Below are 57,671 nucleotides of genomic sequence, written 5' to 3'. Positions count from 1 at the left end.
TGGTGGATTTGGCTGATATCGCCCCACAAAAGCCCTTATCTCTCAGTCATGGCATGAGCAAACGCGTCTCTATCGCCCAAGCGTTAATTGGCTCTCCCGAGTTAGTCTTGCTTGATGAGCCCACGGCGGGGCTCGACCCGGCGAATGCCAAGGCCATTCGCGACCTGGTGCGCTCACAAATCGGTAAGACGACCTTTGTGATTAGCTCTCACAACCTGGCAGAACTGGAAAAACTGTGTGATAAGGTGCTCTATTTAGAGAAAGGTGTTCTGAACCAATCTATCTCAATACAAGATGATCAGGCCGACGAATATCTGACTCTGACCATGCACAGTTGTGATGATGAGGCATTGCTAGCAGCTCTGCGTGAGCTTCCTCAGGTACATTCGGTAAAATCTAGCCAGGCTCAGGAGTTTGTCCTCCACTACCAGTTGGGCGCCGATTTTGCCCTAGAGACCCAGCTGTTTACCCTGTTTAAACAGCACAATTGGCGTTATCGCGCCATCCAGCGTGGCAGAACCTTAGAAGATAAGCTGTTCTCTCAAGCCTAAGCTCCTGCAACATCTAAACAGAAAGCCAGCATTATGCTGGCTTTTTTATCTCTACTGTAAGGGCTCTGCTATCTCTGCCGCCTTAGTTGCGTATCTTTGTCTAAAGCGGTTAAAGCTTTATAGCTAGATGCCAAGCCTTTAGGTAAATTGCAGACAAAAAAAGAGCTGTGATAAAAATCACAGCTCTTGGAATTCTGTTGTTAAGTAGCGCTTGGCTACTTAAAGGTCAGCTTAGATAACAGTTACGTTCTCAGCTTGTGGACCTTTTTGACCTTGAGTCACAGTGAACTGCACTTTCTGACCTTCGTCTAGAGTTTTGAAACCGTCAGAGTTGATCGCACGGAAGTGTACGAAAACGTCTGGGCCAGACTCTTGCTCGATAAAACCAAAACCTTTGTCAGAGTTGAACCACTTAACAACGCCAGTAACTTGAGACATGATATAAATCCTGTAACTAAATAAAATAAAGCCTTAAACGGCAGTAGAGCTGGAAAATGCCGGTATTACTTATGTTAACAGGACGAACTGGTCGTATTGAACACATAAAGTTAAGCCCAACCTTCAAGCTGAGTTCACTATAAATCATTCTGACCGTATGTCAACAAAGATTCAAAGGGCTAAATCCTATTTTTTACTTACATATCTGTCAGTTGTTAGAAAAAATTCATCTTAAAAGTCGTATAAAAACACTAATTTTTTTTAAGCGGATAAAAATAGACAAATGAAACAATGATTAACCAGCTAGCAGGCACGAAAGACCTCAAGCTTAAAGTCGAGCTCACAGGTTAAAGGCGCGGCGATTAATGCCTGCTTTTGAGCCGCAGTAAATTTCCAGTGATATGGGGTCATCGCTAAAAAATGGCCAATATCCTCCCCTTGAGAAATGGTCATTTCCTGGGTCAGCCGCTCGCTGTGAAGTCGCTCAAACCCCTCAATCTGGCTATCCACCTCGGGATTTTCCCTTGGTGTATCATAAATCACCCGCTTCAAAGCAAAATGGTGCTGCGGACCTGCGGCCACCGTAATTAATATGGCCCCCGCTTTGGCCACTCGCCTTAGTTCCTGATCTTGCGATGGCGCATAGATTCGCAGCATAAAATCGAAACTCTGATCGGCAAAGGGCATTTCATAACTACTGGCAACACAAAAACCTATCTGAGGATAGCGCTTGGCAGCATATTTTAGCGCCGACTTTGAAATATCCAGTCCCTGCAAATCAAACTCATGCTCAGCCGTCATCACCTGGTGCAGGCGGTGAGAATAATAGCCTTCACCACAGCCGATATCCAACCCATGCCGCTTATCGTCGGCATATTCAAGAGCCAGAGCATTCACCCTATCACTCATGGCCTGATAATACCCCTTATTTAAAAATTCGCGTCGGGCGAACATCATCTCTTTGTTGTCACCAGGATCTTTTGAACGCTTTTTTTGCACCGGCAAGAGATTAACATAGCCCTCTTTAGCGCAATCAAACCTGTGGTTTGCCTCACAGCACCAGGTGCGCTCCATAAGCGAAAGCGGGCAACGACATATAGGACAAAGGTAATTCATTCACTCTTCCAAAGCTTGTTTGACCCTAAAGCCCCAAGCTAGTCTTCTAAAAACATCTGCTCAACCATCAGGTTTAGCTCAGGCGGGGCGAGAAGTTGGTATGACTCAAGCTTACGCTTTAGAGTATCCAGGTCCTCTTGCTGATTTGCGGCATCTTGCCAATTAGGTCGTTGCACGCTTTGATAGTAACGATGGGACAAGAGTTGCTTCTTACGCAGCAACTGTCCATCCACGTTGGTCACTTCGCTCAACATTACGCCGTGTTGCTTAACACTGTTATGATTAGCATAGTGCGCCAGCTCCTGTCTGACCTGCTCAATCTCACCGATTTCCAACAGCAGGCCCTCGGCCGACAGGGTATGGTCTTGGCATCTAGCCAACACAGCATTAGCGCGGCGTAACTCTCTTGGGCCCCCAAATAAACGTAGATCACGCTCTAATGGAACCAAGAGCCATTTATGATCAAATTGAGGGTGAAAGATGACTTCCTGATTGATCTGCTCTACGCCAATAGTTAGCCCAGCGCGTAACATCTCTGCACACATGACAGGCGACATGCCGATGGCGCTAAACAAACGCCAACCTTGACCATGTGCACGAGGCAGGGATTCTGACACAACACCAACATCGAAGGTGGGAGCCTTATCTGATATCGGATCGCAAATTAAATAGGGATGCGCCCTGACAATCAATGCACTTGCCCCTTGCGAGGTTTGGCTAATCACGCACTCGAGTAAGTGCCCTCCCATCGTCTGCTGCAAGCTGAAATCGCTCACTGGCTCACGTAAGCGGAGATGTAACTGGCTCGTCTGCGTCAGTTCGATAAATTGCGGCTGCGTGAGTAGTGGTTCAAACATGGGTTATTCCTCATTAGCCGACCATTGTAACTGGCTAGCCAAGTGACTGCCAACTTCAAAGTGACGTTATTTCAATCAAATAGGGCAAATAACCCGTTAAACTAGTGCAGGCATAAATCAGGGTGCTATGATAAGTGCCACTAATCACACTCTAGCCTTACTCTATGCCAGCGAATCAATCACCCAGCATCTTTTGGCACGATTATGAAACTTTCGGTGCCAACCCGGCCAAGGACAGACCCTCGCAGTTTGCCGGTATCCGCACTGACATGGATCTCAACATCATCTCAGAACCTGAAACCTTTTATTGCAAATTGGCCAGCGACTATCTGCCCTCCCCTGAAGCCATCTTAATCACAGGGATCACTCCACAGCTGGCAAACCTGAAAGGCATGCCAGAAGCTGAGTTTATGGCAAAGATCCACGCCCTCTTTACTGAGCCCAACACCTGTGTAGCAGGTTACAACTCGTTAAGATTTGACGATGAGGTGACCCGCTATGGCTTCTATCGAAACTTTTATGATCCCTATGCGCGCGAATGGCAAAACGGCAACAGCCGTTGGGATATCATAGATTTAGTACGCGCCTGTTACGCCTTAAGACCACAAGGTATTGTCTGGCCCGAAAAAGAGGATGGCAGCCCAAGTTTTAAACTAGAGCAGCTGACAAAGGCCAATAACCTCAGCCATGATAAAGCCCATGACGCCATGTCGGATGTCTACGCCACCATTGCCATGGCGAAACTGGTTAAGCAGCAGCAACCTAAGCTATTCGACTATTACTTTAATCTGCGCAAGAAGAACGAAGTCAGCAAGCATATTGACGTACTCAATATGCAACCCTTAGTGCATGTGAGCTCAAAGATAAGCGCCCTTAACGGTTGCACCACACTTATTGCTCCTGTTGCACACCATAGCACCAATAAAAATGCCATCATCTGTGTCAACCTTGCTATGGACATCACGCCGCTGCTTGAACTCAGCGCCGCTGAAATTCGTGAGCGCATGTACACGCCAAGGGCCGACTTGGCCAGCGACGAGTTGCCCGTAGGTTTAAAGCAATTGCATATCAATAAATGTCCGTTCATTGCATCCGCCAAGACACTAACAGATGAAAACGCAGAGCGTTTAGCGATAGATAAAGATTTCGCTCGCGAGCAATACAAGCGCCTGCGTCAACATCCCGAGATCCGAGAGAAACTGGTCGCCGTCTTTGACATCGAACATGACAATGCAAGCAGCGATCCCGACTTGCAGCTCTATAGCGGCGGCTTTTTCAGCCATGCAGATAAGAGCAAGATGGAGATCATACGCCATACAGCGCCCCAGCACCTGGCGGCACTGGAACTGCAATTTGACGATCCCAGATTACCTGAAATGTTGTTTCGTTATCGGGCACGCAACTACCCTGAAACCCTGGATGATACCGAGCAGAGACGCTGGCGAACATTCTGTCAGGCGCGCTTAAATGATCCAGACTATATGATAAAGCTGGAGACCTTAGTCAATGACACTGAGTCGGATGAAGAAAAGCAAAAATTATTGACGGCGTTATGTCATTATCTTAGCAATCTTTAAGGGAAACAGCGGTCGAAATGGGAGTAAGATCCCGTTATCATGGTAACTTAGTTACTAAAATGATTTTCCAATAGCTTAACAATTTAAGGATCAAGCTCATGCAAGATAGATTTGTTCACTGCATAGCTCAACTGCCACAACCTTTGGCAGATCATTTAGTCCCTTTATTGAATCAGGACTTTGTCGGCCACATGGATGCCCAGCAAGTCGACGACTTAGCCAAAGCCGCCAATATGTCGCACGATGAGTTACTGCTAGCCATCTTGCCCGTAGCCGCAGCATTGGCAAGACCTCCCATCAGTGAGTTTTATGTGGGCGCCATCGCCAAGGGAGCTAGCGGTGATATCTATATGGGCGCTAACCTGGAGTTGGATGGTGAGGCACTCTTTCATAGCGTACACGCCGAGCAAAGCGCTATCAGTCACGCCTGGCTAAGCGGTGAAACGGGTATTAAAGATATCATAGTCAACGCCTCGCCTTGCGGACACTGCCGCCAATTTATGAACGAGTTGGTTCAAGGTCAAGCCATTAAGATCCACCTGCCAGAGCAAGCAACTCAACCTTTATCTCACTATCTACCCTATGCTTTTGGGCCAAGCGATCTGAATATTAAGACTCCCTTACTGTCAAAACAGCAACATGAGTTTGCCCTGGAAAGTTCAGATCCCATGATCATAGAGGCGCTGGATCACTTAAGTCTCAGCTACGCCCCATACAGCCAGAGCTATGCCGCCGTGGTACTAGAAACCCGAGACGGAGCCACCTTCTGCGGTCGGTATGCGGAAAATGCAGCCTTTAACCCTTCCATGCTCCCCATGCAGATGGCGTTATCAGCCATGGCCAGACATAACCGTGATTTCAGCGAGATCAATCGCGCCGTACTGATCGAGTCCAGCCAAGGTAAGATCTCCCTAGTGGGTGCAACCATGGATGCCTTGCACGCGGTCGCGGCGGTTGAGCTTGAACATATCATGGTCGATCCGGTTTAATCGACAAGTACCTACCCGCTTACCGAGACTCAGATTAAACTCACAAAAAAAGGACTGCCTAGCAGTCCTTTTTTATGTCTTAGCCTCGGCTCTTTTCTAAACGCGCCAGGAGACTCGAAGTATCCCAGCGCTGACCACCTTGAGCCTGCACTTCGCTATAGAATTGATCCACTAAGGCGGTCAATGGCAGATGTGAACCATTGCGGCGCGCTTCATCCAGAGCGATGCCCAAATCTTTACGCATCCAGTCCACCGCAAAGCCAAAGTCATATTGTCCCTGCCACATGGTTTGATAGCGATTCTCCATCTGCCAGGATTGAGCGGCCCCTTTGCTGATCACTTCGACCACTTTTTCACCGTCAAGGCCGGCACTACGAGCAAAATGTAAACCTTCAGCCAAACCCTGCACCACACCGGCAATACAGATCTGATTTACCATCTTGGTGAGCTGACCACTGCCCACCTCGCCCAGCAACTCGGCGCAACGAGCATAGGCTTGCATTACCGGCTTGGCAGCCTCAAAGGTTTGAACCTCACCGCCCACCATCACGGTTAACACACCATTTTCAGCTCCAGCCTGACCACCAGATACTGGCGCATCGATGAAACCAACGCCTTTAGCCTTCGCTGCGGCGCCTAACTCCCGGGCGACATCGGCAGAAGCCGTTGTATGGTCAACTAAGATACTGCCCTGTGCCATGGAGGCCAAAGCGCCGGTATCACCCAAGACGACGGAGCGTAGATCGTCATCGTTACCGACACAGACAAACACAAAGTCTTGCCCCTTGGCGGCTTCAAAGGGGGTTGCGCACCAGTTACCGCCATAAGTATCACACCAAGCTTGTGCCTTGGTCTGGGTGCGATTATAGACAGTAACCTCATGACCGTGCTTCACCAGATGACCCGCCATAGGGTATCCCATCACGCCTAATCCTAAAAATGCTACCTTTGCCATCTTCTGTCCTATCTCTTTATTGATTAATACTGTTTATTCACCTTCTTGAAGAAAGGTTTTATTTGGGGGTATAAGGCCTTGTGGGCTGTAGACACGGGGCATATTGTGCCACATGCTAAACGATAGATTCGAATTTTTCACTAGGGCGCCGCATCTGTACTCTTAAGCAATCAACAGTCGGACAAAGCTTTCTTCTGTTAAAGCTTTTAAACAAAACGCCTTTGCATCAACACACTGACACAAATTGCAGATGTCGATTCCCTAGTGCAATATCAAAGCATGTACAAGCGCTAAGCTTTATCGTCCAAAGCGAAAAATAGGGGGAATCACTATGATTAAGGACGCTAGCAGCGTCTATCGAAAGACAGCCCTAAGTGATAGACGCGAGCAGACAGATTAAGGCTTGAGATGAGCTTCCATCTCAGTGCCAATCCTCTTACGCATATCCATCAGACGGATGGCCGAATCTCGCATCACCTTATCCTCCTCAGTGACCGGCACCCATTCTGGCACCGGCGTAGGGTGACCCTCATCATCTACCGCCACCATGATCACTATGCAGTGCGTGGTGAGGTGACGGTCAGCGTTTTTAGGATCGCCAGCCTTTACATCTATTCCCAGATGCATAGAGGTGCGACCGGTATAGACAACCTTAGCGCTCACCTCTACGATATTGCCGACATGAATAGGCTTTATGAAGCGTATGCCGCCAGCATAGGCGGTAATACAATACTTGCCACTCCATCCAGCGGCGCAGGCATAAGCCGCCAAGTCGATCCATTTCATCACAGCGCCACCATGGACCTTGCCACCAAAATTGACATCGGCTGGTTCGGCCAGAAATCGTAAAGTGATCTCTCTATCTTGTCCTGCCATTGCTTGTCGCCTCATTCTAAATAGTGAATCTAAAGTGTACTGCAAAGCAGGCTGAGATAGTAACGAAGAATCACGCTACTCACTGATTAGCCCCAGTTAATCACGCCAAGACATGCCATCACAATCAAAGGCAAGCTTAACCGATACAGCCAAACCTGCGCACTTGCGCCTAGCAAACGAGACAGATCGACAAACCGATAAAGCAAGAAACCCAGGGCGAAAAACATTAGCACCTCGATCCCGGCAAACGAGTCGCTCTCTCCCCCGCCATAAATGGCAGTGATCAGCAGCGCAAACCAAACACAGGCAAAGGCGCAAGCCGCGGCGGTTAAAGTCTTTAAACCAATAGGGATACTTAACTTCTGCTCACCACGGATCAAGGTATTCAAATTAGCAGTTAACAAACCAACAATAGGTAGTAAGGGAACAACGACGGGATTTAGCACATTAGCACCAACAAAGTGAAGTGAATAGAGCCGGATTATCTGCCCAGTTTTAAGTGCTGCCAAGAGAGATGAATAAAGCTTCATCGACGCGTCATTTGGGCTTAATTCAAACATAAAAAAAGCACCATTAAGGTGCTTTTTCTAATTACTGCTAGCTTTTACTCACCGCGTTTAAACAGGAGTGAGCCATTTGTACCACCAAAACCAAATGAGTTGCACAGTGCGTAATCAAACTGATGAGCTCGAGCCGCGTGAGGTACAAAATCAAGATCACAGCCTTCATCTGGATTATCCAGGTTAATTGTTGGCGGAATAATCTGATCGCGCAGCGCAAGCAAGGTGATAATCGCCTCTACTGAGCCTGCAGCCCCTAACAGGTGCCCAGTCATAGACTTGGTAGAGCTCACCAACAAGTTGTAGGCATGATCGCCAAACACACTTTTCACCGCTGAGGCTTCAGCCTTATCGCCGGCGGGTGTCGATGTGCCATGAGCATTGATATAACCTACACGTTGCTTTTCGATGCCCGCATCTTTAATGGCATTTTCCATCGCAGCGGCGGCACCTGCACCATCTGCCGGTGGAGACGTCATGTGGAACGCATCACCACTCATACCGAAACCTACGAGCTCGCCATAGATAGTCGCGCCGCGCGCCTTAGCGTGCTCGTACTCTTCCATCACCATGATGCCCGCACCGTCGCCGATGACGAAACCATCTCTGTCTTTATCCCAGGGACGACTCGCCGCAAGCGGATCATCATTACGGGTAGACAGCGCCTTGGCAGAACCAAAGCCACCCACCGCTAGCGGACAAGTCACATCTTCTGCGCCACCAGCAATCATCACGTCCGCATCACCATAGGCGATGGTACGTGCTGCAAATCCTATGTTGTGCACACCTGTAGTACAGGCTGTGGTCACCGCAAAATTAGGGCCAGTCATACCATATTTGATCGAAAGATGACCCGCGATCATATTGATGATGGTACTAGGGACGAAAAAGGGAGAGATTTTGCGTGGACCGCCTTTTAACAAGGCAGAATGAGCCGCCTCGATGAGCGGCATGCCACCCATACCCGCGCCGATAGCGGTACCGACCCGAGCAGGGTCTTCTACTTCCATATTCAGTCCGGCATCTTCAATGGCTTGAATACCAGCCGCCATACCGTATTGAATAAAGAGATCCATCTTACGGGCCTCTTTCTTAGGTAGGTACTGCTCAACATCAAAATCTTTGACTGAACCGCTAAAACGAGTTGAAAACTCGCTGGCATCAAATTTGGTTATTGGTGCGATACCGCTTTGTCCTGCAAGCAGTGCTTTCCAGGACGCCTCTACGGTATTGCCCACAGGCGTGACCAGACCAATACCTGTAACGACTACACGACGTTTAGACACGTTTTCACCTTTGACTAAAATGAGATGAAGGTCTCCTTTGAGACCGAAATAAAAAGGCCTACTAGGTTATAGCACAAGAAAACTGGATAGGCGTTCGCCCCCTAATGCTCCTAGTTCGCAAACAAAAACAGGCGGCATAATTGCCGCCTGTTTTAGAGAATTCAGTATTACTGATTCTTAGAAACGTAATCGATCGCTGCTTGAACAGTAGTGATCTTTTCAGCTTCTTCATCAGGGATCTCAGTGTCAAACTCTTCTTCTAGAGCCATTACCAACTCAACGGTGTCCAGAGAATCTGCACCTAGGTCGTCAACGAAAGATGCTGCTGGTTTTACGTCTTCTTCTTTAACGCCCAGTTGCTCGATAATGATTTTCTTTACACGTTCTTCGATGTTGCTCATTAGTTTTCTTTCCTATTCAAATTACGCACTTGCGTAAGATTGCGAGTAGTTTATTCAATTTGGCACACAATGCAAGCTTAACTTTTGTGGTCTAACCACAAAACCTACGTAAGTCTACGCCAAAAATCAATCAAAATCAGTCGGTTGTTATAACCAACGTTTAAACCATGTACATGCCGCCGTTTACATGCAGAGTTTCCCCTGTAATGTAAGCCGCTGAATCCGATGCCAAAAACAGTACAGCATTTGCAATCTCTTGCGGCTGTCCCAGTCTTTCCATTGGAACTTGTGACATAATACCTTTTTGCTGCTCTTCCGTCAGCTCATCCGTCATATCTGTCTGGATAAACCCAGGAGCAATAGCATTCACTGTTATTTGACGAGATGCAACCTCTCTTGCAAGAGATTTTGTAAATCCAATCAAACCAGCTTTTGCTGCGCAATAGTTCGTTTGGCCTGCATTGCCCATTGTACCTACAACAGAGCCAATGTTAATAATACGGCCACTACGCTTCTTCATCATTGAACGCATCACCTGTTTAGAGGTGCGATAGAGAGATGTCAGGTTGGTATCTATGATATCTAACCACTCATCTTCCTTCATTCGCATCAAAAGATTGTCGCGTGTGATACCCGCATTGTTGACTAGAATATCAACTTCACCGACTTTTTCTTTGATCGAGGCAAATAATTGGTCAATTGAATCGCTATCTGTCACATTTAAGACCAAGCCATGGCCTTTATCGCCCAAATATTCCTGAATCGCAGCTGCGCCGCGTTCACTGGTAGCCGTGCCAATAACCACAGCACCTGCTTCCACTAAGGTTTCGGCAACTGCACGGCCAATACCACGGCTTGCACCTGTTACCAAGGCAACCTTGCCAGTTAAATCTAGATTGAAACTCATCTATTACTCCTTATTCGCTCAGTGCAGCAACTGAGGCTGGATCATTAGCCACTTTTGCACTCAGCGATCGATTAATTCTTTTCGCCAGACCTGTTAATACCTTACCCGGACCGACTTCAACCAACTGGCTGACGCCATCTGCGGCCATCATTTCGACCGTTTCAGACCAGCGAACCGGACAGTAAAGCTGACGAACCAAGGCATCTTTGATCGCTTCGACATCACTTGGCTGAGCCACATCAACGTTATTGATCACTGGAATGCTCGGCGCTGTAAAACTGATAGCACTTAATGCCTCAGACAATTTCTCTGCGGCAGGTTTCATTAATTCACAATGAGATGGCACGCTCACCGGCAAGGCAACAGCCATCTTGGCGCCGGCAGCCTTACAAGCATCGGCAGCACGCTCAACCGCAGCCTTCTCACCAGCAATCACGACCTGACCAGGACTATTAAAGTTAACCGGTGCAACCACTCCGCCCTGCGCTGCGTCTTCACACGCCTTGGCAATAGCCTCGTTATCTAAGCCAATAATAGCAAACATGGCACCAGTACCAGCGGGTACAGCCTGTTGCATCAGTTGTCCACGCAGCTCAACCAGTTTAACGGCATCTTTGAAATCGATAACACCGGCGCAAACCAATGCCGAGTATTCACCTAAACTATGGCCGGCAAGCATTGCAGGCTGAGGCGCCGAGGTAGCTTGAATCGCGCGCCAAATTGCTACGCTGGCAGTTAACAATGCAGGCTGCGTCTTATCGGTTTGATTCAGAGTTTCAGCTGGGCCTTCTTGTACCAGTTGCCATAGGTCATAACCCAATGCTTCGCTGGCTTGGGCAAACGTTTGACCAATGATTTCATTCTCTGCAGCCAATTCGGCAAGCATGCCTACGGCCTGAGATCCCTGCCCAGGGAAAACATAAGCAATCTTTTCCATTTTTATATACCTTTGCTAAATCAATGTATTCTAGTACTAAAATCGACTAAAAACGAACAAGCGCACTGCCCCAGGCAAAACCAGCCCCAAAGGCTTCGAGCAGCAGGAGTTGACCACGTTGGATACGGCCATCACGCACGGCTTCATCCAGCGCGATAGGTACTGAGGCGGCAGAGGTATTACCATGCTTAGCTAGGGTCAATACCACCTTGTCCAGACTCATATCTAACTTCTTGGCCGTCGCCTTAATGATACGGAAGTTAGCCTGGTGGGGAACCAACCAGTCAATTTCAGATTTTTCCACGTTATTGATACGTAACGTTTCGGTGACCACATGAGACAGCTGAGTCACAGCAACCTTGAAGACATCGTTGCCTTTCATGGTCATGTACCCTACGGCCTCAGAGGACTCGCCAGCACGTGGCGGGAAGGAACACTTAAGCAGATCGCCTTGACGGCCATCGGCATAAATATGGGTAGAGATGATACCTGGCTCTTCAGAAGCACCAACCACAGCGGCGCCGGCACCATCACCAAAGAGGATGATGGTGGAGCGGTCGTCAGGCTCGCACAAACGTGACAGCACATCGGCGCCGATAACCAGCACCTTCTTAGCGGCGCCAGTTTTTACAAACTGATCCGCAACAGATAACGCATAGACAAAGCCTGAACAGGCCGCAGCCACATCGAACGCCGGAATCGAATGCACACCTAACATGGCCTGAATTTCACAGGCGGCGGCAGGAAACGCGTTGCTGGCACTCGTGGTACCGCAAACAATCATATCCAGCTCTTTCGGGTCAATGCCCGCCATTTCCAGGGCCTTGACGGCAGCGGCATAACCCATGGTTGATACAGATTCGTCTTTGGCGGCTATTCTGCGCTCTGAAATACCGGTACGTTCAACAATCCACTGGTCATTGGTATCCACCATCTTTTCCAGATCTTGATTGCTACGGACTTGCGCTGGCAAATAACTACCAGTTCCGAGAATTTTTGTATACATAAGGAGATATCAGTTATTTATGTCTAAAAGGATCGACTCAAGACGTTCTTCAATCATCTTAGGGAGTCGACGTTGTGCTTCGGTCACTGCCAAACTAATTGCTTGTAAATAGGCAGATTCATCCGCACTTCCATGACTTTTTACTACAATGCCGCGCAATCCTATCAGACTTGCTCCGTTATAGTGGTCGGGGTTCATCTGATTTAAAACACTATTAATGCGCGGCGCGATTAACTTGGCCATTAATCGTACAAAAAAGCCTTGAGTTAAGCCTTTCTTCAACTGATGTACGAGGAGTCTTGCGATCCCCTCTGAGGTTTTCAGGGTAATGTTGCCGACAAAACCGTCACATACGATCACATCGACATTTCCCGAATAGATATCATCGCCTTCAATAAAACCGGCGTAATTGAGCTGTGGGCTTTGTTGTAACAGCTGCCCCGCTTGCTGTACCTGATCGTTACCTTTGATCTCTTCAATCCCCACATTAAGCAGGGCCACCTTAGGCTCAGGATTTTTATCCACCGCCTCACACAGCACAGACCCCATTACAGCAAACTGAAACAGAGTTTCTGAGCAACAGGAAACATTGGCACCAAGATCGAGCAAATATACAGGCTTGTGGTTGACAGCAGGCAAACAGCTCACCAGCGCCGGACGATCGATCCCCGGCAGGGTTTTCAGCAGCACCTTAGAGATGGCCATCAAAGCGCCCGTATTGCCGGCACTTAGACACGCTTGGGCTTTCTCATCTCTAACCAATTCGATAGCCAGACGCATTGAGCTTTGCTTACAGTTACGCAGCGCATGCACGGGTCTATCGCTCATCTTAACCACTTCAGTGGTATGCAGGAGTTCGATACGAGAGAGCAGGTCAGATTCAAGGTGGCTCAGTAAAGGTTCGATTTGCGACCTGTCACCCACCATGATGACGTGTAAGAAGGGGTATAAGCGAAGTGCCTGCAAGGTTGCAGGCACTGTGATGCGGGGGCCAAAATCGCCCCCCATCGCATCTAACGCAAGCGTCAGATTAGTCATTAGCTATCAACAGATTACTTGTTGATAACCTTTTGACCGCGGTAGAAACCGTCTGCAGTCACGTTGTGACGACGATGGATTTCACCACTCGTTGCATCCACAGACAGTTGAGCAGTGCTCAATGCATCGTGTGAACGGCGCATACCGCGCTTTGAACGAGATTTTTTATTCTGTTGTACAGCCATTTGACCTGTCTCCTAGATTACTTGCTCTTCAGTTTTTCTAACACTGCAAACGGATTTGGACGCTCCTCTTGAGCGGGTTCAATCTCGCCTACCACTATATCTTGATCGCCTTTGCTGCAACTGTCGTCAACATGCATAGGAATCAAAGGCATAGCTACTATCAATTCATCTTCAATCAATTGATGCAGACGAATTTCACCTATCTCATTGCACTCAATAGGGTCATACGCATCCGGGAGCTCATCGATTTCTGCCTCAGACCCGCAAGGGCTAAAACAAAAGTCGACCGTAACCTCAGTGGTAAATAGCGTCATGCAACGTTGACAATTCAGAGTGAGCTCCGTCACAGCCTTCCCTTTCAGGTAGACTATCCCCTGTATATCCACACCACATTCAAGCGACACTGCCACATCGGAACAGTCGCCGGCACATAATTCATTTAATCGCTTTAATTGCACACCGGGAACAACGCCTTCATAAGAAAGCTTGCTAGCCGCTGCGCGTATAGGATCAATTGAAACCGGTATCTTTACTGTTTGCATAAGGCGCGCATATTATAGTTTGAATTACGCTGAGTCAAAGGAAAATTTATCTCCTTTACCGATCCCGATAACGAAAGCGATAAAACCCATCATTAATTCAAAAATTATTGGAACGAAAATTTTACCCAAGGGCCGATGGATACTCAAGCCCCACACGCTTAAAATAGAAGCATTCGCGCAGTCTTAGCACCCGCTTTTTATCACCCTTGCTAAAATATAGCCCGTCTGCAGCCAAGCGGGTTAAACACCTGACTCCCGTGATATTCAAACCCGCCGATATAATAAGGTCAGTCGCCTTAGCTAACACCTCCCTTTTGGGATAAAATCGCTTATCATGGCCACCACAAACTTTCTGCCAACGACGTTTATCCTGTGACATTCAATCTTGGCATAACAGAAGAAATTTAGGGCCAATCGATGAGACCACCAATCATACTCGCCTCCACCTCAGTTTTCCGTCAATCCTTACTCGAGAAACTCGCCATCAAGTTTGCTACCTGCGCACCAGAAGTCGATGAGACTCCCCGCGAAGGAGAGTCTGTAATCGCTTTAGTTGAAAGACTTGCACTGGCCAAAGCAAGAGCCGGTGCCGATGGCCGAGAGCAAGGCCTAGTGATTGGCTCAGATCAGGTCGCCCTGATAGAAGGCGATATTGTGGGTAAACCTCTCACACGAGAGCGAGCAATCGCCCAACTCGAGCGCGCCTCAGGCAAATCCATCACCTTCTATACAGGGCTCGCTCTGTATAATGCGGCCACAGGGGCAAGCGAGGTCATCTGTGAACCCTTTACCGTGCATTTTAAGCCACTTAACTCGCAGCAGATAGCCTATTACGTCGACACAGAGCAACCTTTATACTGCGCCGGAAGCTTTAAATCCGAGGGCTTAGGTATCGCACTGTTTGAGCGCCTCGAAGGCCGCGACCCCAATACCTTAGTGGGTCTGCCTTTAATTACCTTAACAGAGATGCTGCAACGACAAGGTGTGGATGTGCTAAGCCCTGCACCTAACCATGCCTAGACAGCGATTTACACTGGTATAACTTACATATCCAGCAGAACACACCAAATTCAAACTTCACAAACTGGGAAAAACTGTTTAACTTGATAGTGTCTTATCACACTTTGATAACATAAACAGCGACAGGGAAGTCATTTATTTGGGTGGTTATCTGTAATGACTGATCTTGAAGAAGCGCTGGCTCTGCTTGCCGCGCCCTGTGTTGATGAGCGTTTCTTTCAACGCGCTCTCAAGGCGCTTGCCTTGGTCAATCAATGTCGTTGGGCAGCCTTTGCCCGGCCTTCAACTCATCGAGGAAAAATCGAAGTAGTCGCCTTTTGCGATCTAAAACAAAGCATTCCCGGGTTTGAATTTGATTTAAAAGGCTCCCCCTGCGAAGCCATCTATGAGATGCGTTACCCCAACACCCATCTTTTATATGCTAACGATCTGCCTCTTCGCTTTCCCGATTTTCAACTCATTAAAGATCTGGGCGCAGTCAGCTACCAGGCTGAGTTGATCTTAGATGATGAGGGGCGCCCCATAGGACATATTCTAGTCATGGATACCCTACCCCAGCGTGAGAATACTAAGTCCCGCGAATTTTTCAGATTATTGGCGCAGCGTATCGGCATCGAATATAAACGACTCTTACTCTCCAGGGAGCTATCTGTGCATAAGGAGATGATCGCCTCGACCCATCATATGATGTCTTTTGTCGATCAGGATTATCGCTATCTAGTCGTTTCTAAAGGTTATGAGCATATGCTCAACTGCGATGCCAGCGATATTATTGGTAAACATGTCAGCGAGATCCACGGTAAAACTATCTTTAATGACTATTTAAAACCGCTACTGGACAAAACTCTGGCTGGCGAGTCAGTCAACACCCAGACTAAAATCCACCCACCTTCTCATACTGAGCCTCAATATTTAAATGTGCATCATAATCCGCATCTGGATGAAAACGGCCAAATCAAAGGGGTCATAGTATCTGCCCACAACATTACCGAACTGCAAAAGGCCAAAGAGAAGAGTGAGTACCTGGCGCTCCACGACTCACTGACCAAATTACCTAACCGTCTCGCCCTGTTTAATCGTTTTTCAGAGATACTCCCCGAGCTTCCACCGCAGGAGATAAGCTTAGCCGTGCTCTATCTCGATTTGGACGATTTCAAGTTAATCAATGACAACTACAATCATCAAATCGGGGACAAAGTATTACAAGGGGTAGCCGAGATTCTCAGGCAAGCCTGTCCTCAGGCCGAGATGGTAGCGCGCATCGGCGGTGATGAGTTTATTATCCTGCATAGTTTTAAAACACAAGACAGTGCAGAGAAACAAAGGCAGTTAAACCAGCTGTGCCAGCAACTCAATCAGATGCTAGATGAAGGGATATACCATGAAAGCGAGCACTTACGTCTTGCGGCCAGTATTGGCTGTCATTGGGTCAATCCTGAACAGAGAGACGTTTCGGCACTGATCTGCCAAGCTGACAAATCTATGTACCGAAACAAAAAGCAGAAACGGCTAAACTAAGCTTGGCCGGTAATAAGGGGTAACAACTCCAATGGCCGTGCCGCAATGGCTACTGGGTTAGCTTCACTCAATTTTTGCGCCGAATGAGCACCGTAACTTACACCGATACCATCTATGCCAGCATTGTTGGCCATATTGAGGTCGTGCACCGAATCACCAATCATCACCGCCTTCTCAGGTGCCACACCTACGAGCTCAAGTAGCTCATGCAGCATCTGCGGATGGGGCTTACTCTTAGCTTCATCCGCACAACGACTCGCCATAAAATGTTCAACGAAACCTGTCTCGTTGAGCACCCTGTCTAAGCCAGCGCGAGCTTTGCCTGTTGCCACCGCTAATTGATGACCCGAGGCTTTGAGCGTTACCAATAACTGTTCTGCCCCTTCAAACACAGGGCTTGGCGTCTGATTCAACTGTAAATATTGCTTTCGATAAACATCGATCATGGCTTTGCGAGTCTGCTGACAGGCACTTGGATGTAGAACATTTAACGCCTCATCCATAGACAAGCCAATAATATCGCGGATCGATGATTCGCTTGGCACCATCATGCTCAACTCGATGGCGGTCTGCTGCATACAGGCAACAATCTTGCTCACCGAATCCATTAGGGTGCCATCCCAGTCGAAAATGACTAATTCGTATCGTTTCATGCCTTATCCAACTTATCCAATAACTTTTGTAATACAGTATCGAGTGGCGCCTTAACCTGCATTATCTCTTCTGTCACTGGATGGGTAAACTTAAGCTGCGCTGCGTGCAAAAATAGGCGATTAAGCCCTAATTCACGCATGGCGTCATCGAACTTTTGCTCGCTATATTTATCGTCACAGGCAATGGGATGACCCGCATATTGGCAATGTACGCGGATCTGGTGCGTTCGGCCTGTCACAGGACTGGCCTGCACTAAGGTCGCCCCCTTATAGCGCTGCTTTATCTTAAAGCGAGTCTCTGAAGGTTTACCTTCTTGGTTCACCCGCACGATACGCTCACCCGACTTCAGCGTTAATTTAAGTAGCGGCGCATTAACCACTTTATCATGGCTCTGCCATTCGCCGCGCACTAAGGCAAAGTAGTCTTTCTGCATCTTCTTATAACGCAACTGATCATGTAGATGTTTCAGGGCGCTGCGCTTCTTAGCAATAAGCAAGACACCAGAGGTATCCTTATCGAGACGATGAACCAATTCAAGAAACTTCTGCTGCGGCCTTAGAGAGCGCATCGCTTCGATGACACCAAAGTCGACGCCGCTACCACCATGGACAGCGATCCCCGCGGGCTTATTGAGTACAATAATCGCCTTATCTTCAAATAAGATGCGCTCTTCTAACTGAGACACCTTGGTCAACTTAGCACTCGGACCTGGCTTATCCTCGTTGCTAGATACCCTGACAGGCGGGATCCTGACCACGTCACCATCTTGCAACTTGTACTCAGGCTTAATACGTTTCTTATTGACCCGTACCTCACCCTTACGCACAATCCGATAGATCATGCTCTTAGGTACGCCTTTCAGTTTAGTGACTAAAAAGTTATCGATTCGCTGGCCCAAATGGTCCTCATCTATGGTGACCAACTCGACCTTGTTTAAAGCTTGTTGACTATTCATGCTACGCCTTGTCTCTTTCAAGCCGCATATTGTACATCAGATAAGAAGTTTTGTGCCTTTCCATTTGCTGATTTTCTGGATTGTTGCTATATTTGCCACGCGAATGGGGATAAATAGTGAATAAAGTGTTCACAAATCGCCCAAAGCAAGCGCGAAGAGCGGAGACTAAAAGATATTTTTACTGAGTAGTAAGTTATTGACTTACAGGTTGTTATACAAAAATAAACCGAGAAAACGAGTTTAAACAACTAAACACAGTATGAATACCACATTTCAAAGTGGTTTCTCTAAGAATAGCGCCCCAAATTCGAAGTTTAATTTTAACTTGTCGTCAGACGAGCACATATCGATTTTGGCATTACCGGAAAGCACATTAGAATTTATGGGGTTGGTTGACGTTTTACAACGAATTCCTTGTTTTTAGCGATTTTAAAAAATAAGCCATAAATAGGATGCGACACGCAGCGATTGCGTCTTACAAAGATTGCGCACCTTTGCCCAGACCCAAGCCGTGAGGCTTTGCTCGTCAATTCTGGGCCCGTAATGCATCGAAAAAGCTTGGTTTGATGACCTTATTTTAAGAAGAAATACGTCATCATGAAACGGATGTTAATTAATGCGACTCAATCTGAAGAGTTGCGCGTTGCCCTAGTTGATGGGCAACAACTGTACGATCTAGACATCGAAAGTCCAGGTCACGAGCAGAAAAAAGCCAATATTTACAAAGGTAAAATTACCCGCGTAGAACCTTCACTCGAAGCGGCTTTCGTTGACTATGGTGCAGAGCGCCACGGTTTCCTTCCCCTCAAAGAGATTGCACGCGAATACTTCCCCAAAGGCTACTCCTTCCAAGGCCGTCCTAACATTAAAGAAGTCATTAAAGAAGGTCAGGAAGTCATTGTTCAGATTGATAAAGAAGAGCGTGGCAACAAGGGCGCGGCCCTTACCACCTTCATCAGCCTGGCAGGTTCATACCTAGTATTGATGCCTAACAACCCTCGTGCTGGCGGGATATCACGCCGTATCGAAGGTGATGAGCGTACCGAACTCAAAGCGGCTATGTCTGAGCTTGAAGTGCCACAAGGCATGGGGCTTATCGTTCGCACCGCCGGTGTAGGCAAAGACGCAGCTGAGCTAAAATGGGATCTTAAGGTGCTTCAGCACCACTGGGCCGCCATCGAAGAGGCAGCGCAAAACCGTCCAGCACCTTTCCTGATCCATCAGGAAAGTAATGTTATCGTACGCGCCATCCGTGACTACTTACGTCGCGATGTAGGCGAAGTGTTGATCGACCACCAACGTATCTACGAACAAGCCAAACAACACGTGGCTCTCGTTCGTCCTGACTTCGTTGATCGTATCAAGCGCTATGAAGCAGAAGTGCCTCTCTTTACCCATTTCCAGATTGAAACCCAGATCGAGTCAGCCTTCCAACGTGAAGTACGCCTGCCATCGGGTGGCTCTATTGTGATCGATCCTACTGAGGCTCTAACCTCTATCGATATCAACTCTGCCCGCGCAACTAAAGGCGGTGACATCGAAGAGACGGCACTCAACACCAACCTTGAAGCGGCTGACGAAATTGCCCGTCAGTTGCGTCTGCGTGACTTAGGCGGTCTGGTGGTTATCGACTTTATCGATATGACACCCGTCAGACACCAGCGCGAAGTGGAAAACAGAATGCGCGATGCCGTACATCACGACAGAGCTCGCGTTCAATTAGGCCGTATCTCTCGCTTTGGTCTGATGGAGATGTCTCGTCAACGTCTGCGCCCATCGCTTGAAGAGTCTGCCGCGCACCTCTGCCCTCGCTGTCACGGCCAAGGTACGATTCGTGGTACAGAATCTCTAGCGCTTTCTATTCTGCGTCTGATGGAAGAAGAAGCGATTAAAGAGAACACCTCTCAAATCGAAGCTGTTGTACCTGTCGATGTAGCCGCCTTCCTGCTTAACGAAAAGCGCAAGGCTATTCGCATCACAGAGCAGCGCCACAATGTCGAAGTCTATGTGATCCCAGATCCAAACATGACTACGCCTGACTATCGTGTGACACGTCATCGTAAAGATGATCAAATTAGCGAATCTAGCTACAAGTTACTGGAGAAGCCAGAATCTAAGCTTTACGAACCCCGTAAGCTTGAACGCGCCGCCTCTCCTGAGCCAGCACTAAAAGGTTTCTCAGCACCCGCTAAGGCTGCCCCTGTCAGCGAAAAGCCTGCTCCTGTGAAGGAAGTGGCTAAAACTCCTGCAGAACCTGGCCTCATCGCCAAGCTATTTACCGCTATTGGTAAACTATTTAGCAGCGAGCAAGAACAGCCGAAGGAAGAGAGCAAGAAAGAACAGCCTCGTCGCAACGCGCAAAACCGTAACAGTCGTCGTAACAACCGTCGCAACGACCCACGTAAGAGCCGCGATGAGAGCAGAGAGACCAAAGAAAGCGACAACAACAACAACAAGCGTAGCCGCAGCGCCAAGCCTGATGACGATAGTCGCGCCGCTAAGGGCCGCAATGATAAACGCCAAAAGCGTGATGAGAAGCCGCAAAGCCAAGCCAAGGAGACTGAAAGTCAAGAGCAGCAACCTAAGCAGGAAGCCGCTCGCGAACGTCGTCAACGCCGTAACATGCGCCGTAAGGTCCGTGTACAAACTGAGCAGCAAAAAGCCGATGAGGCCGCATTAGCTCTCGAGGTTGCCGAGCAGGCAAACGAGAAGCCAGTTCAGGTTGAAGCCGATGCAGCCAAGACGGATGATAAACCACAACGTCAAAAGCGTCAGCCACGTAAGAGCAAGCCAAAGCAGGAAAAAGTTAAGACTGAAGATGAAGCGCTGACTAACCCAGTCGAAGGCGAAGAGCAGACAGAAACAGCAGCACCTCAAGTTGAAAAACAGGTCGCTGACGTTGAAGCCCAAGCCGATACTGCAAAAGCTGATGTTGTAAAAGCTGAACCCGCAGAGGCCACCGCATCTGAAGAGGAAACCACCGAGGCTTCAGGCCAAGAAGGTGATACTGAATCTAAGCGCGAGCCTCGTGAAGGACAGCGTCGTAGTCGCCGCAGCCCTCGTCATCTCCGCGCCGCGGGCCAACGCCGTCGTCGTGATGAAGAAAGCAACGGTGAAGCCAATCAAAATGTCGAACCTGCGTTTATTCCAAATGATGTGGAAACCGCGCCAATCCTCTCAGTTGAGCAGGAAGCAACAGAAACTGGTAACCATGTCGATGACACAGTACAAGAGAAGCTCACTCAAGAGAGTGTTGCCAATCAACCAGAAGCGCAAGACGCTGATGTCGTCAACGAAAAAGGCGAAGCTGCTAAAGAGGAAGTAAAGGCCAAACCTAAACGCCGCGCACCTAAAGCAAAAGCCGTTGCAGAAGAAACTGAGGCAGATAACACGCAACAAAATCTGCCACTAGCTGAGGAGGCTCAGGCTAGCCTGAAAGAGGAAGTTCAGGTAGAACTAGACTTGACCAGCACAGTTGAAGAAGTCAACGAAAGCCAAGCTGAACAAGCGCCAATAAGTGAGCCAGTGGCTACTGAAGCGCAAGCAGTTGAAGTTGCACCGGCAGAAACCTCGAAACAAGAGCAAAAGCCTGCGCAAGTTGAAACTCCATCAGTTGACGTCGCAGCCAAAGTTGTTGAAACAGAGGTTGTGGTTGAGACTGCAGCACAAAGTGCAGTTAATGAGCCAGCACAGTCAGAGGCTGAACCAGTCGTGACTAAAGTTGAGAGTGTGAAGGTTGCAGCAACACAAGTGGCCTCAGCACCAATGGCTAAGCCAGCTCAGGTACAAGCGCCTCAAGTTAAGGTTGCTGTAAAACCAGCCTCCGCGGTTGAAGCGAGTACGCCATCGCCAAAAGCGGAAGATAAGGTTGCAGCAAGAACCACTAGCCGTTTTGGTGCTATGGTGAGTTCGACTATGACCAAACCTGAAGTCGAAGCCAAAGCCCATGTAGAGATCCCATCGGGTCGCCAATATGAGCAAACGGCGAAGGAGGCAGCGGCTGAGACAACCAAGCGCGCCAACAGCGCAAATTCGGAAATGGCTCGTCCCTAGGGTATAATTAGCCTCAACTAAAAAAGCCATGCACTATCGCATGGCTTTTTATTTTATTGGCGCAACTATTTTGCTAGTATGCGCGGCCGATAATCATTCAACTAACAAACTAATAACAGAGGCTAAATGTTCGATCTTATTCGTCACAAAACTGCCAGTCACAGGGCTGACTTGTTATCCGGACTCACGGTTGCCTTGGCACTGGTTCCCGAAGCTGTAGCATTTGCATTCGTTGCGGGTGTTGAACCTATGGTAGGCCTATATGCAGCCTTCATCATGGGACTGGTGACGGCGCTAATTGGCGGCCGGCCCGGCATGATCTCCGGCGCGACGGGTGCTATGGCTGTGGTTATGGTGGCTCTGGTTGCCGAACATGGCGTGCAGTATCTCTTTGCCGCTGTGGTGTTGGCAGGCCTCATACAGGTCGCCTGTGGCCTGCTAAAACTAGGAAAGTTTATCCGTATTGTGCCCTATCCTGTCATGATAGGCTTCGTTAACGGCTTGGCGATCGTGATCTTTCTCGCCCAGCTGGGGCAGTTTAAAGTTCCCGATGCCAACGGCGTATTAACTTGGCTACCACAGGACCAGTTATTGCTGATGTTAGGGCTAGTGGCATTAACCATGGCCATTATCCACTTTCTACCTAAGCTAACCACGGCATTTCCCTCATCCCTGGCGGCAATTCTTACCGTAACGGCCATCGTAGTCTACTTCGAACTCGATACCCGAAATGTATTGGATTTCTTAAAATCCATGACGGGAGAAGAGGATGCCACCATCGCAGGGAGTCTACCAAGCTTCTCGATTCCGGCTATTCCATTCAGTTTGGAAACCCTCTACATCATTCTACCCTACTCCTTTGTTCTGGCTGCTGTGGGCCTAATCGAGTCGCTGTTAACCCTAACGGTGATCGACGAAATGACCAGTACCCGAGGTAAAGGCAATAAGGAGTGTGTCGGCCAGGGAATAGGTAATATCACCAGTGGTTTCTTTGGAGCCATGGGGGGCTGTGCCATGATTGGTCAGTCAATGATCAACATCAACTCTGGTGGCCGAGGTCGCCTGTCAGGCATCACAGCAGCCATCGCGCTACTCGCCTTTATCCTGTTTGGCTCGGCACTGATTGAGATGATCCCGCTAGCGGCGCTGGTTGGTGTGATGTTCATGGTGGTATTAGGCACCTTTGAATGGGCCAGCTTTAAGGTAATGCGTAAAGTACCTAAACATGACGCCTTCGTGATTGTTCTGGTAACGGTTGTAACCGTATTTACTGACCTTGCCTTTGCTGTATTTGTCGGGGTGATCGTCTCGGCCCTAGTATTTGCTTGGGAGCACGCTAAACATATCAATGTCGATGTCAGCGAAGACGCTAACGGCTGGAAAGTCTATAAGCTTAATGGCCCGCTCTTCTTTGGCTCTGTTGCCGAGTTTTTAGAGCTGTTTCACGCCAAGACAGATCCTGAAGATGTGATTGTCGATTTCCAAAATTCTCGGGTATGTGATCACTCGGCGTTAGAAGCCATAGACACCCTGGCAGAGCGTTATGTCAGCTCTGGCAAGCGTCTACACCTTCGTCACCTCAGCTATGACTGTAAGCAGTTACTCCACAAGGCTGGCGATCTGGTAGAGGTTAACTTAATCGAAGATCCACATTATAAGGTGGCCGACGACAAGTTAGACTCTTAAGCAAATCCACTTAAGCAAAAAGGCGCAGATTGCGCCTTTTTGCTTTCTTATACCGTGCCGGATTTTAGCCGCTGTTTAAACAAGGCCTTCACCTTCTCGACCTTAGGCTTAACCACCATCTGACAGTAGGGCTGTTCACTATTACGCTCAAAGTAGGCGTCATGATAATTCTCGGCAGGATAGAAAGTATCTAACGCTACCAGCTCAGTCACGATTGGCTTATCGAAGACATTGGCATCGGCGAGCTGCTTGATCATCTGAGTCGCTATCTTTATCTGCACATCATTATGGGCAAATATCGCCGAACGATATTGGGTTCCCACGTCATTACCCTGTCGATTAAGCGTGGTGGGATCATGACTTTGCCAGAATACCTCTAGCAACTCTTCAAAGCTGATGATGTGGCTATCAAACTCTATCTGCACCACCTCCGCATGCCCTGTATCACCGCCGCAAACTTCACGATAGTTAGCCGTTGTAGCGTCACCACCTGCGTAACCCGACTTTACCGAGATAACCCCTCTTAGCTGAGCAAAAATAGCCTCCAAACACCAGAAACAGCCTCCCGCCAATGTCGCCCACTGTATATGGCTGTCGGCCGCCTGAGACCTTGACTCCCCCTTAAACACCATGGAGACTGAATTTACACAGTGTCGAAGATTTTTTTCTGTCAAATACTCCCCTTCAAACAGATGTCCAAGGTGCCCACCGCACTGGTGGCACACTATTTCAGTGCGATGTCCATCGGCATCCGGAACCCGTTTCACTGCGCCTGGGATCTCATCATCAAAGGCTGGCCAGCCACAATGCGCATTAAACTTGTGCTCAGACAGGTAAAGCGGTGCATCGCAGCGCTTACAATGGTATACACCAGGCGCATCGTGCTGATTGTATTCACCACTAAAGGGCCGCTCAGTGCCCTTATCTTCAATAACATGCCTTTCAAATTCAGTTAGTTTGCGCATAGTTAAATACTCTTACTCTTCCATACTTCTATTACTACCACTGACGCGGCTAGACCGCTTTCATATCACATAATAAAAGAGACAACAGCAGATAAAGACCCACTATTTTACTAGGTTATTTCAGTATTATAATCTTTTTTCAGCTGTTTAGTAGCTAATGGCTGATTGTAGTATTGAAATGGCACTCCAAAAACTCATTCATTTCCTTAATCAAACAATATAAATGTGATTTTAGTCACGCCCGATTGCCCTGAAAGGATCGCGGCGGTACACTTTCTGCGGGGTTCAATAACAAGAAAACAAAATATGAAATTAGAAACAATAGACTACCGCGCCCAAGACAGTGCCAAGCGATTCGTCGAGTCCTTACGCGAAACTGGATTTGGCGTACTCACCAACCACCCAATCGACAAAAATTTAGTCGATAAGATCTATGAAGAGTGGCAAGCCTTCTTCAACAGCAATGAGAAACAAGACTATCTGTTTAAAGCCGAAACCCATGACGGCTTCTTTCCAGCCGAGGTATCAGAAACCGCCAAAGGCCATACAGTTAAAGATATTAAAGAGTACTACCACGTCTATCCCTGGGGACGTATTCCAGAATCACTCAAGGGGAACATCCTGCGCTATTACCAAGAAGCCAATGCCCTGGCGGAAGAGTTATTAGGTTGGGTTGAAGAGCACACCCCTGCCGAAGTTGCGGCCCACTACTCTATGGCGCTGCCAAAGATGATAGAGAACAGTCATAAGACCTTGCTGCGTATTTTGCACTATCCCCCCATGTCGGGAGATGAAGAGCTAGGCGCGATTCGCGCTGCTGCCCATGAAGATATCAATCTGCTCACCGTGCTACCTGCAGCTAACGAGCCTGGTCTTCAAGTGCAAACCAAATCCGGTGAGTGGTTGGATGTACCGAGTGATTTCGGCAACCTGATCATCAATATTGGCGATATGTTACAAGAAGCATCCCGCGGCTACTTCCCGTCGACGACCCACAGAGTGGTCAACCCTCAAGGTGCCGATAAGACACGTTCGCGGATCTCGCTGCCCCTCTTTCTCCACCCTAAGCCAGAAGTCGTGCTTTCCGAGCGCTACACCGCCGATAGCTACCTGATGGAGCGTTTACGCGAATTAGGCGTTATTTGACGACATACACTATGATAAAAAGCGCCTGTTGGCGCTTTTTATTTATGATTTTTAAGCCATATCAAGGTAAAATCCCTCCCCAAATTTTCAAGAAATAGAGTACAAAGATGGCAATTCAGTGGTTTCCGGGTCATATGCACAAGGCACGCAAAGAGATTGCAGAGGTCATGCCTCAGGTCGACTTGGTGATCGAGGTGCTCGATGCCCGTATTCCCTACAGCAGCGAAAACCCTATGGTCACCAGTTTGCGTGGTGATAGACCCTGTATCAAGCTACTCAATAAATCAGATCTTGCCGATCCGGCCATCACCCAGCGATGGATTGACTACCTTGAACAGGAACAAGGGGTTAAGGCTATGGCCATCACCACCTTACAAGCAGCTCAAGTACGCAAAGTACCTGAATTATGCCGTAAGTTGGTTCCCAATCGTGACACCGTCGAGAAAGATATTCGCACCATGATAATGGGCATTCCCAACGTAGGTAAGTCAACGATTATCAATACCTTGGCGGGAAGAGTGATTGCCAAGACAGGTAATGAGCCCGCTGTCACTAAAACGCAGCAGCGCATAAACCTGAAAAATGGCATCGTGCTCTCTGATACGCCCGGCATACTCTGGCCCAAAGTAGATAACGAAGCCAGTGGTTATCGTCTGGCGGTGACAGGTGCCATTAAAGATACGGCAATGGAATATGAAGATGTAGCCATGTTTGCCGCCGAGTACTTCTTACAAGCCTATCCAGAGGCGATGCTGGAGCGTTATAAGCTGAAAGAGCTACCCAAGGACGACATAGGCTTGCTGGAAGCCATTGGACGTAAGCGCGGCGCTCTCAGACCCGGCGGCAGAATCGATCTGCACAAGGCCTCTGAACTGCTACTACACGAATTCCGCTCGGGTAAAATAGGCCAGTTGTCACTGGAAACCCCTGAGATGGCCGAAGCCGAGAAGGCAGAAGTAGCACGAATCCTGGCCGAAAAAGAAGCCGAGAAGCAAGCCAAGCTAGAGGCTGAACGATTAAAGCGCTCAGGAGTGCGCCACAACGATTAATCTGTGTCTGTTTTCGCTCGACAATGACAAATGAGAGCGACGATACCATGAGATTGCGATGAGCCATGAAAGGGCTCATCGCCATTCAAATTAAGGTGCAATACGAAGCAATAGCTGCTCACAGCTGGCCTCGAGGAGATCAAGCACCTGCTCAAATCCCTCATCACCACCATAATAAGGATCTGGTACTTCACGCTCCCCCTCGCCTAAAAAAAAGAGCATTAATGCCAGCTTAGACTGATGCTGAGCCGGACAGCGCCCTCTTAACTCACGCAGATTAGCCTTATCTGCCGCTAATATCAGATCAAAACGTTCAAAATCTTCATCCACCACGCCCCTCGCCTTAATACCGCTAAAATCTAACCCTCGACGCTCACCCGCCAGACGTGCTCGCCTATCAGGCCCTTCCCCCTCATGATAGGCCGAGGTGCCCGCCGAATCACAAACCAAAGTGAGACCACGTTTAGCAAGTAATCCCCTGAAAACCGCCTCGGCCGTTGGCGACCGACAAATATTACCCAAACAGACAAAGAGTACTGAGCTAACTGAAGACATAATTTTCCTTTTACTCTATAGCGGCTCTCTAATGCGCAAAAAACTGGCAAATCTCGGCACGCCCTTACTGGTATAGCCATAATACTTGTAGGTAACGGTACTGCCAATGGCTGGCGGCTGGCGGCGCTGGGCATCACTAAAGCCGCTACCGATTTTAAAACGAATCCCTTTACTGGTTTCAACCAACAGCGCCCCCATCATGCCTTGGTACTTACCTTTGCCTGGCAGATGAGCGAGCACCTTTGCCTCCGCATCTTGATAAGATTTAACTTTAACCAGATCGCCATTTCGTCCAGCACGGTAACGGGCACTTTCATGATGCAGCATCAAACCTTCACCACCTTGGGCGACAAGCTCTGCCAGGGCTCGATTCAACGCTTCTTGACTCTCGATGCGACTCTGTTTGATAACCTCAAGGAACTCTGACAGCTCAGAATAACGCTTTAGGGCCTCGGCGTAGCGTTCGCTAAAGGGTAATAGGATAGCCGGGTAGTCAAATACCATAAACTTGACGTCGCGCCACCGCTCTGGATTGGCATCCGAATCTCGTACCAAGGCCGAGATCTCTTCAAAGCCTTGGCGCTTAATCCAAAGTTCACCATCGAGTGGCTCGTTAGGAAAACCTTGAGTAAACCAAATAGGTAATTTAATAGGGTGCCCTGAGCGTGTCCACATTCTAGCGCCATCCCAGCGACCTCTCACACCATCGAACTTTTCACTAACCAGATACTCATACAACGGATGGCTAGCTTCCTTGCTACCGGCCAATTGCAAGCCAGATTGAGAGGCTGTTACGGTCGAGCCAACGCTATCATCTAGATTATCTGCTACTGACCAAGCTGAAATGCTCGTCATCAGCATCGTTAAGGTTAACCACCAAGGACAAAGATAGCGACTGAGATAATAAGTAGTGAAATGCATAAGCTCCTCCGTGAGCAAATGGATAATAAGACAAAGATTAAGTTTAGCGTAAAGCCTTTTAGGCTGATGTTTTGCTGGTTATGAGAGTGTTATACTAGCGCCCACTTTGAGACAGGGCCCCTCACACAGCACAATTTGCGCCACAAACGGACCCAATAAAACAATAGTAACGAATGGACACCTATGAAACCGGAAAATAACCACGGCATCAAACGCATCTTTAGGGCAACAGGTTTCTCTATCCAGGGCCTTAAACTCGCATGGCAATCAGAGGCTGCTTTTCGACAGGAATTAATCTTGGTCGCCTTCATGTTGCCGGTTGCCTTCTTACTCGACGTGACTGTGGTTGAGCGTATTCTTCTCATCATGACACTGATGATTGTCTTAATTGTCGAACTGCTTAATTCAGCCATAGAGGCGGTTGTAGATCGTATCGGCCCTGAGATCCACCCCCTCAGCGGTCAAGCAAAAGATATCGCCTCCGCAGCCGTGTTTATCGCATTGGTTCTTTGCGGGCTCACCTGGCTACTCATTATTTGGCCATTAATATTTTAAATTCTGCTCCGTTCTCTTCGCCTCTGGCACCTATTTTGAGGCGAAGAGAATAAACTTAACCTAACTCTCATATTCAACAAAAACGCTGCTACCTTGACATTTTTTGATACAAATCATTCACAATTAAAAATATCCTGCTAGAATGATTTACGTGCAAAAAAGTCTTACTAAAAAAATCAATAACTTATTATAATTATTAGTTGATAGAGGTTGTAGTTAGTGGTTAAATCGGTCGCCATATTAAGCTTAGGTCTAATAAGCTCTTCGGTATTCGCTGCAGGGACTGACAGCTCATATTCGGTATCGAAACCAGTAGAACCCAGCGAAGTCATGCTAAAAGTCGGCGGCTTCTACTCCAACTCTAACTCCAGCATGGATGTTACCAACCCGCTTCTGGGTAATAATTTCAAACTCGATTTCGAAGAAGACTTAGACTTAGAAGAGTCGCAATTTCTGCCGTTTTTTGAGGCAAGCTATCACTTTAATTCTCGCCACAGTATCTATGTCGATTGGAAACAGCTGCACCGTAAAGCAGAGGTACAGAAACTCACTGTGCCCTTTCAGGTCACCTTAGACGATCAGGTTTATGATATTCAGTCTGGTGCCAGGTTAGAAACCACCCTCAATATAGATATTGCGCGTCTAGGTTATGCTTATAACTTTTACCAAGGCAATAACTTTAACCTGGGAATGACACTTGGCTTGCACACCATGTTTATCAAGACGGCGTTTGATGGCGACATCGGTGTCTGCGCCAAGGGTGAGACCCTACAGCAATGCGCACAAACGGCCACCCCAAGATTTGTCGATGAAGAGGTAACGGCCCCGCTGCCTGATGTAGGCCTGTATGGCGACTATGAGTTTAGCCCAGGCTTTAAATTTAATGCCCACGCCCAATATTTCTACATCAAACTCGATGATATCAAGGGAAGCTTGGTGGATATTCGTGCAGGTGTCGAAGCCGAAATCACTAAGAACTGGCATATGTCAGCCTCCTTTAACTACTACAAGGTCGATGTCGATTTTAAGCGTAATGGCTCAGATGAGCTGAATGTCGCCGACTACAACCTTTATTACAGCTTTATTGGCCCTATGTTGTCGGTCAGCTACCGCTTCTAATCACCAGCCTATTACTTAACCATAAAACTGATAACAGACCCAGATGGCGGCGCAGATCCCTGCAAAGTCTGCGCTAAGCCCACACACTAACGCGTGGCGGCCATTACGTATCCCCACGGCGCCAAAATAGACGGCTAGCACATAAAAAGTGGTCTCAGTACTCCCCTGTAGGACCGCCGCCAAACGTCCGGAAAACGAATCTACCCCATGATACTGCATGGTTTCCAGCATCATAGCCCGCGCGCCAGAGCCGCTAAAGGGCTTCATCAGCGCTGTCGGCAAGGCATCGATAAAGCGGGTATCGCCACCTAATAAGTTAACCAGTGCTGCTATCACCCCAAGCAGATAATCGAGAGCCCCTGAGGCGCGCAGTAATGCAATCGCCAGCAACATGGCTAACAGATAGGGAATCAGCTGTACTGCCTGGGTAAACCCCTCTTTGGCGCCACTCACAAATTCATCATAGACCGCCACCTTGCGTAGCCCTGCGACCAAGATAAAACTAAAAATCAGTAGCACTAAGATGCCATTGCCCATCGTTGTTGAAAATTCGCCGATAGCAGTCACAGTCAAGGTGCCAAGGTAGAAAACCAAGGCCGACATTGCAGCCAACAGCAGGGCGCCATACCCGAGTATGACGCTATTAAATAACGATATCCTTTGATACAGCGCCACGACCAATACACCAACCAGGGTCGAAGCCGTCGTCGCCAACAAGATAGGTAGAAAGATATCCGCCGGCGCCTCGGCACCTTGCTGGGCGCGGTAGAGGAATACCGTCACGGGAACTAAGGTCACCGAGGAAGTATTGAGCACCAGAAAAAGGATCTGTGCGTTGGTGGCCACACTCTTCACCGGATTGAGCGTTTGCAAGTCATGCATCGCCTTAAGCCCTAAAGGTGTTGCAGCGTTGTCCAGTCCGAGTACATTGGCAGTCAGATTCATTGTCACACTGCCAAAAGCGGGATGCCCTCTTGGCACCTCTGGCATCAGGCGACTTAGCAAGGGCTCAAATAGCAGTGCAAAAACACCGACTACACCTGCTTTTTCACCGACACGCATTAACCCCATCCACAAAGACAAGACGCCAATCAACCCCAAGGCAATTTCGGCGGCCAACTTGGCACTGGCAAATAGGGCATCGACCACAGCAGACAATATCTGCCATTGGCCTTGAAACAGGCTAATGACGATCGCCACTAAGGCGACGACAAAAAAGGCAAACCAAACACGATTTAACACCCGGGACTCCTTTCACCCAAAGCTTTACTCAAGGCGCAATAATGGATGTGGTATACTGCCGAATAACAATATTTCTTTTCTGCTTCCTATGGTTCAACTAAATCAAAAATTTATCAATAGCATAGCTAAAGATATGCCGGATCATCTCTCGATGGATGAGTTTATCAGCTACTGTGCCAAGCCCCTTCGCCCTTCTATCAGGGTTAACACTCTCAAAATAGCAACTTCAGACTTCATCACGCTGATGAGTGCCAAAGGCTGGCTATTCGAGCCGGTGCCTTGGTGTGTTGACGGATTTTGGGTAAAGGTCGATGAGTCGGTGCAGTTAGGCAACACCATAGAGCACATTCAAGGGCTATTTTATATTCAGGAGGCCAGCTCTATGCTGCCGCCTACGGCTCTCTTTCCCCAGCCTATAGAGGATGCAGCGTCCCTGACTGTACTCGATATGGCCTCTGCCCCTGGCTCAAAAACCACTCAGCTGGCCGCCATGATGGCTAATCAAGGCTTACTGGTCGCCAATGAATACTCCTCCAGCCGCGTGAAGGTACTGCATGCCAATATGTTGCGTATGGGCGCCAGCAATATAGCGCTAACACACTTCGATGCCAGAGTATTTGGTCAGTACCTTTATGAGACATTCGATGACATATTGCTCGATGCCCCCTGCGGCGGCGAAGGCACAGTACGTAAAGATCCCGACGCACTCAAACACTGGGACGAAGATGAGATTGAAACCATCGCTGCGGTCCAGCGCGACCTTATCGAGTCGGCGTTTTTGGCGTTAAAACCTGGCGGCACTTTGGTCTATTCAACCTGTACCCTAAACCGACGTGAAAACCAAGATGTGTGCCTACACCTCAAAGCAAAATACGGTGAGGCTGTGCAATTTGAATCCCTTGCAGCACTATTTCCCGGCGCCGAAAAGGCCTGTACCGACGAGGGCTTTTTGCATGTCTGGCCACAGATCTTTGACAGCGAAGGCTTCTTTATCGCCAAGATTTCCAAGTTGTCCACAGTTCCTCGCGCTGATGAGGAGCCTCGCAGACAGAAGAATTTTCCCTTCGCGTCTGCGGGCAAGAAAACGAGTCAGGCGCTGTGCGACTATTTTGACACTAGCTTTGGGATCGATCTCACTACGCGGGGCGAGATAATGCAAAGAGACGATGAATTTTGGTTGTTCCCCTACAATATTCAACCGCTCATCGGCAAGATACGTTTTCAGCGCATTGGCCTCAAACTGGCCGATGCATTAAAGAAAGGCTTTAAGCCCCGCCATGAAGCCTTGATGGCGCTGGCCAATAATACGCAAGGGATCCCGCTGGACGAAGTTCAGGCGATTCAATACCTAATGGGACGTGACATTACTTTAGCCAATAAAGAGAAACCTCAAGGTGAGCAGTTGGTTAGCTACCATGGGGCCCATTTAGGCCTGGTAAAACATTTGGGAAATAAACTCAAAAATAGCCTGCCGCGGGATCTGGTGCGAGATAAAATCTGCCATCCTGAAATGAGTGAAGTTGAGCCGATATCCAAGTAGATCGAATTAAGACGATCCTTCTGCGGACGCCTCAATTACCAGTTAAAAACATTTTGTTACAATTTGACTGAATATTTACCAAGGGTAGCCCGGCAGTGAGGCTGAGTTTGACTACACTAAAAGCCTGAGACAAATTCGAGGCAATCTCAAACAGTAGCGCACGGCTCTGCAAAGAGCCATTCCCCTAGACCCAGAACAATTGGAATAGTTTTGGGTCTTTTTTTGTCTCAAATATCTAGAGGCTATTATATAGAGGCAATACAGGCGGCAATATTTAAAGCCCTAACCTTTCACCAGCCTAGACCAGCTTAGCTGCGTCTTTAAACAGCCTAAAGAAGTTGTCACCGGTATATTGAGCAAGTTCTTCATACTTCTCGCCACGCAGTTCGGCCACGAACTCGGCCACGTCACGTACAAATGCAGGTTGATTCTCTTCACCGCGATGGGGAACGGGTGCAAGATAAGGCGCATCAGTCTCCACCAGGAGTCTGTCTTTAGGTACCTTACGGATAACGGAGCGCAATTCCCCTGCATTTTTAAAGGTGACAATGCCAGATACTGAGATATAAAAGCCGAGATCGATAGCGGCCTTCGCCATCTCCCAATTTTCGGTAAAGCAGTGCAGCACTCCACCGACTTTGTCGGCCTGGCCCGCTTTTAACATGGCAATGGTATCTTCGCGCGCATCACGGGTATGAACGATAAGCGGCTTATCAACCTCTACCGCCAAGGCGATCTGCTGCTCAAAGCAAGTTTGTTGCAACGCCTTGGTCTCACCAGAGTAGTAATAATCTAATCCTGTTTCACCGATGGCGACCACTTTAGGATCTTTGAGGTAAGCATGTAACTGCGCCGTATCAAGCCCCTCCTGTACATCAAGCGGATGTACGCCAGCCGACAAGAACACCTGCTCAAACTCTGCCATTTTCGCCTGCATGGCCGCAAAACCTTGCTGACGAACATTGACGCACAAAAAGTACTCCACACCTCTGGCCTTAGCCTGGGCAAGTATATTTTTCAATGAGTCCTGATCTGGCGCCGCCTTTAGACGATCAAGATGGCAATGGGAATCGATAAGCACGCAAAAATCCTAAGTCACTACTAAAAGGAGGCAAAGGATAGCTATCTACATAGTGCAGGTCAAATCGCCTGAAGCGAGTTCGCGAGAAAGTAGGTTTTCGATATGATGTTTATGGGTAGAGGCATCGGTAACGATCTTCACCCCTATGCCTGCTGGTCGACCGCCCGAGGCGCCCAGCGGATTGATCCAAACAACCAAGCCTTGAAACTCATGACGAACGGTAGAACCAGGCAGTTGATAGGCAATGGTTAACTCCTGCCCTAAATAATGGCTCTCAGTTGTAGCCACAAATAAGCCCGCCGGCTGGATAAAGGGCATGTAAGCTCTATATAGCTGATGTAATGTATCAAAATTAACCACGAGATCGACCATATTATTTTAACTTGTTGTTAGCGACTGATACTCTAAGATAAACGCCTGAAAAACGGCCATAAAATTCACATTGGGCATCATACTCAAGCTATGATACGTCTCCATCACCTCGGCTGCAAATTTTGTTATCTTAATGTTAATTAGCGCATCAGCATTTTTCTGCTTGACCAGTTTTTGTCGTAGAACAACATACAAAACTTTAAGTGCATCAGAAACTTGCTTTTCATTTATATTAGTTAAGTTAGCACACAGGTGTCCAGACGACAAACTTTGTATCCAGGCTTTTCTAAGGCTAACCAAGGTCTCATAACGCTCATCTTTTAAAGTACTTAACAGTTCGACAGGTCCGCCGACCACAGGCAAGCACCAGGTGACATCGCGCTCCAGGCTAAACTGCTCGTTAAGCCAAGTCTGTACCTCTTGCCTGCTAGGCAACTGGCAATGTAAGCGCTGACAGCGGCTACTTATGGTAGCCATCAAACGGCTGGGGGTATCACTCTGGAGCAGTAGCAATGTTTGCTTTCCTGGCTCTTCCAAAGTTTTCAACAAGGCATTGGCCGCCGCCGTGTTGAGGCGTTCACAGTTTTTCAGTACTGCCACCCGCATCCCGCCCTGCTGAGCGGTTGCCGTCAGTTTCTGACACAGTTCACGTACTTGATCGACCTTGATCTGATTACCATCGGCCTCGAGATGATAAAAATCCGGATGATTACCCGCAGCAAATAACTGACAGCTCTTGCAGACCCCGCAACCTCCTGTGGTCGTTGTCGCCGTGCAAAGAGCTGCTTGGGCTAATGTCTGCGCCAGCTCCATGCCACCGTAGCCTTGGTGAATCCCCAACAGGTAGGCATGCCCTTGCTGCCCCGTCATCAGCTGATGACAAAAAGATGCGGTAGGCTCTGTTAACCAAGGCAGCAGCATAGTCCCTTCCTGTTTCATCATTACCAATCTTGGCGCTGTAGCACAGCTAAGATCTCTTTATGCACTTCAGCCATCGTCTGACTTGCATCGATCACCACGATAGACTCGTCCTCGTTAGCAATTTTCAGATAGGTCGACCTGGCACGCTCGAAAAAGCTCAGGGCCTGCTGCTCAATTCTATCTAACGCGCCACGATCCCTTGCTCTTTGCAGCCCAAGCTTTGGGTCGATATCCAAGTATAAGGTGAGATCGGGTTTAAACCCCTTTAGGGTCGCCTGGCTCACGGCCTCAACCAAAGGCATCAATTGACGACCGCCACCTTGGTAAGCTAAAGAGGAAAGGTTATGGCGATCACCTAGTACCCAACGGCCCTTTGCTAATGCAGGCTTGATCACATTGGCAACCAGTTGAGCCCTAGCGGCATAGATGAGTAAACACTCTGACTCGTCACACAAAGGGTCATTCGGATCGGCAATTTTAACCAAGTCACGAATGCGCTCGGCTAACGGCGTTCCACCCGGTTCACGAGTGCAAACGGGCGCCTCACCGTTATGCTTTTCAATAAAGTCTCTGACCAAGGCGATGGCACTGGATTTACCTGCCCCTTCCAAGCCCTCAATAACAATAAATTTCGCGCTGCTTTGCTTCATCGATTTCTCTGGTATTTATCTACAGCACGGTTGTGCTCGTTTAATGTTTTAGAAAAGATATGGCTGCCGTCATTCTTCGACACGAAATAGAGGTAATCAACATCAGCTGGTTGCGCCGCCGCCATTAAGGATGCAGTGCTTGGGGCAGCTATGGGAGTTGGCGTCAAACCATTAATACGATAAGTATTGAATGGCGTTTGCTCCCGCAGATCTTTGCGTGTGATGTTACCTTGATATCGATCACCCATCCCATAGATCACGGTTGGATCGGTCTGCAAACGCATCCCCTTACGCAACCTATTGGTAAATACCGCCGAGATCCACGGGCGTTCACTGGCCTTGCCTGTCTCTTTCTCAATAATAGAGGCCATGATAAGCAGCTCATAAGGACTTTTTAACGGGATGCTTTTATCCCGCTGTTGCCAGGCCTTATCGAGTTCCTGCTGCATCTTTTGGTAACTCTGCTGCAAAATCACCAACACAGAATCACCGGCGCCATAATGATAGGTATCTGGGTAAAACTTACCTTCGGGCAAGTTGGACTCATCACCATTATTTCGCAGCACTCGCAGGAAAGGCTCCTCCTGCCACTGAATGCGAGGCAACTGCTTCAGAAGTGCTCGCCACTCTTTGATACTTTGACCTTCGATAAGGGTAACTGAAAACACCATCCCACGTCCCTGATTGAGCTTCTCAAGCAACTCGATAATGCTCTCATTCGGGGTAATTTGATACAAACCACTGCGGATCTTGGCAAGCTCAGGATGTAGCTTGACCAACACCTTAAGCTTCCAAAGCTCATCTATGGCACCGGTTTGCTCCAATGCCAAAGCCATCTGCGAAAAAGAGGTACCGCGAGCAACTTCAAATTCCATAGGCTGTTGAAGCTTAAGGGGCGTCTGGCTATAACTCACCACACTTTGATAAACCCAATATAAACCTACCGCACTCACACATAGCAGGGTGAAGAGTGTTGCAAGCACACCAATAATCAGTTTTCTCATAACGTTAGTTTTAATTCTTGCCTAATGTTTGCCAGCAGCGGGCTTAGGCTAAATGAATGGTTATCTATTTGGGTAATGCCAACGGCCCCAAACAAGCTATTACTGGCCAGGACATGGTCAAATTTCGCGAGTTCACTGGGCAACACCTGACGCGCCTCAACATTAAAACCGGCAGCGACAAACCAGAGTATCAACTGCTCACGCATCACTCCCGCCACACCAGAAAAATGCAGGCTCGGCGTTACCAGTGTTTGTCCTTGAATAAAAAAGAGGTTTGCCATAGACGCTTCAACAATACCTGTATCAGTGTCGCAAACCAGCCAATCATCAAAGCCTTCGGCGAGCGCCTGAGCCCTGATCAACACTTGCTCGAGTCGATTTAAGTGTTTGATGCCGGCCAGCAGCGCCTGCTTGGCCAGACGCACCTGACTGGTTTGCAGTCTGATGCCTGTTTCTTGCCACTGGCGATAATGAGCAGGGATCTCATGAAGCGATATGACCTCTGTTAGCTGCGGGCTTTGTGGTGGCATGTAACCTCGTCCACCGACGCCTCTGCTAATGAGTAGCTTAAGACAAAAATCGTTTGAATACTGGGTATCGCCCTGCGCACAAGCTTCTGCCAGTTGACTGCGCAATGCCTGAGTCGCTTGCCAGGGGATCCCCAAGCGCTTCGCGCCTTGTGCTAATCGCAGTAGATGGTTTTCTAGGAAGGCTATCTCACCACCTTGGCAACGCATGGTAGCAAAAAGGCCGTCGCCATAGGCGAGGCCTCTGTCGAGCGCCGACACGCTAGTGTTTCGCTGACCGTTAATCCAAATCGCGTCAGACATTAGTTGTCCTGGCTGATCCGACTAGCAAGGGCTTCTTGCAGAGCGTTGTATTGGGAACACTAAGCTCGATATAAGGAGCCCTATGGCCTTGAAATACGCAGAACTGATCACTTAATTTAACATCGCCACTAACGCCACTTAGGGTATCAGCACCCAGACGCGGCGCGATCACAATATTGCCGTGGTCTAAACATGTTTCAATGTCTAAATCAGTTAAACGCATCCCAGCCGAACTCCCAAAATACCTAATCTATTTTGCTAAAAGATGTTGAATTCTAGCTTTTAATATATCGGTCGCAATGCGGTTTTTACCACCGCGAGGCACAATAATGTCAGCGTATTGTTTAGAAGGATCAATAAACTGCAGGAACATAGGACGCACAGTCTGAGTATACTGCTGCATGACTGACTCCATGGTGCGGCCACGCTCTGCCACATCACGCGTCAAGCGGCGCATAAAACAGATATCCAGAGGCGTATCCATAAACACGCTGGCATCCATCTTCTCACGCAGATTTGGATCGGTTAGCAGCAAGATCCCTTCAAGAATAATCACCTTCTTCGGGGTCATAGTGACTGTCTCAGCCAAACGTGTATGTTCTGTGTAGCTATACTGAGGAATTTCCACCGCCTGACCGTTCTTCAGTGCGCTAAGGTGCTCGCACAAGAGTTGATGATCCAGTGCCTTGGGGTGATCATAATTGGTCAATACTCGCTGATCCATCGACAGATGACTCTGATCTTTATAATAAGCATCTTCGGCAATCACACCTATCTGGTCAGTGCCCAAATCACGACATAACTCCTCATAGATAGTCTTCGCGATTAGACTCTTACCCGACGCCGATGCCCCAGCGATACCAATTATGACACATTGCGAATTCATGCTTTTAAACCTTACTCATCATCTGAAATTGAAATAGATACGACACTCTGTGTCTGGCTCAGGGCAAGTTGTGCCCCGACTTTTCTGGCAATCTCCTTATACAGCAAGGCCACTTGGCTCTCACCGTCGGCGACCACAGTCGGTACACCTTTATCCACATCCTCACGAATATTGAGTTGCAGCGGCAATTGGCCCAGCAACGGTACATTATAGCGCTCAGCCATCTTAAGACCGCCATCTTCGCCGAAGAGGTGTTCCTTATGACCACAATCACTACAAATATGGAAGCTCATATTTTCCACTATGCCCAGCACAGGTATATTCACCTTTTGGAACATGCTTATCCCCTTCTTGGCATCTGCCAGGGCGATATCCTGCGGCGTAGTCACCACGACTGCACCGCTCACAGGCACCTTTTGCGATAAGGTGAGCTGAATATCACCTGTCCCAGGTGGCATGTCGATCACCAAGTAATCCAGTTCTGGCCACAAGGTCTCGTTGAGGAGCTGTGCTAAGGCGCCCGCCGCCATAGGGCCGCGCCACACGGCAGCTTCATCACCACTGACGATAAAACCAATTGACTGTGCAGCGATGCCATGGGCCTCGGCAGCCGTCATCATCTTGCCGTCAGGCGAAACTGGGTTAAAGTTGGGCACACCAAGCATTAAAGGAATTGAGGGACCATAAATATCGGCATCGAGTATACCCACCTTGGCACCTTCGGCTGCGAGCGCCAACGCCAGGTTCACCGAAGTGGTTGATTTCCCCACGCCGCCTTTACCAGAAGCTACGGCGATCACCTGCTTGACGTTTGGTAAGGGTTCAACGGCGCCAGAAGAGATAACGGCAGGTTGAAAATCGATTTCACATTCCACTTCATCGATGGCATCAAGCACTGCTAACTTATTGGTGATTGCCATAACGGTGTCGCGATACTGGCTCTGACAGGGATAAGGATAACAAAGCCCAAGTTGCAATCGCTTGCCTTCGATATCTAGCTTGGTCACACAACCTGCGCTCACCAAACCTTGCATTAAATAGGGATCTTGATGGGCATCTAAAATCGCCAAAACCGGACCAAGCAGATCATCACTAAGATGATAATTCTGAGACGCTGAAGACAAAACGACTACCTCCGAAAATAAATTTGAATAAGTGTATCAGAAAAACTCCTCATATTCGGATAGATTTAATTCACTTAAAGCAGCTTTTGATGAAACTTTAGCGATGATCGGTTAGTATCTATGCCATTCTTTTTGGGCACTTACTGATTTAGAGACAAGATGGCAACTTCACAACGTAAAATTCTCGTGACCAGCGCACTTCCGTACGCCAATGGCCCCATACATTTAGGTCACATGCTTGAATATATTCAAACCGATATCTGGGCGCGTTTTCAAAAGCTACGCGGCCACGAATGTCACTATATCTGTGCAGACGATGCCCACGGCACCCCCATCATGCTTAAAGCACAACAGCTTTGCATGGCGCCTGAAGAGATGATCGCTCAGGTACAGAAAGAACATCAGCAAGATTTTGCCGACTTTAATATCCAGTTCGATAACTTCCACAGCACTCACAGCGATGAGAACCGTGAACTGGCAAGCGAGATCTACTTAAAGCTGCGCGATGGCGGCTATATCAAGTCGAAAACCATCTCTCAGCTATTCGACCCTGAAAAGTCTATGTTCCTGCCGGATCGCTTCGTCAAAGGCACTTGCCCTAAGTGTAAGTCTGTCGATCAATATGGCGACAACTGTGACAGCTGCGGCGCGACCTACAGCCCAACGGATCTGATCGATCCTAAGTCGGCGGTATCAGGCGCAACACCAGTGATGAAAGAGACTGAGCACTTCTTCTTCGACCTTCCCGCCTTCGAAGAGATGTTAAAAGAGTGGACCCGCTCAGGCTCACTGCAACAAGAGATGGCCAACAAGCTGGGCGAATGGTTCGACCAAGGCCTACAGCAGTGGGATATCACCCGTGATGCCCCCTATTTTGGTTTCGAGATCCCCGATGCGCCGGGTAAATTCTTCTACGTCTGGCTCGATGCGCCTATCGGTTACATGGGCTCATTCAAAAACCTATGTAACAAGCGTAGCGACCTAAGCTTCGACGAGTTCTGGGCCAAAGACTCTACGGCCGAGGTGTACCACTTCATCGGTAAGGATATCGTTTACTTCCACAGCCTATTCTGGCCAGCCATGCTTGAAGGTGCAGGTTACCGCAAGCCAAACAGCGTATACGCCCATGGTTATGTGACGGTAAACGGCGCCAAGATGTCAAAATCTAAGGGCACCTTTATCAAGGCCAGAACCTATCTGGATAATTTAAACCCTGAGTACCTGCGTTACTACTACGCGGCTAAGCTCAGCAGCCGTATCGATGACCTAGACCTTAACCTGGAAGACTTCGCTCAACGCGTCAACTCAGATCTCGTGGGTAAACTGGTTAACCTCGCCTCACGCACCGCAGGCTTTATCAGCAAGCGTTTCGATGGCAAGCTCGCCAAGGTAGCCGATACCAGCCTGAGCGAAACCTTCCTCGCCAAAGCCGATACGATTGCCGAGTTTTACGAAACCCGCGAATTTGGTAAAGCAATGCGTGAAATCATGGCGCTTGCCGATATCGCCAACGCCTATGTTGCCGATGCTGCACCTTGGCAGCTGGTGAAGCAGGAAGATAAGCAAGAGGAAGCTCATCAGGTGTGTAGCAATGCGCTGAACCTGTTCCGCATCCTGGTTACTTATCTTAAGCCTGTGCTGCCTAAACTGGCCCAGGATGTTGAGACCTTCCTGCAACTTGAGCTGACTTGGGATGATTTAGCCAAAGATCTGAGCGGTCACGAAATTGCGCCATTCAAGGCCCTGATGCAGCGCGTCGAAATGAAAAACATCGAAGCCATCATTGAAGCCTCGACCGAAAACCTCCAGGTAACTGAAGCCCCTAAAAGCCAGCTGGAGCTTGATCCTATCAGCGAAGAGATCAGCTTCGATGATTTTGCCAAGTTGGATCTGCGTATCGCTCGCATCGCCAAGGCAGAGCATGTACCTGAAGCCAACAAGCTACTTAAGCTGCAACTCGACCTAGGTGGCGAAACCAAGCAGGTCTTTGCCGGTATCAAGTCAGCCTATGCTCCAGAAGACCTAGAAGGCAAGCTAACTGTGATGGTGGCCAACCTGGCACCACGTAAGATGCGTTTCGGCATGTCTGAAGGTATGGTGCTTGCCGCAGGACCGGGTAAGAAAGATCTGTGGATTCTAGAGCCCCATGAAGGCGCTCAACCTGGCATGCGAGTCAAGTAAGCCAAACCCCCTTTGATTTAAAGCAAAAAGGCCGCTAATTAGCGGCCTTTTATTTTAGGTTATCACCTAATAATAAGCTCAGTTCACGGCGCCACTACACTGGGTTGTGGATATCCACAAAGTGATGGGTCAAGCCAAACTCATTCGCCAGATGCTCGCCCAATGCCTTGATACCAAATCTTTCTGTGGCGTGGTGACCCGCAGCGTAGTAATGAATATTTTGCTCTACGGCGCTATGGAATGTGCGCTCAGATACTTCGCCGCTAATAAAGGCATCGACACCTAGCTCTACCGCGATGTCGATATAATCTTGAGCGCCGCCACTGCACCAGGCCAGATGATGGATAGCTTTATCACTCTCGCCAAGATGCAGCGCCTCACGTCCTAGCACGCTGGCAAGATGAGCTGCAAACGCACTTGGCGCCATAGGTTCATCCAAACGTCCTTGCCACACAAGGCCTTGAGCAACCCCTTCTACCGATTCCGCATCGATAATCCCTAGCTCTCGAGCCAGCTCAGCATTGTTGCCCAGCATAGGGTGACCATCGAGCGGAAGATGATAGCCATAAAGATTAATATCATTATTAATCAGCGTCTTAATACGGCGATACTTCATGCCGGTAATGGTCTCTGACTCCCCCTTCCAAAAGAAACCATGGTGCACCAGCAGGGCATCGGCATTTAGCTCAACCGCTCTATCGATCAACGCCTGACAGGCGGTCACTCCAGTCACAATCGTCTTTATTCGCTCCTTGCCTTCCACCTGTAAACCGTTGGGGGCATAGTCCTTATAATTGCCCACCTGCAGAAATTCCGTAAGGTAGCGGGTTAATGCTGTGCGATTCATCTAAGCTCCTAATCTGAATCAGATAAGATAAGCCAACCTCTCACTCAATCACGAAAAATTAGCTGTGATATTAGCGCCTAGTTTAGCCATATCTGGGGCTCAGTTCATAGAAATACGTTGAATTTCTGTGAAAATTGGACATTTCGGGCGTTTCAACTATAAAATTAGGCCAAACCTTCAATTACACATTAAAAGAAATAGGTTAATACTATGTCAAAGTTGACCAAAGAAGAGGTAATTAGCTCACTCGAAACGGCCTTGAGTAAAGCCCAGGGTAAGAGCGTGACTATCGAGCAGAAAGGAAGCTGGTATAAGATCGATGGTGGTAAATCTCTTCGTTTTAGTGATTTAGAGGCCATGTTGGCCGAGCAAGGCACAGCGACTCCAGCTGTAAAAGCCACACCTAAAGCAGAAAAGCCAAAGGCTGCTCCTAAGAAGGCGGCGCCAGTAAAGGCTAAAGCTACTGCTAGTAAATCAACTTCTGGCGGTATGACGCCAAAAGAGCTATGGCGAGCCAAGCTTGCAGGTAAAGGACAACTACCTCGCGGTTTCTAATGTAAACCGGTAAATGCTGCGCAAATAATGCACAAAAAAGGAGCCTAACGGCTCCTTTTTTATTTGTACTATTGCTCAACACATAATTCCAGCTACATGGCCAGATCGACCCGCACCCGGCCTTGCAGGTACACCACTCGAACTTCATCATCGACATTAAAAATCATACCTGGGTCATAATCTTGGATAACCATTACCTCTTGGCCATCTTCATAGCGGATCATCAACTCCACGAGTTTGAGTTGCTGATAATAATCGTCGCCCGATCTGTGGCCTATACCGCCACCTATTAAGGCACCTAATACGGTCGCCACGTCCTTACCGCTACCACCACCAAACTGGTGACCTATGACGCCGCCTATGAGCGCGCCGCCAAATGCACGCCAACCCTGATTACGATCTTCAACCAATTGAGTTTGTGTAATATTGCGCACCGAAGTTACATAGCCATATTCGACCTTCTCAACTGGCACCGCTTGATTCCGCTCATAGGCTGCATCCACACCAGCACACAGACCCAGACTTGCCGCTAAGATAAAAACTGACCAAATAAGGCGAAAGTGAAGCGCTGCAGGTTTCAACATAAGAGGTTTTCCGCTAACTTATAAAGAGGCCGATAACTAATTTTACTCAATTGTGAACTCACTGTCCTATTTAAATCATGAACTGGCAAAGTTCCCCTCGCCGGAGTTTGCCTTAACCGATCCAAACGGACTCTTGGCCATCGGTGGAGATCTTCATCCCAAGCGACTACTCAACGCCTATTATGAGGGGATTTTTCCTTGGTTTAACGAAAACGACCCCATACTCTGGTGGTCGCCAGACCCGCGTGCCGTATTCGTACCGGGTGCACTCAAAGTTAGTCGTAGCCTCAAGCGTCACATCAAACGAAGCCGGTGGCATTTCAGCGTTAACCGCGCTTTTAATCAGGTAATTGAAAACTGCGCCCTCACTCGCCAAGGCAAGGAAGGAACCTGGATCACAGCTGAAATTCAAACAGCCTATAAAGCCCTTCATCAGCAGCACAAGGCGCATTCGGTGGAGGTATGGGATGATAATAAGCTCATCGGTGGCCTCTATGGGGTCGCCATTGGCCAGGTATTTTGTGGCGAGTCCATGTTTCACCTACAAAGCAATGCCTCCAAGGCCGCCATGGCGATGTTGCATCAACATCTACTCGCACACAAGTACCGCCTAATCGATGCCCAGGTCATGAACCCTCATCTGGCGTCACTGGGCGCAAAAGCGCTCAAGCGTAACGATTTCTTCAACTTGTTGAAGCGTTTTCGCGATGTTGAAGTCGCCAGCGATGCCTGGCATCCCCAAGAGGTGCAGCTTGAGCTCTAGATCCGATACCATTCAAGTGGGCATGACCCACACTTTCGACTGCAGTTACCTGCCCAACAAACAAGAACAACTGTTGGTACTGCAAGAAGAATCGCTCGACTTAACCTTGTTTGAAAAGTTACTCGCCTTAGGGTTTAGACGCAGTGGCGAAACCATATACAAGCCTCATTGTCCCCACTGCCAGGCTTGTCTGCCAATAAGGATCCCCGTAGGCGCTTTTCAGCCCTCACGTCGGCAAAAGCGCACCCTAAAGCAAAATCAGGATATCAGCTGGTCTCTGGTTGATGCCTGCAGCGACGAGCACTATGCATTGTACGAGACATACATCAAGGCGCGTCATCATGACGGTCCCATGTACCCGCCATCGAGAGAACAATACGATCATTTCGTGCAGTGCAGTTGGCATCCCCCCCAATTGCTGGAACTCAGGCTTCAAGGCAAACTCATCGGCGTTGCAGTGACCGATATACTGCCTAACAGCCTATCCGCCATCTATAGCTTTTTTGCGCCTGAATTGGATAAACGCTCTCTGGGATCCTTTATGATCCTACTGCAGTGCCAGCTTGCAAAACAGATGAATAAAGCACATGTTTATCTGGGTTATCAGATCCATGAGTCGCGTAAGATGAATTACAAGACCGCCTATCACCCCTATGAGATCTTAACCACAAACGGTTGGCAACGAAGCGAATAAAGCGAAGAAATCAGAAAAAAGAAAGCAAACAGATATTTGCCCAGATAACGAACACCTCTTTACAGCAGCACCAATTTGCGGCATGATACGCCCGTTTTTAATATTTGAAGGCTAACAGGATAACTGATTAATGGCGAAAGAAGACAACATTGAGATGCAAGGCACTATTCTTGAAACCTTGCCAAATACAATGTTTCGAGTAGAGCTAGAGAATGGTCACGTAGTAATCGCCCATATCTCAGGCAAAATGCGTAAAAACTACATCCGTATTCTGACGGGTGATAAGGTCACTGTACAGCTGACCCCTTATGATTTGAGCAAAGGGCGCATCGTCTTCCGTTCACGCTAAAGTTAGCTAACGAAATAAAAACCGGCAGAGCCGGTTTTTTTTGTTCCTGCACGGATAGTTCCTGACCAGAGAACAGGCGGCGTTATCCTTTGTGATAAGCCCATGACAAATCATAAAAAAGGCTGCAATTGCAGCCTTTTTTCTTTATGTCTGTGTCAGCTTTTCCGGTCGCTCGACCTTAATGCTCAGCTTATCACCGTCAACATCAACATAGGCCGTACCGCCCTTCTCAAGTTGGCCAAAGAGGATCTCATCGGCAAGCGGACGTTTAATCATCTCGGTGACCACGCGCGCCATTGGCCGCGCGCCCATCGCCTTATCATAGCCCTTCTCGGCCAGCAAGGTTCTGGCTTCATCGCTCACCTCAAGCACCACAGATTTCTCATCAAGCTGCGCCTGTAACTCTACCAGGAACTTATCAACCACCTTGGCAATCACTGTCATATCCAGATGATTGAACCAGATGATCTCATCTAAGCGGTTTCTAAATTCAGGCGAAAAGACTCGATTAATCTCAGACAAGGCGTCCTGACTATGATCTTGCTGCTTAAAGCCAATCGATTTACGCACCGTCTCCTGCACACCGGCGTTAGTGGTCATCACTAAGGTCACGTGCCTAAAGTCCGCCTTACGGCCATTGTTGTCCGTCAAGGTGCCGTGATCCATCACCTGAAGCAACAGGTTATAGACATCAGGATGCGCTTTTTCAATCTCATCGAGCAATACCACACAGTGAGGATTCTTTATCACTGCATCGGTCAACAAACCACCCTGATCGTAACCAACATAGCCTGGTGGTGCACCGATAAGGCGAGACACGGTATGACTCTCCATGTACTCAGACATATCAAAACGTACCAGCTTGAGGCTAAGACAGGACGCCAGTTGGCTGGTTACCTCGGTTTTACCTACCCCGGTTGGCCCGGCAAACAAAAAGCTCCCCACAGGCTTGTGAGCGCCGCTCAGGCCACTGCGCGACAGACGTATCGCCGAGCTAAGTGCTTCAATGGCCTTATCTTGACCAAATACCACCATCTTGAGATTACGCTCAAGATTTTTCAGCATATCCTTGTCGTTTGCCGAAACCGTCTTCTCAGGGATCCGCGCCATCTTGGCGATTATCGACTCGATCTCCGCCTGGCCTATGGTCTTCTTACGCTTGCTAGCGGGTTGCATCGCCATACGAGCCCCCGCCTCATCGATCACGTCTATCGCCTTATCTGGCAAGTGTCTGTCATTGATATGCTTATCCGATAGCTTAGACGCAACCGAGAGTGCTGCCAGGGTATAGCGCACACCATGGTGCTCTTCATACTTGCTCTTGAGGCCTTGTAGGATCTTGGTGGTTTCTGCCACCGAAGGCTCATTAATATCGACTTTTTGGAAGCGTCTTGCCAGGGCCCGATCTTTCTCAAAAATACTCTGGTATTCCTGGAAAGTGGTTGAGCCCATGCAACGCAGGTGACCGCTAGACAGAAGCGGTTTTAATAAGTTAGACGCATCCATTACACCGCCTGACGCGGCGCCGGCACCAATGATGGTGTGGATCTCGTCGATAAACAAAATCGCATGCTCGTCTTGCGCCAGCTCCTTAAGTAGGCTCTTGAAACGTTTCTCAAAATCCCCGCGGTATTTGGTGCCCGCCAGCAGTGCACCAAGATCTAAAGAGTAGACGGTGGCATCAGCCATCACCTCGGGCACTTCATCGTTAACGATGCGATAGGCTAAACCTTCAGCGATTGCCGTCTTACCCACGCCCGCTTCACCCACCAGTAGCGGATTATTCTTACGACGGCGACATAAGATCTGAATCGAGCGCTCAATTTCATCGGCGCGGCCAATCAGAGGATCGATATTGCCCTTGCGTGCCTCTTCGTTGAGATTCGCAGTAAATTGCGACAGCTTACTGCGCTCTTCCGGTTCGCTATTATCTTCAATCTGCTCAGGCTCTTGGGCATTGTCCAGTTCATCGCGCGCAACACCGTGCGAGATGTAGTTCACTACATCAAGACGGGTGATCTCACAGTTGCGTAACAGGTACACCGCCTGGGATTCCTGCTCGCTAAAAATAGCCACTAAGACATTGGCGCCGGTGACTTCATTGCGACCAGAAGACTGCACATGAAAAACCGCTCGCTGCAGTACACGCTGAAAACCTAAGGTGGGTTGGGTTTCTCTATCATCATTTGGGTCGCTGATAATAGGAGTGGTTTGTTCGATGAAACTCGACACATCTTCTCTTAGTTTGTCGAGATTCGCACCGCAGGCCAATAACGCCTCTTGGGCCGCTGGATTGTCGATTAACGCCAATAGCAGATGCTCTACGGTCATGTATTCGTGCCGCGCGTCTCTGGCTTGCTGAAACGCCAGATTCAAGGTGACCTCTAAATCTTTATTTAACATAAGCACCCCCTAAAATAATCACAAAACTTCGATCTTCAGGCTTTCTCTAATGAACACAGTAACGGATGTTGGTTTTGTCTTGCAAACTGATTTACTTGTGCGACCTTAGTTTCTGCAATGCCAAAAGGGAAAACGCCGCAAATTCCCTTACCCTGATGATGTATCGCCAACATGATATCTGTGGCTTCTTGTTCGTTTTTATTAAAAAAGAGTTGTAACACCTCGATGACAAAGTCCATCGGAGTATAGTCATCGTTGTTTAAGATCACTTTGTACATAGAAGGCGGCATAAGCTCTGTTTCCGCGCGCTCTTCAATGTGCTCAATATTACCTACTTTACCCATATTTCAATATTAGCCTCTAGTTTTGGCTTCTTCCAAATGTTACTACCTACCCAGGATAAACCTATCACTCATCCGACCATTAAAACCATTTCCCGGTGTTCCCGCGCCAATTGTTGCTTTTTTGTTAAATTAATCTTGACATCCGCTTTTACTGGTTTCATTCTGTTCATCGAGCGGTGAATTTACCCCGCCTCATTAAGTTTTACTATCTTACTGGTCAGTAAACAACAGAAGGAAGTGGAAGTATGGCAAACGGAACTGTGAAATGGTTCAACAACGCCAAAGGATTCGGGTTTATCTGCCCTGAAGCTGGTGGTGAAGACGTTTTCGCACACTATTCTACCATTGAAATGGAAGGCTATCGAACTCTAAAAGCAGGCCAATCAGTCCAATTCGAGGTGGAACAGGGGCCTAAAGGGATGCACGCGTCAGCGATATCGCCCACTAAATAGTGGGTTTAAAAAACAAAAAAGGCAGGGTTATCCCTGCCTTTTTTATTTATTGTGAAAAAGGCGCACAAGGCGCCTTTTTCAACCTGCTATTAGCTTAACAGCTGATTGAGTGTCGCACTTGGACGCATCGCCGCTGTTGCCTTAGCAGCATCCAGGCGATAGTAACCACCCAAATCAACTGCCGGACCCTGTGCACCGTTTAACTCTGCAACTATCTTAGCTTCGTTATTGGCAAAGGCTTCCGCTAATGGCGCAAACTTAGCCTTAAGCTCAGCATCACTGTCCTGCGCTGCTAATGCCTGAGCCCAGTACATGGCCAGATAGAAATGGCTACCACGGTTATCCAGCTCACCCACACGACGTGAAGGCGAACGATTCTCGTCGAGGAACTTACCGATGGCATTATCCAATGCATCGGCCAATACCTGGGCCTTAGGATTATCATAGTTTTGGCTCAAGTGCTCGAGTGACGCGCCAAGGGCCAAAAACTCACCGAGAGAATCCCAGCGCAGGTGACCTTCTTTCTCCACCTGTTGAACGTGCTTAGGCGCACTACCACCGGCACCTGTCTCAAACAATCCACCACCGCTCATCAATGGTACGATTGAGAGCATCTTAGCACTGGTACCCAGCTCAAGAATTGGGAAAAGGTCCGTTAGGTAGTCACGCAATACGTTACCCGTCACCGAAATGGTATCCAGGCCTTGTTTGATTCGCTCCAGTGAGAAACGAGTGGCTTCAACCGGCGCCATGATATGGATCTCTAGGCCAGCGGTATCATGCTCAGGCAGATACTTGTTCACTTTGGCAATCAGTTGTGCATCGTGGGCACGGTTCTCATCAAGCCAGAAGACGGCAGGCGTTGACGACAGACGCGCGCGGTTTACCGCCAGCTTAACCCAGTCACGGATAGGCGCGTCTTTCACCTGGCACATTCTCCAGATATCACCCGCTTCCACATCGTGAGACATGAGTAGATTGCCGGCAGCATCGATAACCTTCACCACGCCGTCTGCAGCCATTTCAAAGGTCTTGTCATGGCTACCATACTCTTCGGCTTTCTGTGCCATCAGGCCAACATTGGGTACGCTACCCATGGTAGTTGGATCGAAAGCGCCGTGCTCTTTACAGAACTGGATGGTTTCTTGGTACACACCGGCGTAGCAACGATCTGGGATCAACGCCTTGGTATCTTTCAGCTTGCCATCTGGTCCCCACATCTGGCCTGATGAGCGAATAGCCGCTGGCATAGAAGCATCGATAATCACATCGCTTGGCACGTGTAGGTTGGTGATACCGCGGTCAGAATCAACCATGGCCAGGGCTGGACGCTCGGCGTAGATAGCGGCGATATCCGCTTCAATTTCGGCCTGCTTTTCCGCTGGTAGGCTAGCGATCTTGGCATAGACGTCACCGAAACCATTATTAACATCGACGCCTAGCTCTTCAAACAGCTGGCCATGCTTGTCAAATAGTGACTTGTAATAAACCTTCACCGCGTGACCAAATAAAATAGGATCTGACACCTTCATCATGGTGGCTTTCAGGTGCAGTGATAGCAGCACATCTTCAGCTTTTGCAGCCTCAATTTCGCGCTCCATATAAGCCACTAGCGCCTTCTTGCTCATGGTTGAGGCGTCAATCACTTCGCCAGCCAGCAGCTCAAGGCCAGATTTTAGCGTCTTGCTGCTGCCATCTTTACCTTCAAACAGAATATCGACACTGGTTGGCGCATCGACGGTGACAGATTGCTCACTGCCATAGAAATCACCTGCATCCATATGGGCAACGTGTGACTTAGAATCACGGCTCCAAGCTCCCATTGAGTGTGGGTTCTTTTTGGCGTAGTTCTTTACCGAAGTTGGCGCGCGGCGATCTGAGTTACCTTCACGCAACACTGGGTTTACGGCACTGCCCTTAATCTTGTCATAACGCGCCTTGATATCGGCTTCTGCATCATTTTGTGGCTCATCAGGATAGTTAGGCAGCGCGTAACCTTTTTCCTGCAGCTCTTTGATACAAGCTTTTAATTGAGGGATAGAGGCACTGATGTTAGGCAGTTTGATGATATTGGCTTCTGGCTTAGTGGCCAGTTCACCTAATTCAGCGAGGGCATCTGAGATCTGCTGTTCTGGGCTTAAAAATTCAGGAAAATTAGCAATAACACGGCCAGAGAGTGAAATATCACGAGTCTCAACACCGACGCCTGCGGCGGCAGTAAAGTGCTTGATGATTGGCAGTAAAGATAGGGTCGCGAGTGCCGGAGCTTCATCAGTCTCCGTATAGATGATCGTTGGATTGTCGTTCATTTTATTTCCTACGTTTTTTTAAAATAAATTGTTTATGAATCAAATCACTATGATGTAATTATTATAATTTTACGATGGCGAATGCGAGGCATGAAAAGGATAAACTGTAAGGGTGAACGCCCAAGGGACATGCCCTGACACTTAAACCGATTTAATGCAAAACAAAGCGCGGTTAACATCTCAAATTCTGTTCACGCTTTGCTATCGATCACATTTAATTGGCCGACATCATAAATCATTCACGCCAATATTCAAATTCCACTAATGGCGAATGCACAGTACAATGTCAGCATTAGCATACACTACCCCAGAAGTTTGCCACTTGAGTCTGACCAAACCCACAAAATCTAAAATCACTCGTCGCAGCCAAGGCCCAAAAACCTCGAGCGCCGTCAATCCCAAAGGCAAACCTCGCTTGCATAAGCCGGGGAAATTTACCTCGAAAAAGCCCAAGCCGCGTCCGGAAAATCCCATCATAGTGCTGTTCAACAAGCCATTCGATGTCTTGTGTCAGTTTACCGATGATCAAGGGCGTAAGACCCTCAAAGACTTCATCCCCATAGAAGGGGTTTACGCCGCCGGGCGTCTGGATCGCGACAGCGAAGGCCTGCTGCTACTCACCAACGACGGCGTGCTGCAATCTCGTATTACCGAACCGAAAAAGAAAACCTATAAGACCTACTGGGTGCAGGTCGAGGGCATTCCAACCGACGAGGCCATCGAAGCACTCAGAAATGGCGTGAATCTAAAAGATGGCCCAACGCTGCCGGCAAAGGTCACTCGTATGCCTCAACCTGACATCTGGCCGCGCACGCCGCCGGTAAGAGAACGCCAGCAGATCCCCACAAGCTGGTTATCTATTGAGATCTGTGAAGGACGCAACCGCCAGGTCAGACGAATGACGGCCCATGTCGGTTACCCTACCCTCAGATTAATTCGTTATAAAATAGGTCAGTGGTGCCTAGATGAGATTAAAAACGGCGAGTATAGAGTCTTACCCCAATCCTAACGAGGTCATAGATGGAGCGCTATAAACCCAATGTCACGGTAGCCTGTGTGATCGCCTGCGAAGATAAATACCTAATGGTAGAGGAGCTTATCGATGGCAAGCTCACCTATAATCAGCCAGCAGGTCATCTGGAAGCCCATGAAAGCTTAACCCAAGCCTGCGCGCGCGAGGTGCTGGAAGAGACAGGAGTTGCCATCAAACCACAATCACTCATCAAAATTTATCAGTTTCAAGCCAATGAAGATTTGGCCTTTCTTCGCTTCACCTATGCTTGTGCCCTTGATGAATTACTCACACCAACGCCCCAAGACAATGCCATCTGCCGCGCCCTGTGGATGACCCTTGATGAAATAGAGCAGCGCAAACCACAGCTCAGAAGCCCTCTGGTATTGCAATGCATACACGACTATCGCCAGGGAAAACTCTTTTCGACTGACGTGGTCAATAGCCAGTTTCTCCTGTTAGCCCAAAGCCACAATGCATGATAGAATATGCCCCCGCATATTACGGCGACACATTTTCCAGATAGCAGGTCAAATTGGGATCTGCCCGACTTAGGCGAAAGCCACTTTAGACAACTGGACAAAACGCCGTAGCTACACATATTTAATTGGTTTTTAGGATTTATGGCATCAATCGAACCCAATCCAAACGGTAAAAAAGTGATCGTCGGCATGTCCGGCGGTGTTGATTCATCTGTTTCCGCCTATCTTCTCATACAGCAGGGCTATCAAGTCGAAGGCCTGTTCATGAAGAACTGGGAAGAGGACGATACCGATGAGTATTGTGCCGCGGCAGAAGATCTTAAAGACGCTCAAGCCGTTTGTGACAAGCTCGGCATCAAGCTGCACACGGTCAACTTTGCCGCTGAATACTGGGATAACGTGTTCGAATACTTCCTTGCCGAATACAAGGCGGGTCGTACCCCTAACCCAGACATCATGTGTAACAAAGAGATTAAGTTTAAAGCGTTTCTTGAGTTTGCCGACGATATCTTAGACGCCGACTACATTGCCATGGGGCATTACGTGCGCCGCAGCGATGCTTCGGGCCAGAGTCAGATGCTGCGTGGTGTCGATGGCAACAAAGACCAGAGCTATTTCCTCTACACCTTGAGCAACGAGCAGATCGCTCGCTCACTATTTCCCGTTGGTGAGCTGGAAAAAAGCGAAGTGCGTGACATCGCCAAGAAGATGGGTTTAGTTACCCATGATAAGAAAGACAGCACGGGCATCTGCTTTATTGGCGAACGTAAGTTTACCGATTTTCTAAGTACCTTCTTACCAGCACAGCCTGGCAAGATAGAAACCGCCGAAGGTGAAGTGATTGGCGAGCATCAAGGCTTGATGTATCACACCCTGGGCCAACGTAAAGGTCTGGGCATTGGCGGAATGAAAAACAGCAATGACGATCCTTGGTATGTGGTAGATAAAGATCTCGAACGTAACGTATTAGTCGTCGGCCAAGGCGGTCAGCACCCTCGCCTCATGTCAGTGGGTTTCTATGCCAATCAACTGCACTGGGTCGACAGAAAGGGGCCGGCCGATGGCGCAGCGATCACAGTTAAGACGCGTTATCGCCAGCAAGACGTTGCCTGTACCCTTACCTATGAAGGGGAAGATCGCATCAAGGTGATCTTCGACGAGCCGGTAGCGGCCGTGACCCCAGGCCAGTCTGCTGTGTTTTATGACGGCGAAGTCTGCCTTGGCGGCGGTATCATAGACACCCTGATAAGAGAGTAAACCGTGAGCGAGCCGATTTTCGACAGAACCATGGCCTTTGCCGGTATTCTTCAGGCAATTGGCCAAGTACAGAAGGTCGCCAGACATGGTCAGGCTGACGATGAGATGCTTAGCGCTTGTCTAAACACCATTATGGTGACCAATCCCGATAACACTGCCGATGTATACAGCGACAAGGCTGCATTGAATCGTGGCTACCAACTGGTGTTGAATCAGTTGGGGGATGACAAGCAGAAAGATGTTGAGATCACCCGTTACCTCATCGGCATTTTGGCGCTAGAGCGCAAGCTATCCCGCAGTGCAAACGCCATGGGCATGCTGGCCGAAAGGATCAATCAGGTACACAGACAGCTGCACCATTTTGCGATTACCGATGATCAGGTGGTCGCCAACTTTGCCGGCATCTACAGCGACATTATCAGTACCTTAGGTCCCAAAATACAGATCTCGGGCAATCCCGAGTTTCTGAAACAACCTCTGGTACAACAAAAGATACGTGCCCTGCTACTGGCTGCCATGCGCAGTGCGGTGTTGTGGCGCCAACTTGGAGGCAAGCGCAGACACCTTGTCTTCTCGAGAAAAACAATAGTTGATACAGCTAAGAAAAGCCTCACCCTATAAATAATAAGCTAAGTTCATTAAAGGAGCTTCTAATGGAACTTTCCGCACTAACTGCTATCTCTCCGGTAGACGGTCGTTATGGTAGTAAAACCGCCTCATTGCGAGGGATTTTCAGCGAGTACGGCCTGACCAAATACCGTGTTCAAGTCGAAATAAACTGGCTAAAGCTGCTATCCAGCTGCCCAGAAATTGAAGAAGTTCCTCCTTTTAGCGAAGCCGCGCTGGCTTTGCTCGATCAGATCAAAGACAACTTCAGCGAAGCAGATGCCCTGCGCGTCAAGACCATCGAAGCCACCACCAACCACGATGTGAAGGCGGTCGAGTACTTTATCAAAGAGAAGATCGCGGATAATAGTGAGCTGGTTGCTATCGATGAGTTCGTGCACTTTGCCTGTACCTCTGAAGATATCAATAACCTGTCTCACGGTCTGATGCTTAGCGAAGCTCGCGAGCAGGTGCTGGTGCCTTACTGTCAACAGATTGTAGACAGTGTTAAGAAGCTAGCGACCGAGTATCGCTCTGTGCCACTGATGTCTCGTACTCACGGCCAGCCGGCCTCTCCTTCTACCTTAGGTAAAGAGATGGCCAACGTAGCCGTGCGTCTTGAGCGTCAGCTTAAGCAGATCCAAGCGGTTGAGATCATGGGTAAGATCAACGGCGCCGTAGGAAACTACAACGCTCACCTGTCGGCCTACCCTGAAGTTGACTGGCACACCCTGTCTGAACGTTTCGTGACCAGCCTGGGACTCAACTGGAATCCTTACACCACACAGATCGAGCCACACGATTATATCGCTGAGCTGTTTGACGCCGTTGCGCGATTCAATACCGTATTGATCGATTTTGACCGTGACATCTGGGGTTATATCGCCTTGGGTCATTTCAAGCAGAAAACCGTTGCTGGTGAAATTGGTTCATCGACCATGCCGCACAAGGTTAACCCAATTGACTTTGAAAACTCAGAAGGCAACCTGGGCATCGCAAATGCTCTGATGCAACACTTGGCGGCTAAACTGCCAGTGTCTCGTTGGCAGCGCGACCTGACCGACTCTACAGTTCTACGTAACTTAGGTGTGGGCATGGCTCACGCGTTAATTGCCTACCAGGCTACCCTTAAAGGGATCAGCAAACTGGAGGTGAACGAGGTTCACCTGCGTGAAGAGCTGGACCAAAACTGGGAAGTACTGGCGGAGCCAGTTCAAACCGTTATGCGTCGTTACGGCATCGAGAAACCATACGAGAAGCTTAAAGAGCTGACCCGTGGTAAGCGTATCGATGGCGAGCAACTGGCACAGTTCATCGACAAGCTGGAACTGCCAGCTGAAGTCAAAACTGAACTCAAGAAGATGACGCCGGCAAACTATATCGGCCGCGCTGAAGCCTTTGTAGATGATCTAAAGTAATCATCCCATAGGGTTAACATAAAGGCGGTAGGCAAATGCTTACCGCCTTTATTATTTTCAGAATATGATCTTTTGGGCTTATACTGCCCCCATTTCCCCACCACAGCTTGGCGAATCACTCTATGTACAGCCTCAATTTCGATACACAAGATTTTTTAACCCATCACTGGCAAAAGCAGCCTCTGGTTATCAAGGGCGCCTTTAAATCTTTTCATGATCCTATCGCCGCCGATGAGCTGGCAGGACTCGCCTGTGAAGAGGAAGTCGCCTCGCGTATCGTGCTGACTCAGCAGGATAACTGGGAAATCATCCAGGGGCCTATCGAAGACTATTCCCCTTTTGGCGAAAATAACTGGCAGCTCCTGGTGCAGGCAGTCAACCATTGGTACCCAGATGCGGAGCCGTTGGTAGACGCCTTCCGCTTCATCCCCGACTGGCGCTTTGATGATCTTATGGTCTCTTACGCCACACCGGGCGGCGGCGTAGGCCCCCATATCGACAACTATGATGTCTTCTTGCTGCAAGGCGAAGGCAAAAGGCGCTGGAAAGTCGGTCCCAAAGGCCAATATGCCCCACGTGGAGGCGATACCCACACCGCGCTTATTGATGACTTCGAACCAATAATCGATGTAGTGCTCGAAGCCGGTGACATGCTTTATATTCCGCCAGGCTTTCCCCACCGAGGCGAGACCATAGAGACGGCACTGAGTTACTCAATAGGCTTTCGCACGCCTAGCCAACAAGAACTCTTTAGCAGTATTGCCGATCATTTAATTGACACCAATAGTGGTAATAAGCGCTTTACCTCTAATCAGGAACCTACAAGCCCTGGCCTATTGAGCATTGAGCAGCAAGAAGGCATGTTAGCCTTGGTATCTGAGATCTTGTCTCAGCCAGAACACTATCAAACGTTACTGGGTCAGACCCTAAGTCAGAACCGCTTCGAGCTGGATCTTTGTGAGCAAGGGGACAATTACGCCCAGGTAGAGCTAATGGAAGCCCTGGAAGATGGCGCCAGTTTACAGCGCATCGGCGGACTTAAGGTGATTCGTCTCGAAGGCGATAAACACGCCAGACTCTTTATCAATGGTGAGATCTACACCTTTAGTGAAGACGATGAGTTAGATGAAGAACTCCTGCTGCTAGCCAATCAGTTTAGCTTCGAAAGCGAACAGGCAATGAGCCTCTGTCAGCAGCAAGCAATTGGGCAATATTTTGTTTGGCTGCTCAATTCGGGATACGCCTACCTCGCCTAAGGATATGGCTCATATTGAGCGCAAGCCCTAAAAAAACACAAAAAAGCCGCCTCTGATGGGCGGCTTTTTTATGGTTCATCGCGGCTTTCCGG

Annotated in this window: 57 protein-coding genes (1 of these 57 running past the window's edge); 24 read left to right on the top strand and 33 right to left on the bottom strand. The window is 48.7% G+C overall.

Going from position 1 to position 57,671, the window contains the following annotated elements; all coding sequences use genetic code 11:
• Window positions 1–551, top strand: the 3' portion of a protein-coding gene (locus NY07_RS11900) for an ABC transporter ATP-binding protein (RefSeq protein ID WP_033539580.1). The gene continues 355 nt to the left of window position 1, outside the view; the window shows 551 of its 906 coding nt (coding positions 356–906); its start codon lies beyond the left edge, outside the window; the stop codon is at window positions 549–551.
• Between the two features lie 231 nt (window positions 552–782).
• Here NY07_RS11900 and NY07_RS11895 read toward each other — a convergent pair whose 3' ends face one another.
• The 3 genes from NY07_RS11895 to NY07_RS11885 all read right to left on the bottom strand — a co-directional run bounded on the left by NY07_RS11895 (window position 783) and on the right by NY07_RS11885 (window position 2,962).
• Window positions 783–989 carry a cold-shock protein gene (locus NY07_RS11895; protein ID WP_011865413.1) on the bottom strand — a complete coding sequence of 69 codons (207 nt, stop codon included), beginning with the start codon at window positions 987–989 and terminating at the stop codon, window positions 783–785.
• A gap of 303 nt (window positions 990–1,292) precedes the next feature.
• A complete protein-coding gene (gene rlmA / locus NY07_RS11890; protein ID WP_033539579.1) occupies window positions 1,293–2,105 on the bottom strand; it encodes a 23S rRNA (guanine(745)-N(1))-methyltransferase in 813 nt (270 codons plus the stop codon).
• Between the two features lie 38 nt (window positions 2,106–2,143).
• Window positions 2,144–2,962, bottom strand: coding sequence for a hypothetical protein (locus NY07_RS11885; RefSeq protein WP_033539578.1), 819 nt, complete (start codon window positions 2,960–2,962; stop codon window positions 2,144–2,146).
• A gap of 164 nt (window positions 2,963–3,126) precedes the next feature.
• On the opposite strand from NY07_RS11885, the gene sbcB reads away from it, so the two are divergent.
• Window positions 3,127–4,539 (top strand): exodeoxyribonuclease I, encoded by a 1,413-nt coding sequence (gene sbcB, locus NY07_RS11880; RefSeq protein WP_033539577.1) that lies wholly within the window; start codon window positions 3,127–3,129, stop codon window positions 4,537–4,539.
• A 98-nt stretch (window positions 4,540–4,637) separates the two neighbouring features.
• Window positions 4,638–5,528: a cytidine deaminase gene (cdd, locus tag NY07_RS11875; RefSeq protein WP_033539576.1), complete on the top strand. Its 891-nt coding sequence runs from the start codon at window positions 4,638–4,640 to the stop codon at window positions 5,526–5,528.
• A gap of 79 nt (window positions 5,529–5,607) precedes the next feature.
• On the opposite strand, the gene NY07_RS11870 is transcribed toward cdd, so the two are convergent.
• The 11 genes from NY07_RS11870 to yceD all read right to left on the bottom strand — a co-directional run bounded on the left by NY07_RS11870 (window position 5,608) and on the right by yceD (window position 14,221).
• Window positions 5,608–6,483, bottom strand: a complete 876-nt coding sequence (locus NY07_RS11870) for an NAD(P)-dependent oxidoreductase (protein WP_033539575.1) — start codon at window positions 6,481–6,483, stop codon at window positions 5,608–5,610.
• Between the two features lie 396 nt (window positions 6,484–6,879).
• Window positions 6,880–7,359 carry an acyl-CoA thioesterase gene (locus NY07_RS11865; RefSeq protein ID WP_033539574.1) on the bottom strand — a complete coding sequence of 160 codons (480 nt, stop codon included), beginning with the start codon at window positions 7,357–7,359 and terminating at the stop codon, window positions 6,880–6,882.
• Window positions 7,360–7,445: 86 nt separating this feature from the next.
• A complete protein-coding gene (locus NY07_RS11860; RefSeq protein WP_235363922.1) occupies window positions 7,446–7,919 on the bottom strand; it encodes a hypothetical protein in 474 nt (157 codons plus the stop codon).
• A gap of 44 nt (window positions 7,920–7,963) precedes the next feature.
• Complete coding sequence (gene fabF, locus NY07_RS11855) at window positions 7,964–9,205, bottom strand: beta-ketoacyl-ACP synthase II (RefSeq protein WP_033539573.1); 1,242 nt, start codon at window positions 9,203–9,205, stop codon at window positions 7,964–7,966.
• Window positions 9,206–9,372: 167 nt separating this feature from the next.
• Window positions 9,373–9,606 (bottom strand): acyl carrier protein, encoded by a 234-nt coding sequence (gene acpP / locus NY07_RS11850; RefSeq protein ID WP_011865403.1) that lies wholly within the window; start codon window positions 9,604–9,606, stop codon window positions 9,373–9,375.
• Window positions 9,607–9,766: 160 nt separating this feature from the next.
• Complete coding sequence (fabG, locus tag NY07_RS11845; protein ID WP_033539572.1) at window positions 9,767–10,513, bottom strand: 3-oxoacyl-ACP reductase FabG; 747 nt, start codon at window positions 10,511–10,513, stop codon at window positions 9,767–9,769.
• 10 nt (window positions 10,514–10,523) lie between these two features.
• The gene (gene fabD / locus NY07_RS11840) at window positions 10,524–11,450 is read right to left on the bottom strand and encodes an ACP S-malonyltransferase (protein WP_033539571.1); all 927 of its coding nucleotides are present in this window, start codon (window positions 11,448–11,450) and stop codon (window positions 10,524–10,526) included.
• A 46-nt stretch (window positions 11,451–11,496) separates the two neighbouring features.
• Window positions 11,497–12,456, bottom strand: a complete 960-nt coding sequence (locus tag NY07_RS11835; RefSeq protein ID WP_033539570.1) for a beta-ketoacyl-ACP synthase III — start codon at window positions 12,454–12,456, stop codon at window positions 11,497–11,499.
• Between the two features lie 9 nt (window positions 12,457–12,465).
• Window positions 12,466–13,494, bottom strand: a complete 1,029-nt coding sequence (plsX, locus tag NY07_RS11830) for a phosphate acyltransferase PlsX (RefSeq protein ID WP_033539569.1) — start codon at window positions 13,492–13,494, stop codon at window positions 12,466–12,468.
• Window positions 13,495–13,508: 14 nt separating this feature from the next.
• The gene (gene rpmF / locus NY07_RS11825) at window positions 13,509–13,679 is read right to left on the bottom strand and encodes a 50S ribosomal protein L32 (RefSeq protein ID WP_033539568.1); all 171 of its coding nucleotides are present in this window, start codon (window positions 13,677–13,679) and stop codon (window positions 13,509–13,511) included.
• Between the two features lie 17 nt (window positions 13,680–13,696).
• Entirely contained in the window at window positions 13,697–14,221 is a 525-nt protein-coding gene (gene yceD, locus NY07_RS11820) for a 23S rRNA accumulation protein YceD (RefSeq protein ID WP_033539567.1), read from the bottom strand.
• 417 nt (window positions 14,222–14,638) lie between these two features.
• Here yceD and NY07_RS11810 point away from each other — a divergent pair, with 417 nt between their 5' ends.
• Together NY07_RS11810 and NY07_RS11805 are read left to right on the top strand one after the other, a co-directional pair.
• Window positions 14,639–15,241: a Maf family protein gene (locus NY07_RS11810; protein ID WP_033539565.1), complete on the top strand. Its 603-nt coding sequence runs from the start codon at window positions 14,639–14,641 to the stop codon at window positions 15,239–15,241.
• 156 nt (window positions 15,242–15,397) lie between these two features.
• Complete coding sequence (locus NY07_RS11805; protein ID WP_033539564.1) at window positions 15,398–16,759, top strand: sensor domain-containing diguanylate cyclase; 1,362 nt, start codon at window positions 15,398–15,400, stop codon at window positions 16,757–16,759.
• Here the strand turns inward: NY07_RS11805 and NY07_RS11800 are convergent.
• Window positions 16,756–17,412: an HAD family hydrolase gene (locus tag NY07_RS11800; RefSeq protein WP_033539563.1), complete on the bottom strand. Its 657-nt coding sequence runs from the start codon at window positions 17,410–17,412 to the stop codon at window positions 16,756–16,758. The genes NY07_RS11805 and NY07_RS11800 overlap by 4 nt on opposite strands.
• Window positions 17,409–18,368 (bottom strand): 23S rRNA pseudouridine(955/2504/2580) synthase RluC, encoded by a 960-nt coding sequence (gene rluC / locus NY07_RS11795; RefSeq protein WP_033539562.1) that lies wholly within the window; start codon window positions 18,366–18,368, stop codon window positions 17,409–17,411. Before rluC ends, NY07_RS11800 begins: the two co-directional genes overlap by 4 nt.
• Before the next feature lie 597 nt (window positions 18,369–18,965).
• Between rluC and rne the strand changes: the two genes are divergently transcribed.
• Window positions 18,966–22,421, top strand: coding sequence for a ribonuclease E (rne, locus tag NY07_RS11790; protein WP_033539561.1), 3,456 nt, complete (start codon window positions 18,966–18,968; stop codon window positions 22,419–22,421).
• A 126-nt stretch (window positions 22,422–22,547) separates the two neighbouring features.
• Window positions 22,548–24,107 (top strand): SulP family inorganic anion transporter, encoded by a 1,560-nt coding sequence (locus NY07_RS11785; RefSeq protein ID WP_033539560.1) that lies wholly within the window; start codon window positions 22,548–22,550, stop codon window positions 24,105–24,107.
• Window positions 24,108–24,154: 47 nt separating this feature from the next.
• Here NY07_RS11785 and NY07_RS11780 read toward each other — a convergent pair whose 3' ends face one another.
• Window positions 24,155–25,072 (bottom strand): bifunctional methionine sulfoxide reductase B/A protein, encoded by a 918-nt coding sequence (locus tag NY07_RS11780; RefSeq protein ID WP_033539559.1) that lies wholly within the window; start codon window positions 25,070–25,072, stop codon window positions 24,155–24,157.
• Between the two features lie 306 nt (window positions 25,073–25,378).
• On the opposite strand from NY07_RS11780, the gene NY07_RS11775 reads away from it, so the two are divergent.
• Both NY07_RS11775 and ylqF read left to right on the top strand, forming a co-directional pair.
• Entirely contained in the window at window positions 25,379–26,218 is an 840-nt protein-coding gene (locus NY07_RS11775) for an isopenicillin N synthase family dioxygenase (protein ID WP_033539558.1), read from the top strand.
• 107 nt (window positions 26,219–26,325) lie between these two features.
• Complete coding sequence (ylqF, locus tag NY07_RS11770; RefSeq protein ID WP_033539557.1) at window positions 26,326–27,267, top strand: ribosome biogenesis GTPase YlqF; 942 nt, start codon at window positions 26,326–26,328, stop codon at window positions 27,265–27,267.
• Between the two features lie 90 nt (window positions 27,268–27,357).
• Here the strand turns inward: ylqF and NY07_RS11765 are convergent, their stop codons facing one another.
• Both NY07_RS11765 and NY07_RS11760 read right to left on the bottom strand, forming a co-directional pair.
• Window positions 27,358–27,822 carry a low molecular weight protein-tyrosine-phosphatase gene (locus NY07_RS11765; protein WP_033539556.1) on the bottom strand — a complete coding sequence of 155 codons (465 nt, stop codon included), beginning with the start codon at window positions 27,820–27,822 and terminating at the stop codon, window positions 27,358–27,360.
• 15 nt (window positions 27,823–27,837) lie between these two features.
• On the bottom strand, window positions 27,838–28,743 hold the full coding sequence (locus tag NY07_RS11760) for a DNA ligase (protein WP_235363921.1): 906 nt from the start codon (window positions 28,741–28,743) through the stop codon (window positions 27,838–27,840).
• A 183-nt stretch (window positions 28,744–28,926) separates the two neighbouring features.
• Here NY07_RS11760 and NY07_RS11755 point away from each other — a divergent pair, with 183 nt between their 5' ends.
• Both NY07_RS11755 and NY07_RS11750 read left to right on the top strand, forming a co-directional pair.
• Window positions 28,927–29,298, top strand: a complete 372-nt coding sequence (locus NY07_RS11755) for a diacylglycerol kinase (protein WP_033539555.1) — start codon at window positions 28,927–28,929, stop codon at window positions 29,296–29,298.
• A gap of 219 nt (window positions 29,299–29,517) precedes the next feature.
• Complete coding sequence (locus NY07_RS11750) at window positions 29,518–30,417, top strand: hypothetical protein (protein WP_033539554.1); 900 nt, start codon at window positions 29,518–29,520, stop codon at window positions 30,415–30,417.
• A 15-nt stretch (window positions 30,418–30,432) separates the two neighbouring features.
• Here NY07_RS11750 and NY07_RS11745 read toward each other — a convergent pair whose 3' ends face one another.
• Window positions 30,433–31,659, bottom strand: a complete 1,227-nt coding sequence (locus tag NY07_RS11745; protein ID WP_033539553.1) for a nucleoside recognition domain-containing protein — start codon at window positions 31,657–31,659, stop codon at window positions 30,433–30,435.
• An 88-nt stretch (window positions 31,660–31,747) separates the two neighbouring features.
• Between NY07_RS11745 and rsmF the strand changes: the two genes are divergently transcribed.
• Window positions 31,748–33,199, top strand: coding sequence for a 16S rRNA (cytosine(1407)-C(5))-methyltransferase RsmF (gene rsmF / locus NY07_RS11740; protein WP_033539552.1), 1,452 nt, complete (start codon window positions 31,748–31,750; stop codon window positions 33,197–33,199).
• A gap of 298 nt (window positions 33,200–33,497) precedes the next feature.
• Here rsmF and NY07_RS11735 read toward each other — a convergent pair whose 3' ends face one another.
• The 8 genes from NY07_RS11735 to apbC form a co-directional block, all read right to left on the bottom strand.
• Complete coding sequence (locus NY07_RS11735; protein ID WP_033539551.1) at window positions 33,498–34,280, bottom strand: TatD family hydrolase; 783 nt, start codon at window positions 34,278–34,280, stop codon at window positions 33,498–33,500.
• Window positions 34,281–34,325: 45 nt separating this feature from the next.
• Window positions 34,326–34,652: a PilZ domain-containing protein gene (locus NY07_RS11730; protein ID WP_033539550.1), complete on the bottom strand. Its 327-nt coding sequence runs from the start codon at window positions 34,650–34,652 to the stop codon at window positions 34,326–34,328.
• 6 nt (window positions 34,653–34,658) lie between these two features.
• Entirely contained in the window at window positions 34,659–35,594 is a 936-nt protein-coding gene (holB, locus tag NY07_RS11725) for a DNA polymerase III subunit delta' (RefSeq protein ID WP_033539549.1), read from the bottom strand.
• Window positions 35,594–36,223 (bottom strand): dTMP kinase, encoded by a 630-nt coding sequence (tmk, locus tag NY07_RS11720; RefSeq protein ID WP_033539548.1) that lies wholly within the window; start codon window positions 36,221–36,223, stop codon window positions 35,594–35,596. The genes holB and tmk overlap by 1 nt, the downstream gene beginning before the upstream one ends.
• Entirely contained in the window at window positions 36,220–37,227 is a 1,008-nt protein-coding gene (gene mltG / locus NY07_RS11715) for an endolytic transglycosylase MltG (protein ID WP_033539547.1), read from the bottom strand. The genes tmk and mltG overlap by 4 nt, the downstream gene beginning before the upstream one ends.
• On the bottom strand, window positions 37,224–38,057 hold the full coding sequence (gene pabC / locus NY07_RS11710) for an aminodeoxychorismate lyase (protein ID WP_033539546.1): 834 nt from the start codon (window positions 38,055–38,057) through the stop codon (window positions 37,224–37,226). Before pabC ends, mltG begins: the two co-directional genes overlap by 4 nt.
• A 250-nt stretch (window positions 38,058–38,307) precedes the next feature.
• Window positions 38,308–38,943 (bottom strand): uridine kinase, encoded by a 636-nt coding sequence (udk, locus tag NY07_RS11705; RefSeq protein ID WP_033539545.1) that lies wholly within the window; start codon window positions 38,941–38,943, stop codon window positions 38,308–38,310.
• Window positions 38,944–38,954: 11 nt separating this feature from the next.
• The gene (apbC, locus tag NY07_RS11700) at window positions 38,955–40,067 is read right to left on the bottom strand and encodes an iron-sulfur cluster carrier protein ApbC (protein ID WP_033539544.1); all 1,113 of its coding nucleotides are present in this window, start codon (window positions 40,065–40,067) and stop codon (window positions 38,955–38,957) included.
• 159 nt (window positions 40,068–40,226) lie between these two features.
• Between apbC and metG the strand changes: the two genes are divergently transcribed.
• Window positions 40,227–42,248, top strand: coding sequence for a methionine--tRNA ligase (gene metG / locus NY07_RS11695; RefSeq protein WP_033539543.1), 2,022 nt, complete (start codon window positions 40,227–40,229; stop codon window positions 42,246–42,248).
• 94 nt (window positions 42,249–42,342) lie between these two features.
• Here metG and NY07_RS11690 read toward each other — a convergent pair whose 3' ends face one another.
• Window positions 42,343–43,095: a Nif3-like dinuclear metal center hexameric protein gene (locus tag NY07_RS11690; RefSeq protein ID WP_033539542.1), complete on the bottom strand. Its 753-nt coding sequence runs from the start codon at window positions 43,093–43,095 to the stop codon at window positions 42,343–42,345.
• A gap of 210 nt (window positions 43,096–43,305) precedes the next feature.
• Between NY07_RS11690 and NY07_RS11685 the strand changes: the two genes are divergently transcribed.
• Entirely contained in the window at window positions 43,306–43,650 is a 345-nt protein-coding gene (locus tag NY07_RS11685; protein ID WP_033539541.1) for a hypothetical protein, read from the top strand.
• Window positions 43,651–43,742: 92 nt separating this feature from the next.
• On the opposite strand, the gene NY07_RS11680 is transcribed toward NY07_RS11685, so the two are convergent.
• Complete coding sequence (locus NY07_RS11680; protein ID WP_033539540.1) at window positions 43,743–44,234, bottom strand: glycine zipper 2TM domain-containing protein; 492 nt, start codon at window positions 44,232–44,234, stop codon at window positions 43,743–43,745.
• Between the two features lie 52 nt (window positions 44,235–44,286).
• Here NY07_RS11680 and aat point away from each other — a divergent pair, with 52 nt between their 5' ends.
• From aat to infA, 3 genes are all read left to right on the top strand, one after another.
• The gene (gene aat / locus NY07_RS11675; RefSeq protein WP_033539539.1) at window positions 44,287–44,997 is read left to right on the top strand and encodes a leucyl/phenylalanyl-tRNA--protein transferase; all 711 of its coding nucleotides are present in this window, start codon (window positions 44,287–44,289) and stop codon (window positions 44,995–44,997) included.
• A complete protein-coding gene (locus tag NY07_RS11670; protein ID WP_033539538.1) occupies window positions 44,987–45,691 on the top strand; it encodes an arginyltransferase in 705 nt (234 codons plus the stop codon). Before aat ends, NY07_RS11670 begins: the two co-directional genes overlap by 11 nt.
• A gap of 130 nt (window positions 45,692–45,821) precedes the next feature.
• Entirely contained in the window at window positions 45,822–46,040 is a 219-nt protein-coding gene (infA, locus tag NY07_RS11665; RefSeq protein WP_011865366.1) for a translation initiation factor IF-1, read from the top strand.
• Between the two features lie 144 nt (window positions 46,041–46,184).
• Here the strand turns inward: infA and clpA are convergent, their stop codons facing one another.
• Complete coding sequence (gene clpA / locus NY07_RS11660; RefSeq protein ID WP_033539537.1) at window positions 46,185–48,443, bottom strand: ATP-dependent Clp protease ATP-binding subunit ClpA; 2,259 nt, start codon at window positions 48,441–48,443, stop codon at window positions 46,185–46,187.
• A gap of 35 nt (window positions 48,444–48,478) precedes the next feature.
• Window positions 48,479–48,787, bottom strand: a complete 309-nt coding sequence (clpS, locus tag NY07_RS11655) for an ATP-dependent Clp protease adapter ClpS (RefSeq protein ID WP_011865364.1) — start codon at window positions 48,785–48,787, stop codon at window positions 48,479–48,481.
• 245 nt (window positions 48,788–49,032) lie between these two features.
• Between clpS and cspD the strand changes: the two genes are divergently transcribed.
• Complete coding sequence (cspD, locus tag NY07_RS11650) at window positions 49,033–49,239, top strand: cold shock domain-containing protein CspD (protein WP_011865363.1); 207 nt, start codon at window positions 49,033–49,035, stop codon at window positions 49,237–49,239.
• 89 nt (window positions 49,240–49,328) lie between these two features.
• On the opposite strand, the gene NY07_RS11645 is transcribed toward cspD, so the two are convergent.
• Window positions 49,329–51,548, bottom strand: coding sequence for an NADP-dependent isocitrate dehydrogenase (locus NY07_RS11645; protein WP_033539536.1), 2,220 nt, complete (start codon window positions 51,546–51,548; stop codon window positions 49,329–49,331).
• Window positions 51,549–51,831: 283 nt separating this feature from the next.
• Here NY07_RS11645 and rluE point away from each other — a divergent pair, with 283 nt between their 5' ends.
• The 6 genes from rluE (at window position 51,832) to NY07_RS11615 (ending at window position 57,579) form a co-directional block, all read left to right on the top strand.
• Window positions 51,832–52,557 carry a 23S rRNA pseudouridine(2457) synthase RluE gene (gene rluE, locus NY07_RS11640; protein WP_235363920.1) on the top strand — a complete coding sequence of 242 codons (726 nt, stop codon included), beginning with the start codon at window positions 51,832–51,834 and terminating at the stop codon, window positions 52,555–52,557.
• 11 nt (window positions 52,558–52,568) lie between these two features.
• Complete coding sequence (locus NY07_RS11635; protein ID WP_033539535.1) at window positions 52,569–53,042, top strand: NUDIX hydrolase; 474 nt, start codon at window positions 52,569–52,571, stop codon at window positions 53,040–53,042.
• A 141-nt stretch (window positions 53,043–53,183) separates the two neighbouring features.
• Window positions 53,184–54,299 carry a tRNA 2-thiouridine(34) synthase MnmA gene (gene mnmA, locus NY07_RS11630; RefSeq protein WP_033539534.1) on the top strand — a complete coding sequence of 372 codons (1,116 nt, stop codon included), beginning with the start codon at window positions 53,184–53,186 and terminating at the stop codon, window positions 54,297–54,299.
• Between the two features lie 3 nt (window positions 54,300–54,302).
• Window positions 54,303–54,920 carry a high frequency lysogenization protein HflD gene (gene hflD, locus NY07_RS11625; protein WP_033539533.1) on the top strand — a complete coding sequence of 206 codons (618 nt, stop codon included), beginning with the start codon at window positions 54,303–54,305 and terminating at the stop codon, window positions 54,918–54,920.
• Window positions 54,921–54,952: 32 nt separating this feature from the next.
• On the top strand, window positions 54,953–56,323 hold the full coding sequence (gene purB / locus NY07_RS11620; protein ID WP_033539532.1) for an adenylosuccinate lyase: 1,371 nt from the start codon (window positions 54,953–54,955) through the stop codon (window positions 56,321–56,323).
• 122 nt (window positions 56,324–56,445) lie between these two features.
• Entirely contained in the window at window positions 56,446–57,579 is a 1,134-nt protein-coding gene (locus NY07_RS11615; protein ID WP_033539531.1) for a cupin domain-containing protein, read from the top strand.
• The last annotated feature ends 92 nt before the right edge of the window (window positions 57,580–57,671 follow it).

Origin of the sequence: Shewanella sp. ECSMB14101, assembly GCF_000773485.1 — a bacterium.
Lineage (GTDB): Bacteria > Pseudomonadota > Gammaproteobacteria > Enterobacterales > Shewanellaceae > Shewanella > Shewanella marisflavi.
The sequence above is the reverse complement of the archived record's forward strand: the minus strand, read 5'-3'. Positions and strand labels throughout refer to the sequence as shown.

Excerpts from the sequence above, each read along its gene's own strand:
- NY07_RS11895 (WP_011865413.1), bottom strand. The coding sequence starts at position 989 with ATGTCTCAAGTTACTGGCGTTGTTAAGTGGTTCAACTCTGACAAAGGT.
- rlmA (WP_033539579.1), bottom strand. The coding sequence starts at position 2,105 with ATGAATTACCTTTGTCCTATATGTCGTTGCCCGCTTTCGCTTATGGAG.
- NY07_RS11885 (WP_033539578.1), bottom strand. The coding sequence starts at position 2,962 with ATGTTTGAACCACTACTCACGCAGCCGCAATTTATCGAACTGACGCAG.
- sbcB (WP_033539577.1), top strand. The coding sequence starts at position 3,127 with ATGCCAGCGAATCAATCACCCAGCATCTTTTGGCACGATTATGAAACT.
- cdd (WP_033539576.1), top strand. The coding sequence starts at position 4,638 with ATGCAAGATAGATTTGTTCACTGCATAGCTCAACTGCCACAACCTTTG.
- NY07_RS11870 (WP_033539575.1), bottom strand. The coding sequence starts at position 6,483 with ATGGCAAAGGTAGCATTTTTAGGATTAGGCGTGATGGGATACCCTATG.
- NY07_RS11865 (WP_033539574.1), bottom strand. The coding sequence starts at position 7,359 with ATGGCAGGACAAGATAGAGAGATCACTTTACGATTTCTGGCCGAACCA.
- NY07_RS11860 (WP_235363922.1), bottom strand. The coding sequence starts at position 7,919 with ATGTTTGAATTAAGCCCAAATGACGCGTCGATGAAGCTTTATTCATCT.
- acpP (WP_011865403.1), bottom strand. The coding sequence starts at position 9,606 with ATGAGCAACATCGAAGAACGTGTAAAGAAAATCATTATCGAGCAACTG.
- fabG (WP_033539572.1), bottom strand. The coding sequence starts at position 10,513 with ATGAGTTTCAATCTAGATTTAACTGGCAAGGTTGCCTTGGTAACAGGT.
- fabD (WP_033539571.1), bottom strand. The coding sequence starts at position 11,450 with ATGGAAAAGATTGCTTATGTTTTCCCTGGGCAGGGATCTCAGGCCGTA.
- NY07_RS11835 (WP_033539570.1), bottom strand. The coding sequence starts at position 12,456 with ATGTATACAAAAATTCTCGGAACTGGTAGTTATTTGCCAGCGCAAGTC.
- plsX (WP_033539569.1), bottom strand. The coding sequence starts at position 13,494 with ATGACTAATCTGACGCTTGCGTTAGATGCGATGGGGGGCGATTTTGGC.
- rpmF (WP_033539568.1), bottom strand. The coding sequence starts at position 13,679 with ATGGCTGTACAACAGAATAAAAAATCTCGTTCAAAGCGCGGTATGCGC.
- yceD (WP_033539567.1), bottom strand. The coding sequence starts at position 14,221 with ATGCAAACAGTAAAGATACCGGTTTCAATTGATCCTATACGCGCAGCG.
- NY07_RS11810 (WP_033539565.1), top strand. The coding sequence starts at position 14,639 with ATGAGACCACCAATCATACTCGCCTCCACCTCAGTTTTCCGTCAATCC.
- NY07_RS11805 (WP_033539564.1), top strand. The coding sequence starts at position 15,398 with ATGACTGATCTTGAAGAAGCGCTGGCTCTGCTTGCCGCGCCCTGTGTT.
- NY07_RS11800 (WP_033539563.1), bottom strand. The coding sequence starts at position 17,412 with ATGAAACGATACGAATTAGTCATTTTCGACTGGGATGGCACCCTAATG.
- rluC (WP_033539562.1), bottom strand. The coding sequence starts at position 18,368 with ATGAATAGTCAACAAGCTTTAAACAAGGTCGAGTTGGTCACCATAGAT.
- rne (WP_033539561.1), top strand. The coding sequence starts at position 18,966 with ATGAAACGGATGTTAATTAATGCGACTCAATCTGAAGAGTTGCGCGTT.
- NY07_RS11785 (WP_033539560.1), top strand. The coding sequence starts at position 22,548 with ATGTTCGATCTTATTCGTCACAAAACTGCCAGTCACAGGGCTGACTTG.
- NY07_RS11780 (WP_033539559.1), bottom strand. The coding sequence starts at position 25,072 with ATGCGCAAACTAACTGAATTTGAAAGGCATGTTATTGAAGATAAGGGC.
- NY07_RS11775 (WP_033539558.1), top strand. The coding sequence starts at position 25,379 with ATGAAATTAGAAACAATAGACTACCGCGCCCAAGACAGTGCCAAGCGA.
- ylqF (WP_033539557.1), top strand. The coding sequence starts at position 26,326 with ATGGCAATTCAGTGGTTTCCGGGTCATATGCACAAGGCACGCAAAGAG.
- NY07_RS11765 (WP_033539556.1), bottom strand. The coding sequence starts at position 27,822 with ATGTCTTCAGTTAGCTCAGTACTCTTTGTCTGTTTGGGTAATATTTGT.
- NY07_RS11760 (WP_235363921.1), bottom strand. The coding sequence starts at position 28,743 with ATGCATTTCACTACTTATTATCTCAGTCGCTATCTTTGTCCTTGGTGG.
- NY07_RS11755 (WP_033539555.1), top strand. The coding sequence starts at position 28,927 with ATGAAACCGGAAAATAACCACGGCATCAAACGCATCTTTAGGGCAACA.
- rsmF (WP_033539552.1), top strand. The coding sequence starts at position 31,748 with ATGGTTCAACTAAATCAAAAATTTATCAATAGCATAGCTAAAGATATG.
- NY07_RS11730 (WP_033539550.1), bottom strand. The coding sequence starts at position 34,652 with ATGGTCGATCTCGTGGTTAATTTTGATACATTACATCAGCTATATAGA.
- holB (WP_033539549.1), bottom strand. The coding sequence starts at position 35,594 with ATGATGAAACAGGAAGGGACTATGCTGCTGCCTTGGTTAACAGAGCCT.
- tmk (WP_033539548.1), bottom strand. The coding sequence starts at position 36,223 with ATGAAGCAAAGCAGCGCGAAATTTATTGTTATTGAGGGCTTGGAAGGG.
- mltG (WP_033539547.1), bottom strand. The coding sequence starts at position 37,227 with ATGAGAAAACTGATTATTGGTGTGCTTGCAACACTCTTCACCCTGCTA.
- pabC (WP_033539546.1), bottom strand. The coding sequence starts at position 38,057 with ATGTCTGACGCGATTTGGATTAACGGTCAGCGAAACACTAGCGTGTCG.
- udk (WP_033539545.1), bottom strand. The coding sequence starts at position 38,943 with ATGAATTCGCAATGTGTCATAATTGGTATCGCTGGGGCATCGGCGTCG.
- metG (WP_033539543.1), top strand. The coding sequence starts at position 40,227 with ATGGCAACTTCACAACGTAAAATTCTCGTGACCAGCGCACTTCCGTAC.
- NY07_RS11690 (WP_033539542.1), bottom strand. The coding sequence starts at position 43,095 with ATGAATCGCACAGCATTAACCCGCTACCTTACGGAATTTCTGCAGGTG.
- NY07_RS11685 (WP_033539541.1), top strand. The coding sequence starts at position 43,306 with ATGTCAAAGTTGACCAAAGAAGAGGTAATTAGCTCACTCGAAACGGCC.
- NY07_RS11680 (WP_033539540.1), bottom strand. The coding sequence starts at position 44,234 with ATGTTGAAACCTGCAGCGCTTCACTTTCGCCTTATTTGGTCAGTTTTT.
- infA (WP_011865366.1), top strand. The coding sequence starts at position 45,822 with ATGGCGAAAGAAGACAACATTGAGATGCAAGGCACTATTCTTGAAACC.
- clpA (WP_033539537.1), bottom strand. The coding sequence starts at position 48,443 with ATGTTAAATAAAGATTTAGAGGTCACCTTGAATCTGGCGTTTCAGCAA.
- clpS (WP_011865364.1), bottom strand. The coding sequence starts at position 48,787 with ATGGGTAAAGTAGGTAATATTGAGCACATTGAAGAGCGCGCGGAAACA.
- cspD (WP_011865363.1), top strand. The coding sequence starts at position 49,033 with ATGGCAAACGGAACTGTGAAATGGTTCAACAACGCCAAAGGATTCGGG.
- NY07_RS11645 (WP_033539536.1), bottom strand. The coding sequence starts at position 51,548 with ATGAACGACAATCCAACGATCATCTATACGGAGACTGATGAAGCTCCG.
- rluE (WP_235363920.1), top strand. The coding sequence starts at position 51,832 with ATGTCAGCATTAGCATACACTACCCCAGAAGTTTGCCACTTGAGTCTG.
- NY07_RS11635 (WP_033539535.1), top strand. The coding sequence starts at position 52,569 with ATGGAGCGCTATAAACCCAATGTCACGGTAGCCTGTGTGATCGCCTGC.
- mnmA (WP_033539534.1), top strand. The coding sequence starts at position 53,184 with ATGGCATCAATCGAACCCAATCCAAACGGTAAAAAAGTGATCGTCGGC.
- purB (WP_033539532.1), top strand. The coding sequence starts at position 54,953 with ATGGAACTTTCCGCACTAACTGCTATCTCTCCGGTAGACGGTCGTTAT.
- NY07_RS11615 (WP_033539531.1), top strand. The coding sequence starts at position 56,446 with ATGTACAGCCTCAATTTCGATACACAAGATTTTTTAACCCATCACTGG.